This is a genomic window from Streptomyces sp. NPDC042201 (genome assembly GCF_055582185.1).
The window spans coordinates 401,406-459,076 of the sequence record NZ_JBVJDS010000003.1 but is presented as its reverse complement, the minus strand read 5'-3'; the positions used below and the strand labels follow the sequence as shown (position 1 = coordinate 459,076).

40 protein-coding genes (2 of these 40 cut by a window edge) are annotated in these 57,671 nt (G+C 70.2%); 19 read left to right on the top strand and 21 right to left on the bottom strand.

What is annotated here, in order from left to right:
• From ACZ6MZ_RS09470 to ACZ6MZ_RS09460, 3 genes are all read right to left on the bottom strand, one after another.
• Nucleotides 1–1,014 carry the 5' portion of a phosphoribosyltransferase family protein gene (locus ACZ6MZ_RS09470; RefSeq protein WP_469350803.1) on the bottom strand. Its footprint begins 303 nt before the window's first position, so the window shows 1,014 of its 1,317 coding nt (coding positions 1–1,014); its start codon is at nt 1,012–1,014; the stop codon falls past the left edge of the window.
• A 130-nt stretch (nt 1,015–1,144) separates the two neighbouring features.
• Nucleotides 1,145–2,773: an AMP-binding protein gene (locus ACZ6MZ_RS09465; protein WP_469350802.1), complete on the bottom strand. Its 1,629-nt coding sequence runs from the start codon at nt 2,771–2,773 to the stop codon at nt 1,145–1,147.
• The gene (locus tag ACZ6MZ_RS09460) at nt 2,770–4,467 is read right to left on the bottom strand and encodes an AMP-binding protein (protein ID WP_469350801.1); all 1,698 of its coding nucleotides are present in this window, start codon (nt 4,465–4,467) and stop codon (nt 2,770–2,772) included. Before ACZ6MZ_RS09460 ends, ACZ6MZ_RS09465 begins: the two co-directional genes overlap by 4 nt.
• Before the next feature lie 106 nt (nt 4,468–4,573).
• Between ACZ6MZ_RS09460 and ACZ6MZ_RS09455 the strand changes: the two genes are divergently transcribed.
• The 3 genes from ACZ6MZ_RS09455 to lysA all read left to right on the top strand — a co-directional run bounded on the left by ACZ6MZ_RS09455 (nt 4,574) and on the right by lysA (nt 7,350).
• Nucleotides 4,574–5,410, top strand: coding sequence for a response regulator transcription factor (locus tag ACZ6MZ_RS09455; RefSeq protein WP_469350799.1), 837 nt, complete (start codon nt 4,574–4,576; stop codon nt 5,408–5,410).
• Between the two features lie 234 nt (nt 5,411–5,644).
• Nucleotides 5,645–6,022: an SAV_915 family protein gene (locus tag ACZ6MZ_RS09450; protein WP_384186970.1), complete on the top strand. Its 378-nt coding sequence runs from the start codon at nt 5,645–5,647 to the stop codon at nt 6,020–6,022.
• Nucleotides 6,019–7,350, top strand: coding sequence for a diaminopimelate decarboxylase (gene lysA / locus ACZ6MZ_RS09445; RefSeq protein ID WP_469350798.1), 1,332 nt, complete (start codon nt 6,019–6,021; stop codon nt 7,348–7,350). The genes ACZ6MZ_RS09450 and lysA overlap by 4 nt, the downstream gene beginning before the upstream one ends.
• A gap of 19 nt (nt 7,351–7,369) precedes the next feature.
• On the opposite strand, the gene ACZ6MZ_RS09440 is transcribed toward lysA, so the two are convergent.
• The 3 genes from ACZ6MZ_RS09440 to ACZ6MZ_RS09430 form a co-directional block, all read right to left on the bottom strand.
• Complete coding sequence (locus ACZ6MZ_RS09440) at nt 7,370–8,506, bottom strand: winged helix DNA-binding domain-containing protein (protein WP_469350796.1); 1,137 nt, start codon at nt 8,504–8,506, stop codon at nt 7,370–7,372.
• 156 nt (nt 8,507–8,662) lie between these two features.
• Complete coding sequence (locus tag ACZ6MZ_RS09435) at nt 8,663–9,541, bottom strand: hypothetical protein (RefSeq protein WP_469350794.1); 879 nt, start codon at nt 9,539–9,541, stop codon at nt 8,663–8,665.
• Nucleotides 9,541–10,809 (bottom strand): VWA domain-containing protein, encoded by a 1,269-nt coding sequence (locus ACZ6MZ_RS09430; protein ID WP_469350793.1) that lies wholly within the window; start codon nt 10,807–10,809, stop codon nt 9,541–9,543. The genes ACZ6MZ_RS09435 and ACZ6MZ_RS09430 overlap by 1 nt, the downstream gene beginning before the upstream one ends.
• A gap of 295 nt (nt 10,810–11,104) precedes the next feature.
• On the opposite strand from ACZ6MZ_RS09430, the gene ACZ6MZ_RS09425 reads away from it, so the two are divergent.
• A complete protein-coding gene (locus tag ACZ6MZ_RS09425; protein ID WP_469351116.1) occupies nt 11,105–12,220 on the top strand; it encodes a lactonase family protein in 1,116 nt (371 codons plus the stop codon).
• Nucleotides 12,221–12,424: 204 nt separating this feature from the next.
• Here ACZ6MZ_RS09425 and ACZ6MZ_RS09420 read toward each other — a convergent pair whose 3' ends face one another.
• The 4 genes from ACZ6MZ_RS09420 to ACZ6MZ_RS09405 form a co-directional block, all read right to left on the bottom strand.
• Complete coding sequence (locus ACZ6MZ_RS09420; RefSeq protein WP_469350791.1) at nt 12,425–13,576, bottom strand: XdhC family protein; 1,152 nt, start codon at nt 13,574–13,576, stop codon at nt 12,425–12,427.
• A 111-nt stretch (nt 13,577–13,687) separates the two neighbouring features.
• On the bottom strand, nt 13,688–16,102 hold the full coding sequence (gene pucD / locus ACZ6MZ_RS09415) for a xanthine dehydrogenase subunit D (RefSeq protein ID WP_469350789.1): 2,415 nt from the start codon (nt 16,100–16,102) through the stop codon (nt 13,688–13,690).
• A 5-nt stretch (nt 16,103–16,107) separates the two neighbouring features.
• Nucleotides 16,108–16,581, bottom strand: a complete 474-nt coding sequence (locus ACZ6MZ_RS09410; protein ID WP_469350787.1) for a (2Fe-2S)-binding protein — start codon at nt 16,579–16,581, stop codon at nt 16,108–16,110.
• A 2-nt stretch (nt 16,582–16,583) separates the two neighbouring features.
• Entirely contained in the window at nt 16,584–17,474 is an 891-nt protein-coding gene (locus tag ACZ6MZ_RS09405) for an FAD binding domain-containing protein (RefSeq protein WP_469350785.1), read from the bottom strand.
• Nucleotides 17,475–17,762: 288 nt separating this feature from the next.
• Here ACZ6MZ_RS09405 and ACZ6MZ_RS09400 point away from each other — a divergent pair, with 288 nt between their 5' ends.
• Both ACZ6MZ_RS09400 and ACZ6MZ_RS09395 read left to right on the top strand, forming a co-directional pair.
• Entirely contained in the window at nt 17,763–19,484 is a 1,722-nt protein-coding gene (locus ACZ6MZ_RS09400; protein WP_469350784.1) for a PucR family transcriptional regulator, read from the top strand.
• A 410-nt stretch (nt 19,485–19,894) separates the two neighbouring features.
• Entirely contained in the window at nt 19,895–20,656 is a 762-nt protein-coding gene (locus ACZ6MZ_RS09395; protein WP_384187001.1) for a hypothetical protein, read from the top strand.
• A gap of 51 nt (nt 20,657–20,707) precedes the next feature.
• Here the strand turns inward: ACZ6MZ_RS09395 and ACZ6MZ_RS09390 are convergent, their stop codons facing one another.
• Nucleotides 20,708–22,486: an ABC transporter ATP-binding protein gene (locus ACZ6MZ_RS09390; RefSeq protein ID WP_469350783.1), complete on the bottom strand. Its 1,779-nt coding sequence runs from the start codon at nt 22,484–22,486 to the stop codon at nt 20,708–20,710.
• Entirely contained in the window at nt 22,483–24,324 is a 1,842-nt protein-coding gene (locus ACZ6MZ_RS09385; protein ID WP_469350782.1) for an ABC transporter ATP-binding protein, read from the bottom strand. The genes ACZ6MZ_RS09390 and ACZ6MZ_RS09385 overlap by 4 nt, the downstream gene beginning before the upstream one ends.
• 618 nt (nt 24,325–24,942) lie before the next feature.
• Between ACZ6MZ_RS09385 and ACZ6MZ_RS09380 the strand changes: the two genes are divergently transcribed.
• From ACZ6MZ_RS09380 to ACZ6MZ_RS09350, 7 genes are all read left to right on the top strand, one after another.
• Entirely contained in the window at nt 24,943–26,118 is a 1,176-nt protein-coding gene (locus ACZ6MZ_RS09380) for an ATP-binding protein (protein ID WP_469350780.1), read from the top strand.
• Nucleotides 26,115–26,522: a roadblock/LC7 domain-containing protein gene (locus ACZ6MZ_RS09375; protein ID WP_384187012.1), complete on the top strand. Its 408-nt coding sequence runs from the start codon at nt 26,115–26,117 to the stop codon at nt 26,520–26,522. The genes ACZ6MZ_RS09380 and ACZ6MZ_RS09375 overlap by 4 nt, the downstream gene beginning before the upstream one ends.
• Nucleotides 26,519–26,899 carry a DUF742 domain-containing protein gene (locus ACZ6MZ_RS09370; protein WP_389790661.1) on the top strand — a complete coding sequence of 127 codons (381 nt, stop codon included), beginning with the start codon at nt 26,519–26,521 and terminating at the stop codon, nt 26,897–26,899. Before ACZ6MZ_RS09375 ends, ACZ6MZ_RS09370 begins: the two co-directional genes overlap by 4 nt.
• Entirely contained in the window at nt 26,874–27,464 is a 591-nt protein-coding gene (locus tag ACZ6MZ_RS09365) for a GTP-binding protein (protein ID WP_389790662.1), read from the top strand. Before ACZ6MZ_RS09370 ends, ACZ6MZ_RS09365 begins: the two co-directional genes overlap by 26 nt.
• A 9-nt stretch (nt 27,465–27,473) precedes the next feature.
• Nucleotides 27,474–28,841 (top strand): cytochrome P450, encoded by a 1,368-nt coding sequence (locus tag ACZ6MZ_RS09360; RefSeq protein WP_389790663.1) that lies wholly within the window; start codon nt 27,474–27,476, stop codon nt 28,839–28,841.
• A gap of 102 nt (nt 28,842–28,943) precedes the next feature.
• On the top strand, nt 28,944–30,197 hold the full coding sequence (locus tag ACZ6MZ_RS09355) for a cytochrome P450 (protein WP_469350778.1): 1,254 nt from the start codon (nt 28,944–28,946) through the stop codon (nt 30,195–30,197).
• Nucleotides 30,198–30,264: 67 nt separating this feature from the next.
• Nucleotides 30,265–31,026 carry an enoyl-CoA hydratase/isomerase family protein gene (locus ACZ6MZ_RS09350; protein WP_384187026.1) on the top strand — a complete coding sequence of 254 codons (762 nt, stop codon included), beginning with the start codon at nt 30,265–30,267 and terminating at the stop codon, nt 31,024–31,026.
• Between the two features lie 75 nt (nt 31,027–31,101).
• On the opposite strand, the gene ACZ6MZ_RS09345 is transcribed toward ACZ6MZ_RS09350, so the two are convergent.
• Nucleotides 31,102–31,878 (bottom strand): GntR family transcriptional regulator, encoded by a 777-nt coding sequence (locus ACZ6MZ_RS09345; RefSeq protein ID WP_469350776.1) that lies wholly within the window; start codon nt 31,876–31,878, stop codon nt 31,102–31,104.
• Nucleotides 31,879–32,030: 152 nt separating this feature from the next.
• Here ACZ6MZ_RS09345 and ACZ6MZ_RS09340 point away from each other — a divergent pair, with 152 nt between their 5' ends.
• Together ACZ6MZ_RS09340 and ACZ6MZ_RS09335 are read left to right on the top strand one after the other, a co-directional pair.
• Nucleotides 32,031–32,879, top strand: a complete 849-nt coding sequence (locus ACZ6MZ_RS09340) for a (2Fe-2S)-binding protein (protein WP_469350774.1) — start codon at nt 32,031–32,033, stop codon at nt 32,877–32,879.
• Nucleotides 32,880–33,089: 210 nt separating this feature from the next.
• A complete protein-coding gene (locus ACZ6MZ_RS09335) occupies nt 33,090–34,136 on the top strand; it encodes a DUF2637 domain-containing protein (protein WP_384187034.1) in 1,047 nt (348 codons plus the stop codon).
• A gap of 132 nt (nt 34,137–34,268) precedes the next feature.
• Here ACZ6MZ_RS09335 and ACZ6MZ_RS09330 read toward each other — a convergent pair whose 3' ends face one another.
• Nucleotides 34,269–34,661: an ATP-binding protein gene (locus ACZ6MZ_RS09330; RefSeq protein ID WP_384187036.1), complete on the bottom strand. Its 393-nt coding sequence runs from the start codon at nt 34,659–34,661 to the stop codon at nt 34,269–34,271.
• Nucleotides 34,662–34,872: 211 nt separating this feature from the next.
• Between ACZ6MZ_RS09330 and ACZ6MZ_RS09325 the strand changes: the two genes are divergently transcribed.
• Entirely contained in the window at nt 34,873–37,962 is a 3,090-nt protein-coding gene (locus ACZ6MZ_RS09325; RefSeq protein ID WP_469350771.1) for an alpha-mannosidase, read from the top strand.
• 62 nt (nt 37,963–38,024) lie between these two features.
• Here the strand turns inward: ACZ6MZ_RS09325 and ACZ6MZ_RS09320 are convergent, their stop codons facing one another.
• Entirely contained in the window at nt 38,025–39,767 is a 1,743-nt protein-coding gene (locus ACZ6MZ_RS09320; protein WP_469350760.1) for a pyruvate dehydrogenase, read from the bottom strand.
• 109 nt (nt 39,768–39,876) lie between these two features.
• On the bottom strand, nt 39,877–41,688 hold the full coding sequence (locus ACZ6MZ_RS09315; protein ID WP_469350754.1) for a protein phosphatase 2C domain-containing protein: 1,812 nt from the start codon (nt 41,686–41,688) through the stop codon (nt 39,877–39,879).
• A gap of 396 nt (nt 41,689–42,084) precedes the next feature.
• Between ACZ6MZ_RS09315 and ACZ6MZ_RS09310 the strand changes: the two genes are divergently transcribed.
• Both ACZ6MZ_RS09310 and ACZ6MZ_RS09305 read left to right on the top strand, forming a co-directional pair.
• Complete coding sequence (locus tag ACZ6MZ_RS09310) at nt 42,085–43,077, top strand: helix-turn-helix domain-containing protein (RefSeq protein WP_469350752.1); 993 nt, start codon at nt 42,085–42,087, stop codon at nt 43,075–43,077.
• Between the two features lie 23 nt (nt 43,078–43,100).
• On the top strand, nt 43,101–43,583 hold the full coding sequence (locus tag ACZ6MZ_RS09305) for a DUF456 domain-containing protein (protein WP_389790670.1): 483 nt from the start codon (nt 43,101–43,103) through the stop codon (nt 43,581–43,583).
• 112 nt (nt 43,584–43,695) lie between these two features.
• Here the strand turns inward: ACZ6MZ_RS09305 and ACZ6MZ_RS09300 are convergent, their stop codons facing one another.
• The 5 genes from ACZ6MZ_RS09300 to ACZ6MZ_RS09280 form a co-directional block, all read right to left on the bottom strand.
• Nucleotides 43,696–45,147, bottom strand: a complete 1,452-nt coding sequence (locus ACZ6MZ_RS09300; protein ID WP_469350750.1) for a bifunctional transcriptional activator/DNA repair enzyme AdaA — start codon at nt 45,145–45,147, stop codon at nt 43,696–43,698.
• Between the two features lie 69 nt (nt 45,148–45,216).
• On the bottom strand, nt 45,217–46,329 hold the full coding sequence (gene rsgA, locus ACZ6MZ_RS09295) for a ribosome small subunit-dependent GTPase A (RefSeq protein ID WP_469350748.1): 1,113 nt from the start codon (nt 46,327–46,329) through the stop codon (nt 45,217–45,219).
• Nucleotides 46,330–47,653: 1,324 nt separating this feature from the next.
• Nucleotides 47,654–48,301, bottom strand: coding sequence for a hypothetical protein (locus ACZ6MZ_RS09290; protein ID WP_469350746.1), 648 nt, complete (start codon nt 48,299–48,301; stop codon nt 47,654–47,656).
• Between the two features lie 41 nt (nt 48,302–48,342).
• Nucleotides 48,343–52,497: an NACHT domain-containing protein gene (locus ACZ6MZ_RS09285; protein ID WP_469350745.1), complete on the bottom strand. Its 4,155-nt coding sequence runs from the start codon at nt 52,495–52,497 to the stop codon at nt 48,343–48,345.
• Nucleotides 52,494–53,606 carry a phosphorylase family protein gene (locus ACZ6MZ_RS09280; RefSeq protein ID WP_469350743.1) on the bottom strand — a complete coding sequence of 371 codons (1,113 nt, stop codon included), beginning with the start codon at nt 53,604–53,606 and terminating at the stop codon, nt 52,494–52,496. Before ACZ6MZ_RS09280 ends, ACZ6MZ_RS09285 begins: the two co-directional genes overlap by 4 nt.
• 1,380 nt (nt 53,607–54,986) lie before the next feature.
• Between ACZ6MZ_RS09280 and ACZ6MZ_RS09275 the strand changes: the two genes are divergently transcribed.
• Nucleotides 54,987–57,671, top strand: the 5' portion of a protein-coding gene (locus ACZ6MZ_RS09275) for a tetratricopeptide repeat protein (protein WP_469350741.1). The gene runs 177 nt beyond the window's last position; only the first 2,685 of its 2,862 coding nucleotides appear in the window; it begins with the start codon at nt 54,987–54,989; the stop codon falls past the right edge of the window.

The window sequence follows — 57,671 nt, the reverse complement described above, 5'->3', positions numbered from 1 at the left end:
GGTGAGAGCCGCTGCGGCGCCGGTACTGGCGCCGAAGTAGCAGACAGGACCGGTGAGTTCGTCACGCAGCCACCCGGTCGCCAGCGTGAGCCGGCGGGCAAGCAGCGGGATGTCGAAGACATTGGCGCGGTCGCGGGCCTCCTCGGGAGTGAGGAGGTCGAACAGCAGGGTTCCCAGCCCCGCCCGGTTCAGGGCCGTGGCCACGGCACGGTTGCGCGGGCTGTGCCGGCTGCTTCCGCTGCCGTGCGCGAAGACCACGACACCCCGGGCACCCTCCGGCAGGTTCAGGTTCCCGGGCAGCCGGGTGCGGCCGGCGCCGACCACCACATCCGATTCCACGGGCCGGTGCTCCTCGGCGGCCCGGCCCGTGGAGGACCCGGCAGAGGCGCCACGGGCGAGCAGTCCGGCGACCTCGTCGTCCGTCGTCTGGGCGAAGTCCACGTACCACTGGCCGACCGAGCCGAAGCCCGCCGGCGCGTACAGGCACACCACGTCGTCGGCCTCGCCGCGCAGCCACTCCAGGGCCCTGGGCGAGGCCACCGGCACGGCCAGCACCACGCGGGCCGCTCCACGGGCCCGCGCCACCCGGCAGGCGGCCGACGCGGTGGATCCGGTGGCGACGCCGTCGTCGACGATCACGGCCGTCCGGCCGGCGAGCCCGGCCGGGGGGCGCTCGCCCCGGTAGCGGCGAAGGCTCGCCCGCAGCGCCCTCCGCTCGGCCTGCTCCACCGCCGCGCAGTCGCGTGGTCCGAGCCGGGCGGCCCGGACCACCTCGTCGTTCAGGATGAGCACCCCGTCCTCACCGATCGCGCCGAAACCCAGCTCGGGGCGGACCGGCACGCCCAGCTTCCGTACGGTGATGACGTCCAGCGGCGCCGCCAGGGCCCTGGCGGCCTCGTACGCCACCGGGATCCCGCCGCGCGGCAGCCCCAGCACCACAGGAGCGTCGAGACGCAGCTGTTCCAGCTGTTCGGCGAGTTGTTTTCCGGCGTCCGTACGATCGGCGAAGAGCATGGCCGCGTCCTCTCCCGCGGCGGCGAGGCCGCGTCGCCCCCCTCCCATGCAACTCCGGAAACAGCCGGGACGGAAGGGACCAGGAGGCTCATACCGTTACTATTCGCCCCTCGCCTGCGGCCTGATCCGGTCAATACACCCGGCCGGAGAACCGCTCCCGCAGCTCGATCTTCCTGACCTTCCCGCTGACCGTCATCGGAAAGGCGTCCACGATCTCCATCCTGCGCGGGATCTTGTAGTGGGCCAGCCGCTCCCGGCAGTACGCCACGAGGTCGTCCAGCGACGGCGGCTGCGCCGGGTCACGCGGGACGACACAGGCCAGGATCTCTTCGCCGTACGTCTCGTCGGGGACGCCCACCACCTGTACGTCCGCGACCTTCGGGTGACCGTGGAGGAACTCCTCGATCTCCCGTGGATAGACGTTCTCACCGCCTCTGATGATCATGTCCTTGATACGGCCGACGATCTGGGCGTAGCCGTCCGCCCTGATCACCGCGAGATCGCCGGTGTGCATCCAGCGGCCCGCGTCGATGACCTCGGCCGTCCGCTCCGGTTCGTCCCAGTAGCCGAGCATCACGCTGTAGCCGCGGGTGCACAGCTCGCCCGTCTCCCCGCGCGGCAGCGTCACCCCGGTCACCGGGTCGATCACCTTGACCTCGATGTGCGGCAGGGCCCGGCCGACGGTGCCCGTGCGGCGTTCGAGGTCGTCGTCGCGGCGGGTCTGGGTGGAGACCGGGGAGGTCTCGGTCATGCCGTAACAGATCGACACCTCGGCCATGTTCATCTCGGCGACGACCCGTTTCATCACCTCGACCGGGCAGGGCGAGCCCGCCATGATGCCGGTGCGCAGCGAGGAGAGGTCGTACGACGCGAATCCGGCGAGGTTCAGCTCGGCGATGAACATCGTCGGGACGCCGTACAGCGAGGTGCAGCGCTCCTGCTGGACCGCGTGCAGCGTCGCCCCGGCCTCGAAGGAGGGCGCCGGTATGACGATGCACGCGCCGTGCGAGGTGGCACCGATGTTTCCCATGACCATGCCGAAGCAGTGGTAGAACGGAACGGGCAGACAGACCCGGTCCTGCTCGGTGTAGCCGACCGTCTCCCCCACGAAGTAGCCGTTGTTGAGGATGTTGTGGTGGGAGAGGGTGGCGCCCTTGGGGAAGCCGGTGGTACCCGAGGTGTACTGGATATTGATCGGGTCGTCGCAGGACAGCGTGGCCTCACGCGCCGTCAGCTGATCGACCGTCACTCCCTCTGCGGCGGACAGCAGTTCGTCCCAGCTCGCGTCTCCGATGTAGTGGACGGCGCGCAGTCCGGGGCAGCGGCCGCGCACCTGCTCGACCAGGGCGCGGTAGTCGCTGCTCCGGTGGGCGAGGGAGGCGGCCAGCACGGAGATCCCCGACTGGTTGAGGACGAACTCCAACTCGTGGGCCCGGTAGGCCGGGTTGATATTCACCATGACGGCGCCGACGCGGGCCGTGGCGTACTGCACGAGGACCCACTCGGGGCAGTTGACGGCCCATATCCCGACCCGGTCGCCCTTCGCGACCCCGCGCCCGAGCAGCGCCCGCGCCAACTCGTCGACGGCCGCGCCGAACTCCCGGTATGTCCAGCGCCGTCCTGACGGTACGTCGACCAGCGCCTCCCGGTCGGGGAAGGCGGCTGTCGCCCGGCCGAGATTGGCGCCGATCGTGTCACCGAGCAGCGCGGTCGCGCCCGTGCCGTGCGTGTACGAGGGCGCGGTGGCCTGAACCGTCATCGCAGATCCCCCTCGTCGTACTCGGCGGCCGAGCCCTCGGCGGTCCGCTCGCGCAGCTCGATCCGGCGGATCTTCCCGGACACGGTCTTGGGCAGCTCGGCGAACTCCAGGCGGCGGATGCGCTTGTATGGGGCGAGGACCGCGCGCGAGTGGGCGAAGAGCACCTTCGCCGTGTCGGGGCCCGGCTCCCAGCCCTCGCTGAGGACGACATACGCCTTGGGTACGGCCAGCCGCAGCGGATCGGGCGCGGGGACGACCGCCGCCTCCGCCACCGCCTCGTGCTCCAGCAGCGCGCTCTCCAGCTCGAACGGCGAGATCTTGTAGTCGGAGGCCTTGAAGACATCGTCGGACCGGCCGATGTAGGTGATGTAGCCGTCGGCGTCGCGCGAGCCGATGTCGCCGGTCCGGTAGTAGCCGCCGGCCATCGCCTCTGCGGTCCGCTCCGGGTCGCCGTGGTAGCCGGTCATCACCCCGGCAGGATGGACGGCGAGATCGAGGGAGATCTCGCCCTCGTCCACGCCCGGAGCCCCGGTGACCGGGTCGAGCAGCTCCACCTTGAAGCCGGGGGTCGGCCGGCCCATGGACCCGGCCTTGACCGGCTGACCCGGCGAATTGGCGACCTGGACGGCGGTCTCGGTCTGGCCGAAGCCGTCCCTGATCAGTACACCCCACTCGCGGCGGACCGTCTCGATCACCTCGGGGTTGAGCGGTTCGCCCGCCGCGACCGCCTCACGCGGGCGGGTGCGCAGCTGCGACAGATCGGCCTGGATCAGCATCCGCCACACGGTGGGCGGGGCGCAGAAGCTGGTGACCCCGGCGCGGTCCATCTCCGCCATCAGCCTGGCCGGGTCGAAGCGGGTGTAGTTGTGGATGAAGACGGTCGCCTCGGCGTTCCAGGGGGCGAAGAGATTCGACCAGGCGTGCTTGGCCCAGCCGGGTGAGGCGATGTTCAGATGGACATCGCCCGGCTTGAGCCCGATCCAGTACATCGTCGCCAGATGGCCGACCGGATACGAGACATGGGTGTGCTCGACCAGCTTGGGACGGTCGGTCGTGCCGGAGGTGAAGTAGAGCATCAGCGGATCGTCCGCATGGGTGACGCCGTCGGGCTCGAAGGTGTCCGGCCGGTCGTATACGTCCTCGTACGGCAGCCAGCTCTCGTCGGCGCCGCCGCCCACCGCGATCCGGGTGAAGTCGCCCGGGACCTCCGCGAACTTCGCGGTGTCCTCGGAGCGGACGATCACATGGCCGGCCCGGCCGCGCTCGATACGGTCGCGCAGATCGGCGGGGCCGAGCAGCGGCGTCGCGGGGATGACGACGGCCCGCAGCTTCATCGCGGCGAGCGCGGTCTCCCACAGCTCGGCCTGGTTGCCGAGCATGACGACGATCCGGTCCTCCGCCCGTACGCCCTGCTCACGCAGCCAGTTCGCGGTCCGGTTGGAGCGGGCGGACATCTCGGCGAAGGTGAAACGGGAGCTGCGCCCGTCCTCCTCGACGATGTGCAGGGCGATACGGTCATTGTCCTCGGCGATCCGGTCGAACCAGTCCAGCGCCCAGTTGAAGCGCTCGGGACGCGGCCAGGCGAAGCCCTCGTACGCCGTCGCGTAGTCCTCCCGGTGCGCCAGGAGGAAGTCCCGGGCCGCCCGGAACTGCTCGGTCGGACTGCTTTCCGTCCGTGCCGTCCTCGCCGTCATATGTCCTCCTCATTGCCGGACCCCTCGCCGCCATCGTGTAATCAGTGACGTGGGTCTCACCACCCCCGGACGGGGGTGGCGGTGGACACAACGGGAGGAAGCGGTCATGGCCGAAGCGGTCGAGGCGGTGGAGATGCGGGCGGCGCTGCAACGGCTGCGCGCGGCGACCGGGCTGCCGGTGGCCTTCGGCGGGCTGCTGCACGAGGTGGGGCGGCTGCGTATCGCCGAGCTGAACGGCGCGGCGACGGGCGCGCTGCGCGGCCTCGCGATCTCGTCGGGCAACGGTCTGGGCGGCAAGTCGATCGCCCTGTCGCGGCCGTGCGCGGTGACCGACTACCGCGTGGCGCGGCAGATCAGTCATGAGTACGACGCGGCGGTGGCGGCGGAGGGCCTGCGCTCGGTGCTCGCGGTGCCCGTGGTCGTACGCCGCACGGTGCGCGGGGTGCTGTACGGCGCGCTGCGCAGCGCCCTGCCGATAGGCGAGCGCACCTTCGACGCGGCGGTCGCGGCGGCGCGGGACGTGGAACAGGCCCTGGTCGTACGGGACGAGGTGCGGCGGCTGCTCTCGGTGACCCGCGATCCCGAGCCGGGCCCGGGGGCCTGGGAGGAGGTCCGCGCGGCCCACAGCGAGCTGCGGGCGCTGGCACCGCGGATCGTCGACGCGGACCTGCGCGACGAACTGCTCGCCGTCTGCGGCCGGCTGGCGGGGGCGACGGGCTCGGCGGGCGCGCCGCCCCGTGGGATGCCGGTGACCCTGGCACCGCGTGAGCTGGACGTCCTGGGCTGCGTCGCCGCGGGCTCGACCAACGCGACGGCCGCCGAACTGCTGGGCCTGCGCCCGGAGACGGTGAAGGGCTATCTGCGCGCGGCGATGCGCAAACTGGGCGCGCACACCCGTCTGGAGGCGGTGGTGGCGGCGCGGCGGGCGGGCCTGCTGCCGTAGAGATCCCGCGCCACGGGAATTCCCCACCGGATCCCCCACCCCGGGGATCTCCCGGCCGGGAAACAGAGCGGGGGAACAGGGCCGGGGAACAGGCCGGGGAACAGGACCGGCGCCAGAAGTGCGTCAAAATGCGGCCTCCCCTGATCAACGCCGCGTCATGGTCCCGGCGATCCGTATCCCGGCGGGCATAGCTTCCAGGAGTCAGACAGCGATCGACTCCCCTGGGAGGACACCATGGAGCGCCTCACACCCGAGGACGCGGACGAGGGTTCGGACCCCGATCCCGACCGACCCCACGCGGCCGGGCCGCTGTACGTACCCGTACGGCTCTGCTCGGCCGGAGGGCACCAGCTGCGGTTCGCGCGCACCCCGCTCGGCGCGCGGACCGCGATCGGCTTCACCAGCCGCCGGCGGCTCGCCGCCGTCCTCGGTGAGCAGCAGCGGTGGATCAGGCTCGCGGAGCCCGCGCTGCGTGCGCTCGCCGAGCCGCTCGGCGCGGCCCTGGTCACGGTGGATCCGCAAATGTCGGCTCCCGCCGTCGGCCCCCGGCCTGCGACAAGCCAGCCTTGTGCGCGCCGCGCCCAGGATCTGCCGGAGGCGATGCCCGTATGACCACCGAACCGCGGCTGCGGATCAGCGAGTTGGACATCCCGACGGTCTGGCCCGCGTCCGCCGTCGTCGCGCCGGGCGGTGACATCGCGGTGGCCGGGGTGTCCCTCGCCGAACTGGCCGAGCGCTACGGCACCCCGGCGTACGTCCTCGACGAGGGCGAGGTGCGGGCCCGCGCCAGGGCGTGGCGGCAGGCGCTGCCCGGGGCCGAGGTCGTCTACGCCGCCAAGGCGTTCCTGTGCCGGGCCGTCGTCGACTGGATGGAGGAGGAGGGCCTCGGCCTCGATGTCTGCTCCGCCGGTGAACTGGAGCTGGCCGCCACCCGCGGCTTCCCGCCCGAGCGCATCGTGCTGCACGGCAACGCCAAGTCCCCGCAGGATCTGCGGACGGCGCTGCGCCTCGGTGTCGGCCGGATCGTCATCGACTCGGGCTGCGAGATAGCGCGGCTCGCGGCGCAGGTGCCGGGGCCCGGCTCCCAGCGGGTGCTGGTCCGGGTACTGCCCGGGATCGAGGCGGGCGCGCACCGCAAGATCCGTACCGGAGCGGAGGGGCAGAAGTTCGGTCTGTCCCTCGCGGACGGCGACGCGGAGGAGGCCGTCGCCCGGATCCTCGGTCAGCCCCGGCTCGAACTGGCCGGCCTGCACTGCCATCTGGGCTCGCAGATCGCCGAGGCGGAGCCGTACGCCGAAGCCGTACGGCGTGTCGTCGCCTTCCTGGCGCGCATCAGGGACCGGTACGGCGTGACGCTGCCCGAGCTGGACCTCGGCGGCGGTTTCGCGGTGGCGTATCTGCCGGGTGATCCGGCGCCGGCGCCGGCGGTGTACGGACAGCTGATCACCGGCGCCCTGGCGCGGGCCTGCGCGGAGCACGCTCTGCCGGTCCCCCGGCTGACCGTGGAGCCGGGCCGCTCGGTCGTGGCGCCGGCCGGCATCGCGCTCTACCGGGTGCTGTCGGTGAAGCGCACCGGCGGCCGGGTCTTCGTCGCCGTCGACGGCGGGATGAGCGACAACCCGAGGCCCGCGCTGTACGGCGCGCGCTACACGGTCCGCAGGGTGGGCCGCGCGTCCACGGCTCCGATGCGGGCGGCGACGGTCGTCGGCCGGCACTGCGAGGCGGGCGATGTGCTCGCGGAGTCCGTGGAGCTGCCCGAGGACATCCGGCCCGGCGACATACTGGCGGTGCCGGCCGCCGGGGCGTACCAGGTGTCGATGGCGTCGGGGTACAACATGACGGGCCGCCCGCCGGTGGTGGCGGTCTCCGGGGGGAGATCGCGGCTGCTGGTCCGGCGGGAGAACTTCGAGGATCTGCGCGGCCGGGACGTCGGACTCTGAGCGGCCGGCGCCCGCGCGGTCAGCGCGGGAGGTCCGCGAGGTCGCCGAACCGGATGTCGTACGAGGTGGCCGGGGTCATGGTGGTGAGCATCCGCTCCCCCTCCCCGGCCACCTCCCGTCGCTGCTCGCGCGTGAGCGTGGCGAACGGCTGGACGGTCAGCGTCGCGGTGCCGGCCGTCTGTGCCAGCTGCCAGATCCCGGCCAGGAACCCGTCGACCAGCAGCGTGCGGTGCGCCGTATTGCCGTGCGACGTGCGTCCCCGGTGGGCGGGCGGAACGACCCGGGTGCGGTCGGCGTGCGACAGCAGCAGATTGTCGAACTCGGGCAGGAAGCGCGGCGGCGCCGGGGTGTCCTCGTCGGGGCGCGGCGCGTCCGGCAGATCGAACAGCTCGACGCCGTTCTCGTCCTGGAAGGTCAGGAGCCCGGGCCGCAGCCGCTCGAAGGCGTCCGCCAGCCGGGTGAGCCCCGACCACATCTGCATGTCCTTGACGGAGGCCGGGCCGAAGGCCGCGAGATAGCGCGCGACGGTCGCGTCCGGCGCGGGCGGGGGCTCCGCGGGCCGGCCGAACCAGTGCTCGGCGGTGGTCAGCGTGACCTGCCCGCTGCGGCCCCACAGCCCGCGCGGGGTGGTCTGTACGAGCGGCAGCAGACAGCGGGCGGCGACGGTGAGCGCGAACGGCTCGGCGTCGGGCCACTGGTTCACCAGTGCTTCCCGCAGCTCCTTCAGCGGCCGGGGCCGCTCCTCGACCAGTTCCCGACTGACGGTGGCGAGCCGTTCCAGGTCCACGCCGGTCAGCCCGGAACGGAACGCCCTCAGCTCCCGCTCACGGGCGGCCTGGACGAGCGGGCGCAGGGTCAGGCAGTCGTCGGCGGTGTGCGTGTGGATGGTGGAGCGCATCGTGACCAGCCGGCCGACCGCGCGGGAGGCCATCAGGCCGGACAGCTCCTCGGGGACGAAGCCCGCCAGCCGGGCGACGAGCTGGAAGTACGGCGGTGTGACGTTCTGGGCCTGGAGTCCGAGGAGATGCGCGACGGCGTCCTTGGCGGACAGGGCGGAGCGGCGCAGCAGGAGCTGGCGCTCCAGGGTGGCCCGGTTGAGGGCGCGAGTGGTGAGCACGGGGTGCGTCGCCGGGTGCTTCGTCGTCTTCGAGGCCATGTCCGCACGCTACCGAGCATTGCGGACAGCTTCTGTCCTCATCTGCGGTCGCCATTTCCGGTCGCCGTCTCCGGTCGCCATTTCCGGCAGCGGCGGCCCGGGTTTCCCCGGGCCGCCGCCCGCTCAGGTCACGCCGGTCGCGTCATCGCGCGCGGGTCACACCCCCGATGGACGGCGGGAGGGACGCGCGAGGGTGTAGCCGGCGATGGCCGCGAGCGCGCCGAGCACGCCCCCGGCCGCGGTCCAGATCCAGCGGTCCGACCACCAGCCGGAGGACCAGCCGTCCGCCGGCTCGACGCCGGACGCGGCCAGCTGGGCCCCGTCGGCCGACCCTCCGCCGTCCCCGTTCCGGGAGACGGTGGTGCGGCCCGGCGTCAGCGGAACGGCCAGTTGGCCGTCGACCGCGTGGGCTCCGCCCGCGTCCGCCGCGTCGGCCTCGATCTCCGCCCGCACCGGCAGACCGAGGTCCGCCTCCTGTGCGTTGACGACCGTCAGGCGTACGTAGTAGCTGCCGGGCAGCGGATCGTTGGCCCACGGCTCGGCCCAGGCCCGGACCGTACGCAGCGTGCAGCGCAGCTCGACCGTGGCCGCGTCGGCCGCGACCGCCCTGGTCTGGGCTCCGTACACGCACGGCTGGCGGCGGCGCAGTCCGTCGTAGACATCCACCTGCCAGGCGGCCGCGCCCTTCCTGGCAGCGGATTCGGGAAGCGTGACCTTGGCGGTCACGGTGGGGCGCTGCCCCGTGTCGGCGGGGAACACCCAGTAGAGGTAGTCACCCGTGGAGGCGTCGGCCGTGGCCCGCTGGCCCGGCCGGAAGGCGGCGGCCGTACGGAAGGACGTGCCCGCCTCGGTCGGCCCCGTCGCGCTGTCGGAGCCGTCCGAACCGTCCGAGGAGTCCGAAGAGTCCGAGGAAGGCGTCGAGTCCGTCGAGTCCGAGGAAGGCGTCGGGGACTCGTCGGCCATGGTGCAGCCCGCCGTGCCGAGAAGCAGCACGCCGGCCAGCAGGGATCCGGTGAACATGCCGGTGATACGCATCAGTTGGTCCTCCGGACGACACGCAGGCGGGAGATCCAGCCCCAGAGCAGTCCGGCGACGAGGCCGGTGAGGACCAGCAGGCCGAGCAGCCACCAGCCGCGGCCGAGACCGAACGCGGCGACGTCGGACGGCTCGTCGGGCGAGTCCACCAGGTCGACGGTCAGCTCGATGGGCAGGCCGGGGGTGGTCTTCACGGAGTCGGGTGCCGAGAAGGCGTTGCTGACCTGGAGACAGACCGTCTCGGCCGCCGGCTTCACGTCGTCGGCGTCGTCGAGCTGCGGCTTCGGATAGCGCAGGCCGGCCGAGATCACATCGGTGCGTCCGTCGCCCGCTTCCGAGCCGCGGACTATTTCCCTGCCGTGCACGGTCACGGCGCGCAGGAGTACGCCGTAGTCGTTGTCGACGGCGCGGTCGGCGCCGACGCTCACCGAGGCGCGCAGTTCCTGCCCGGGCAGGACGTCGACGCGGTACCAGCGGTGCTCGGAGAACTTCTCGCGGTCGCTGTACAGACCGGGCTGGAGCTGGGGGGCGTCGGCGCAGCGCCCGGCGCCTTCGGTCGCGACCGGGGTGACGACCGGGTCCGCGGCCCGGTCCACCAACTGGGAGACGCGGCCGGAGAGTTCATCGGTGTGCCGCACCGAGGTGTAGGTGCCGCCGGTGGCCTCGGCGATACAGGTCAGCTGTCGCTGGGTCTTGGCGTCGGGCACGAGACCCAGGGTGTCGATGACGAGGTGGATGCCCTTGGCCGCGATGTCGCGCGCGACCTCGCAGGGGTCGAGCGGGGCGCAGGTGTCCTCGCCGTCGGTGATGAGGACGATCCGGCGGGTGCCGTCACCGCCTTCGAGGTCCTCGGCCGCGCCGAGGAGGGCGGGGCCGATCGGTGTCCACCCCGTGGGGGCGAGCGTGGCGACGGCGGTCTTCGCCTCGGTGCGGTCCAGCGGGCCGACCGGGTACAGCTGCCGGGTGTCCTTGCAGCCGACCTTGGTGTCCTTGCCGGGGTAGTTGGCTCCGAGGGTGCGGATGCCCAGCTCCACCCCCTCAGGCACCGCGTCCAGCACCTCGTTGAACGCTTGCTTGGCCGCCGCCATCCGGGACTGGCCGTCGATGTCGCGGGCCCGCATCGAGCCGCTGACATCGAGGACGAGATCGACCTTCGCGGCCGGTTTTCCGGTGGGTTCGTCGGCTGCGGCAGCGGGAGGGAAGAGCCCGACGGCCAGGGTGGCCACCAGTCCGCACACGGCGGCTGCCGACCGTCTACTTATGATCATCGCCGGATGATAGTGAGAATCGGGCACGGAACCAAACGGGAACTGACGTGCCGTCAACTCCCTTCTCGGTGTGTGTCGGAGGAGAGGTCCTCTTGTCGCCGTCGGCGGATCGGGGCCACTGTATGTGTCGCTCGAACCCCACGCGTCACACCCCCCACCACCGACATCCGAGGTGACCGGAATGAGCAGCAACACGGAACCGGCAGCGCGATCAACGGCCTCCACACCGACCGGAGCAACCACGGCAGCCGGAATATCCAGAGCGTCCACGGGCGGCCTGAGCCGCCGCCGCTTCATGGGGGTGCTCGCCGCGACCTCGGCCGTCGTGGCGGTCCCCGCGCCCACCGGCGCCGTGGCCGCGCCCTCCCGCACGCGCGCCGCGACCCGGCCGCTGTTCCTCGGGACGTACACCTCCACCCCGGGAGGCGGCACCGGGGTCGGCCTCGCGACGTACGACTCCGAGACGGGCGCGATCTCGGGCACCGGCACGCTCACGGGCGTCGACAACCCCTCGTATCTCGCCGTGCACCCCGACGGCTCCACGCTCTACACCGTCAACGAGCAGCAGGACGGCGGTGTCACGGCGATCTCGCTGTCCGGGGACGGCGGCCCCACGGTCCTGGGCACCCGCTCCACGGGCGGGGCCGGGCCCACCCATCTGTCGGTGCACCCGGGCGGCCAGTGGCTGCTGAGCGCCAACTACACCTCCGGCAGTGTGGCCGTACACCCCATCGGGGCCTCCGGCGCGCTCGGTGAGCGTACGGATCTGGTCACGCACTCCGCTCCGCCGCCCGGCCCCGGCCAGAACGGCCCGCACGCCCACCAGATCGTCACCACCCCGGACGGCGGCCATGTCGTCGCCGTCGATCTGGGTAACGACACCGTCTACACCTACCGCCTCGACACGGCGGCCGGCACGCTCACCCAGGTCTCGTACGCCACCCTGCCGCCCGGCGCGGGGCCCCGCCATCTCGCCTTCCACCCGTCGGGCCTGTTCGCCTATCTGGCCGACGAGCTGGCCAACACCGTCACCGTCTGCTCGTACGACCCCGAGACAGGCGAACTCACGCCCGGGGAGCCGCAATCCACCGGATCGGGCAGCGGCTTCCCGTCCCAGCTGGTGGTCACCGGCAACGGCGCCTTCGCCTATCTGGCCAACCGTGGCCCCAACAGCCTGGCCCGGTACGCCATCGAGGCGGACGGCGCGGAGTTGCGGCTGCTGGACACCGTCCCTGTCGGCGGCGACTACCCCCGTCAGCTCGCCCTCTCCCCCGCCGGGAACCTGCTGTTCGCCGCGAACCAGCGGTCGAACTCGGTGACCGTCTTCCATGTCGACCAGGACACCGGTGAACTGCGCTCGGCGGGGGCACCGTTCATGTCCCCGGTGGCGGTCTGCACCCTGCCGCTCTAGGGCGTGTTGCGACAGTAGCGCCGTCCGCCCGCAGGGCGGGGCTCGCGGCGTCCGGTGCGTGTGATCGCAAGGCGGAGGATCGTCCTCGTACTGGACGTACTTGGACGACTCCGACAACGCGGCGAGCGTGCGTGCCGGGCGTCGCGAGCCAGGCGGGACTTTCGCAACACGCCCTAGGGCTGAAAACCCCGGCGCCGGTCCGCGTCAGGCGACGGATCCGATCCGTCCCGCCGGCGCGGACAGGCTGTCGTGGTGGATCGGGGTGTGCGCACCGGTGAGTGAGACTCCGCTGCCGCCCCGCCTGACCGCGACGATCTCCGCCGCGATCGACAGCGCGGTCTCCTCGGGGGTACGGGCTCCGAGGTCCAGCCCGATCGGCGAGTGCAGCCGGGCCAGTTCCAGTTCGGTGACACCGATCTCGCGCAGCCGCTCGGCGCGGTCCTCGTGGGTGCGCCGGGAGCCCATCGCGCCGACGAAGGCGACGGGAAGCCGCAGGGCCCTTTCGAGCAGGGGCACATCGAACTTGGCGTCATGGGTGAGCACGCAGAGCACCGTACGGCCGTCGACCTCGGTCGACTCCAGATAGCGGTGCGGCCACGCGACGACGATCTCGTCGGCGTCGGGAAAGCGGGCCGCCGTGGTGAAGACGGGGCGCGCGTCGCACACCGTCACGTGATAGCCGAGGAATTTTCCGGCCCTGACCAGCGCCGAGGCGAAGTCGATGGCCCCGAAGACAATCATGCGCGGGGGCGGAACGCTCGACTCGACGAGCAGCGTCAGCGGCTGTCCGCAGCGCGCTCCCCGCTCGCCGATCTCGAGCGTGCCGGTGCGGCCGCCGTCCAGCATGGCGCGGGCCTCCGCCGCCGCCGTGCGGTCCAGCTCGGGGTGGCCGCCGAGGCCGCCCTCGTACGATCCGCCGGGGCGCACCAGCAGGGCGCGGCCGAGCAGTCCGGCCGGCCCCGCGGTGATGCGCGCGAGCGCCGCCGCCTCCCCCCGGGCCGCGGCGGCCAGCGCCGCCGCGAACACCGGTCTGACGGCGGAGTCCGCGCGTACCGGCGTCACCAGGATGTCGATGACGCCGCCGCAGCTCAGCCCCACGGCGAAGGCGTCCTCGTCGCTGTAGCCGAAGCGTTCGAGGACGGTCTCGCCGTCTTTGAGGGCCTGTTGGCACAGGTCGTACACGGCCCCCTCCACGCATCCGCCGGAGACCGAGCCGATCGCCGTGCCCGCGCTGTCGACGGCGAGCGCGGCTCCCGGCCGGCGGGGCGCGCTGCCGCCGACCGCCACGACCGTGGCGACGGCGATGTCCCGTCCCTGCTCGACCCACCGGTGCAGCTCTTCGGCGATGTCCAGCATGCCGGTCTCCTCAAGGGTCTGGTGCGGTGGCGCGGAGGACGGACCTGATCGCGACGTGGGGCACCCGCGGAGGTGCCGCGTTCTCCGTCGGCCCGTCGCGGACGCCGGGGGTCAGGTGCCGGTGAGGTGCTCGGGCCGTACCGGCGTCCTGTTCAGTTCGAGACCCGTCGCGTTCCTGATGGCCGCGAGGACCGCGGGGGTGGACGACAGGGTCGGGGCCTCGCCGACGCCGCGCAGTCCGTACGGCGCGTGGTCGTCGGCCAGTTCGAGTACGTCGACGGGGATGGTCGGCGTGTCGAGGATGGTCGGGATCAGATAGTCCGTGAAGGACGGGTTGCGCACCTTCGCGGTCACGGGATCGACGATGATCTCCTCCATGACCGCCATGCCCAGCCCCTGGGTGGTGCCCCCCTGGATCTGGCCGACGACGGACAGCGGGTTGAGCGCCTTGCCGACGTCCTGGGCGACGGCCAGTTCGACGACCTTGACCAGTCCGAGTTCCGTGTCGACCTCGACCACCGCGCGGTGCGCGGCGAACGAGTACTGGACATGGCCGTTGCCCTGTCCCGTACGGAGGTCGAAGGGCTCGGTCGGACGGTGGCGCCACTCCAGCTCCACGTCCACCGCCTCGCCTTCGAGTACGTCCGCCAGACTCGCGAGGACCTCGCCGCCGTCGGTGACGACCTTGCCGCCTTCGAGCAGCAGCTCGGCGGTGGCCCAGGCGGGGTGGTACGTACCGAACTTGCGCCGGCCCATCTCCAGGACCTTTTCCCGGACGTTCTCGCAGGCGTGCTTCACCGCGCCGCCCGTGACATACGTCTGACGGGAGGCGGAGGTGGATCCCGCCGAGCCGACCTGGGTGTCCGCCGGCTGGATGGTGACCTGTGTGACGCCGAGTTCCGTACGGGCGATCTGCGCGTGGACGGTGACCCCGCCCTGGCCGACCTCGGCCATCGCGGTGTGCACGACGGCGACCGGCTCCGCGCCGATCACTTCGAGACGGACCCGCGCGGTGGAGTAGTCGTCGAAGCCCTCGGAGAAACCGACGTTCTTGATGCCGACCGCGTAGCCCACGCCCCGGACGACACCCTCGCCGTGCGTGGTGTTGGAGAGGCCGCCGGGCAGCTCCCGTACGTCCGCCGCCTCGCCGGCCGCGAGCCACTGCTGCTCGGGCGGGAGCGGCCTGGCCTTGACGCGGCGCAGCAGTTCGGCGACGGGCGCCGGGGAGTCGACCCGCTGTCCCGTCGGCAGGAGCGTGCCCTGCTCCATCGCGTTGAGCTGACGGAACTCCACCGGGTCCATACCCAGCTCCGCCGCCAGCTTGTCCATCTGTGCCTCGTAGGCGAAGCACGCCTGGACCGCGCCGAAGCCGCGCATCGCCCCGCAGGGCGGGTTGTTGGTGTAGAGCGCGATGGCCTCGATGTCGACGTCCTCGACGACATAGGGGCCCACCGAGAGGGACGAGGCGTTGCCGACGACAGCCGGGGAGGCGGAGGCGTACGCGCCGCCGTCCAGCACGATCCGGCACCTCATGTGCGTGATCTTGCCGTCGCGGGTCGCGCCGTGCTCGTACCAGAGCTTCGCGGGGTGGCGGTGGACATGGCCGAAGAAGGACTCGAACCGGTTGTAGACGATTTTGACCGGCTTGCCGGTGCGCAGCGCCAGCAGACAGGCGTGGATCTGCATCGACAGGTCCTCCCGGCCGCCGAAGGCTCCGCCGACGCCCGAGAGCGTCATCCGGACCTTGTCCTCGGGCAGGCCGAGGACAGGGGCGATCTGGCGGAGATCGGAGTGCAGCCACTGGGTGGCGACGTACAGGTCGACGCCGCCGTCCTCGGCGGGTACCGCGAGGCCGGACTCCGGGCCGAGGAACGCCTGATCCTGCATGCCGAAGACATAGTCGCCGGAGACGATCACATCGGCGCGCTCGGCGGCCCGGTCCGCGTCGCCGCGGACGATGGGCTGGCGGTGCAGGATGTTGGGGTGCGGGACATGGCCGATGTAGTGGTCCTCGCGCCCCTCGTGGACCAGCGGCGCGCCGGGGGCGGTCGCCGAGGCCTCGTCGGTGATGACGGGCAGTTCGGCGTACTCGATCCGGATCTTGGCGGCGGCGCGGCGCGCGGTCTCCGGGTGGTCGGCGGCGACCAGGGCCACCGGCTCGCCGTGGTGGCGGACCTTTCCATGGGCGAGGACCGGGGTGTCCTGGATCTCCAGACCGTAGTTCTTCACCTCGGTCGGCAGATCGTCGTAGGTCAGTACGGCGTAGACCCCGGGCGTCGCGAGCGCCTCTGCGGTGTCGATGGACCTGATCTCGGCGTGCGCCACGGTGGAGCGCAGGGTGTGTCCCCACACCATGTCTTCGTGCCACATGTCGGAGGAGTACGCGAACTCACCGGTGACCTTGAGGGTGCCGTCGGGGCGGAGCGTCGACTCACCGATGCCGCCCTTGGTGGGCGTGCCCTGGGTGAGGCCGGTGGGGTAGGGGGAGCGGCCGGGAACGGCAGCGGCCCGTGGATTCTGCGCCATGGCAGTCAGACCGCCTCTTCCTGACGGGCGGCCGCGAGGCGGACCGCGTCGAGGATCTTCTCGTAACCGGTGCAGCGGCAGAGGTTGCCCGAGAGGGCCTCGCGGATGTCCGCGTCGCTCGGTGAGGGGTTGCGCTCCAGCATCTCGTCGGCCGCGACCAGCAGCCCGGGGGTGCAGAAACCGCACTGCACGGCGCCCGCGTCGATGAAGGCCTGCTGCACCGGGGAGAGTTCGCCGCCCGCCGCCAGGCCCTCGACGGTAACCACCTCGCGGCCCTCGGCTTGACCGGCCGCCACCAGGCAGGAACAGACCGGGACGCCGTCGAGCCGTACCGTACAGGAGCCGCATTCGCCCTGCTCACAGGCGTTCTTGGAGCCGGGAAAGCCCATGCGCTCACGCAGGACGTAGAGCAGGCTCTCGCCCTCCCAGACGTCGTCGGCTTCCTGCTCGCGGCCGTTGACCGTGAAATGTACGCGCATGGTTATGCAGCTCCTTCCAGGGTGCGGCCGGTGCCGCGGTACTGCTCCCAGGTCCAGCCGAGCTGACGGCGCGCCATGATGCCGACCGCGTGGCGGCGGTACTTCGCGGTGCCGCGCACATCGTCGATGGGGTTGCAGGCACCGGAGACGAGGTCCGCGAACTGCTTGGCGACCGACGGTGTGATGATCTTTCCGTTGTCCCAGAAGCCGCCCTCGTCGAGCGCCGCGTTCAGGAACTCCTCCGCCTCGCGGGCCCGCACCGGGGTGGGGGCCGCGGAGCCGATGCCGGTCCGTACCGTGCGGGTCTCGGGGTGCAGCGCGAGCCCGAAGGCGCAGACGGCGATGACCATCGCGTTGCGGGTGCCGACCTTCGAGTACTGCTGCGGTCCGTCCGCCTTCTTGATGCGCACCGTCTTGATCAGCTCGTCGGCGGCGAGCGCGTTGCGCTTCACCCCGGTGTAGAACGCGTCGATCGGGATGAGGCGCGTGCCGCGCACCGACTCGACCTCGACCTCGGCGCCGGCGGCGAGCAGGGCGGGATGCGCGTCACCGGCCGGGGACGCGGTGCCGAGATTGCCCCCGACGCCGCCACGGTTGCGGATCTGGGGCGAGGCGACGGTGTGGGAGGCGAGCGCGAGGCCCGGCAGCTCGGCGCGCAGGTGCTCCATGATGTGGGCGTACGGAACGGAGGCGCCCAGCTGGACGTGGTCCTCGCCGACCACCCATTCGCGCAGCTCGCCGATGCGGTTCAGGTCCAGCAGGTGGTCCGGCCGCCGGTGATCGAAGTTGATCTCGACCATGATGTCCGTGCCGCCCGCGATGGGCACAGCCGTGGGGTGCTCGGCCTTGGCGGCGAGCGCTTCCTCCCAGCTGGAAGGGCGAAGGAAGTCCATGAGTGGCTCTCTTCTCGATCGTTCTTGATCGTTTCTTGATCGTTCGCGATCGGATCGTTCGCTGGGGGCCCGGGGACGGCCGGTCCTCGAATGGCTACATGTGACCTATTGACGCTGTGTGACACAAGTACACAAGCAGTACCCGGTCCGGTGTAGTCACCAAAACCATGAAGGAATTGGCTGGTCGCCTCCCGAGTCTTGTAGATTCGAACGAAAGGCGAGGCACGGTAACCGAATGGTCTCCCTTCCGAAACGTGGGGCACCCCTGTCCAGATCGGCGGCGACGAGATGCGGCTGCGCGCACTGCTGGAGACCGAGGCGCTGGGCCTGCGGCTGCTCGGTGGCGGCGAGGAGCTGGACCGGACCGTACGCGGCGTGATGACCACCGATCTGCGGGATCCGAGCCGCTATCTCTCGGGCGGCGAGCTGGTCCTGACCGGCCTCGCCTGGCGGCGTTCCGCCGAGGACTCTGAGCCGTTCGTACGGATCCTCACGGCCGCCGGGGTCGCCGGGCTCGCGGCGGGCGAGGCGGAGCTCGGCGACATCCCCGAGGACCTGGTCACGGCCTGCGTGCGGCACCGGCTGCCGCTCTTCGCGGTGAACGAGGACGTGGCGTTCGCGGCCATCACCGAATACGTGGTCCGTCAGGTCTCCGGGGAGCGCGCCGGGGACCTGGCCGCGGTCGTCGACCGGCACCGCAGGCTGATGACCTCGGGCCCGGCGGGCGGCGGCCCCGATGTCGTCCTCGATCTCCTGGGCTCCGACCTCGACCTGCGGGCCTGGGTGCTCTCCCCCACCGGCCGGCAGATCGCGGGCGCCGGGGAGCCGCTGCCCGCGGCGCGGGCCGCCGCGCTCGCCGGGGAGCATCTGGCCGCCACCCGCGCCGGCCGCCGGAGCCCCTACCGGGTGAACGTGGGGTCCACGGCGTACTCCCTCTTCCCCGTCCGCGACCCGGGGCGCGAGGCGGCGCCCGCCGCCTTCCGGGACGCGCGCGAGACCGTGCTCTCCGACTGGCTGCTGGCGGTCGAGGCGGACGCGGGCGACTGGCCGGCGGCCCGGCTGGATCTGCTCCAGGGAGTGACCCAGCTGATCGCGGTGGAGCGCGACCGGCGCGACGCGGCCCGTACGGTACGGCGCCGGCTCGCCCAGGAGATCCTGGAACTGGTCCAGACGGGCGCCGCCCCCGCCGAGATCGCCGCACGGCTGCGGGTGGCCGCTCCGGTGCTGCTGCCCGGACTGGGCACTGCGCCGCACTGGCAGGTCGTGGTGGCGCGGGTGGAGTGGGACCAGGACGGCGCGGGCGTGGCGGTCGAGGGCGGTCCGGTGGCGCAGTCCCTGCTGGAAGAGATCCTGGTCGACCCGGCGAGGGCGGGGGCGGACCGGGCCGACCGGATCGCGGTCGCCCATACGGGTGAGGAGGCCGTCGCGCTGGTGCCGCTGCCGATGACGGCCGCCCCGGATCCGGCCGACGACGCCGAGGGCGGTGACGCGTACGACGAGGCGCCGAAGGACCCCGGCCTGCACGCCGACGCCCTTCTGGCCGCCGTCCGTGACCCGCTGACGTCGGGGCTCGCCGACGACGGCCGGCTGACGCTGGGCGTGAGCGCGGCGGTGCACTCGGCGGAGGGCCTGCGCGGCGCCCTGGAAGAGGCCCGCCACGCCCGCCGTGTGGCGGCCGCCCGTCCTGGCCGCGTCTGCGCGGCGGGACACCATGAGCTGGCCTCCCACGTGCTGCTGCTGCCGTTCGTCCCCGACGATGTACGCCGGGCCTTCACGGCCCGCCTGCTCGATCCGCTGCGGGACTACGACCGCCGCCATCGCGCGGAGCTGATCTCCACGCTGGAGGCCTTCCTCGACTGCGACGGGTCATGGACCCGCTGCGCGGCCCGGCTGCATCTGCATGTGAACACCCTGCGCTACCGGGTCGGCAGGATCGAACAGCTGACGGGCCGTGATCTGTCGCGCCTGGAGGACAAGCTGGACTTCTTCCTCGCGCTGCGCATGAGCTGACGGCGGACCCGCGGCCGCCCGCGCCCGCCCGCGCTCCACGCCGCGTCATCGGGTGCCGGGTCGACCGGCGTCGACTTCCGTTGACTGACATCACCCGGAAGGGTGAGGAAGAGATCCAACTCCTTGTCGGGGACCGGCCCCCGACGACCCCTCGCGGCCCCCGATGACCGCTGTCTCGCGGCGGTCGTCCCAGGTGGCAGCCCTTCCGGGGCCCCTGCCGCACCCGCCCTGCCGGCCGCCCGTCCCCGCGAATTCCCGTTCCGCGCGGGCCGCCGGAGCACCGCCGATGACCAAGGGATTGTGAAATTTTTCACCTGCCCTCTTGGCCCCGCTGTGGATCCGTGCTGAGATGCGTCCACACTCAACAGCACAATGGCGCGCTCGGGGAGGGCAATGTGGCGCATACCGCCATGTCTGGTTCCGGAACCACTGCCGGTGAAGACCCTCTCCAGACCGCGGTATGGCGGCTGCGCTCGCGCGGCTGTTGGACCGACGCAGCGGCCCTGCTCACCCCGCACGCCTCCGCCCCGGCCCCGGCGCTTCAGCGGGCCTCGCTGCTCGTCGAGCGCTGTCTGTTCACCGGCGGCGGCTGGCCGGAGGCCGAGGACGCCCTGCGCGTCGCGGAGGCCACGGCCCGTGAGGACCATGAACGCGGCGCCGCCGCCTGCGAACGCGGTCACCTCGCCTACGCCTCGACCGTCCTCGGCGTACGCGACCGCGCGGACGAGGCACGCGCCGCCCTGGGCCGGGCGGCGGCCCTGCTCGACCCCACGGCTCCCGGCCGCGCGCTGCTCGACTTCCGCCGCGGACTGATCGCCGAGCATCTCTCCGACTCCCCGCAGTCGGCCCGTGCCGCATACCGCCGCGCCCACGCCGCCGCCACGGCGCACGGCGAGACGCTGCTGCTCTCCTTCACCTGGCGCCACCTGGCCGGCCTCGCCCTGCGGGAGGGCGAGTTGGCGGAGGCACGGCACGGCTTCGGCGAGTCCCTCCGTATCCGGGAGGAGCTGGGCTACCTCGTCGGCACGGCCCCGGCCCTCGCCGCGCTCGCGGACGCAGAACCCGAACCGGAAGCGGCCCGGCTCCGCGCCGAGGCCGGCCGCCTGTTCCGCCTGCTGGGCGGCGTCCCCACCTGGCTCGCCGCCCAGCTCACCCCGCCCGCCCCCGTCTGACACTCATCCCCTGGCCCGGACCCCGGGCCCGGACCGGTCCGGGCCCGGGGGTCAGCGGGGAGACGACGGTGGCTCGCCGTGCCAGGAGTGCCACAGCGCGGCGTACGCACCGCCCCGGGCGACCAGCTCGTCGTGTGTGCCGAGTTCCGTCAGACGGCCGTCGGCCATCACCGCCACCCGGTCCGCGTCGCGCGCCGTATGCAGTCGGTGCGCGATGGCGATGACCGTCCGGCCTTCGAGGACGGCGGCCAGGGCCCGCTCCGCGTGGCGCGCGGTCGCCGGGTCGAGCAGCGCGGTCGCCTCGTCCAGGATGAGGGTGTGCGGATCGGCCAGCACCACGCGCGCCAGGGCCAGTTGCTGGGAGCGCGCGCCGTCGACACTGAGTCCGTCCGCGCCCAGCGCGGTGTCCAGACCGTCCGGCAGCTCGTCGACCCAGTCGGCGCCGACGGCGCCGAGCGCCGCGCGCAACTCCTCGTCCGTGGCGGTCGGCGCGGCGATCAGCAGGTTGTCCCGGACGGTGTCGACGAAGATGTGGTGTTCCTGGGTCACCAGCACGACCTGCCGGCGCAGCTCGTCCGGGTCCAGCCGAGAAATCGGCACCTGACCCACCGTCACCGTTCCGGTACGCGGCCGGTCGATGCCCGCGAGCAGCCTGCCGAGGGTGGACTTGCCCGCGCCCGACGGGCCCACGACGGCCAGCCGTTCGCCGGGCCGTACCGTCAGATCGACCCCGTGCAGGACATCGCGCCCGTCGTCGTAGGCGTACCGCACGCCGGCGACCTCGATCCGCTCGTCGGCCGGGGCCCGTCCGGTCAGCGCCGGTGTGCGCGGTCCGTCGGCCAGACCCTCCACCCGGGCGAAAGAGGCTCCGCTGCTCTGCAGTTGCTCCACCCACAGCAGGATCGCGTCCAGCGGCTGGGACAACTGGCGCAGATACAGCGCGCAGGCGACCACCGTGCCCAGGCTCACCGCACCGGCGTCGTACAGCGCGCCGCCGATCAGCAGGACGGCGACCACCGGGATGACGTACGACACGTCCACGGACGGGAAGAGCACGCTGCGCAGGAACAACGTCCGGGTGCGGGTGCGCCGGCTGTGCTCGATCGCTTCCTGGCAGGCGGCGACGCGGCGCTGCTGGAGCGAGAACGCCTCGACCGTACGGGCACCGGACGCGGTGGCGGCGAGGACCTCCGCGAGCGCCGAGGTGGCCTCCCCCTCCGCCAGATACGCGGTGTGCGCACGGCGCAGATACCAGCGGGTCGCGAACCAGATGCCGAGCAGGCCGAGCACTCCGCAGGCGCCGAGCAGCGGGTCGAGGACGAAGACCGCGCCGAGGATGAACAGCACCTGGACCGTCGCGATGAACACCTCCGGCCCGGCGTCCCGCAAGGTCCTGCCGACCGCGGTGACATCGGTGGTGCCGCGCGCCGTCAGATCGCCCGTGCCCGCGCGCTCCACGACCGAGGCGGGCAGGGCGAGCGCCCGGTCCACCAGCTGTTCGCGGATCCGGGCCGAGGTCCGCTCGCCGAAGCGGTGGCCGACGAGGCGGGCGTACCGCGCGAGCAGCAGCTGCGCCAGCGCGCACACCAGGATGGTGAGCGCGTACCGGTCCACGGCGTCCGCCGCGTCACCGGCCCTGACCGTGTTGATGACGCGGCCGAGCAGCCAGGGGCCGACCAGACCGGCGGCCGCCGCCAGCCCGGTCAGGACGATCATGGCGGCGAAGGCGCGCCGGTCCTGCCGGATCAACCGCAGCGCCGCGCGGCGGACCTGGGGCGGATCGGCCACCGGAAGCCGGGCGGAGGCCGGGGTCTCGGATCCGACGGTCATCTGACGGCCCCTTCGTCGGCGGGAACAGCGGCCGGAATGTCGGCCGGTACAGCGGCCGGAACGTCGGCCGGAACGTCGGGCGCGTCATCGGCCCGCTCACCGTACGTGCCGTGCGCGGCCGTACCCGCCTCGTCCCCCGCACCACGGGAGACCAGCGCGCGGTAGCCGGCCTGCCCGCTCAGCAGCTCGCGGTGCGTACCGACCGCGGCCACCTGGCCGTCGACCAAGTAGTAGACGGTGTCCGCGTGGTCCAGCATCAGCGGTGAGGTGCTGGTGACGAGGGTGGTACGGCCGCTCCTGGCGGCGCGCAGCCGGGCGGCGACGGCGGCCTCGGTGTGCGCGTCCACCGCCGAGGTGGGCTCGGCGGCCAGCAGCACTTCGGGGTCGGCGAGCAACGCCCGTACCAGCCGGACGCGTTGACGCTGACCGCCGGAGAGATTACGGCCCTGGGCCTCGACGGGCGAGTCGAGACCGTCCGGCAGGCCGCGCACGATGTCCTCGGCCACGGCCGCGTGCACCGCCCGGGTGATGGCCTCCTCGTCCCGGTCCCGCCGGCCCGCGACCACCTCGCGCAGCGTCCCGGCGAAGAGGTCGGCCTCGTTGTCCGCGACGAGGACGCGTTCGCGGATCCGGGACAGGGCCATCTCGTCGAGACGTACCCCGCCCCAGGTCGCCGGTGAAGCGGCGAACCGGCCGAGGCGGTCCACCACGTCCGAGGCATCCGCAGGACGGCCGCTGACGAGCGCGGTCAGCTTCCCCGGCGCGACCTCGACGCCGGACGCCGGATCGCGCAGGACGGAGCCGGGCCCGGGCCCCTCCTTCGCCGCTTCCGGCGCGGCGTCCGCGGTTTCGGGCTCCAGATCCAGGAACCGCAGGACCCGCCGGGCGCAGACCAGGCCACGGCTGACGTCGTGGCCCCCCTCGATGAAGAACGACACGGGGACGACGAGGACCGCCACGTACCCGTAGACGGCCACCAGTTCGCCCACCGTTATGGCCCCTTGGGCGGCCAGCCGGGCGGCCAGCCAGGTCACGGCGGCGAGGAACAGCGCCGGCAGGCCGAGCCCGAGGGCCTCGATCCAGCTGGTCACCGCCCCGACCCGGTACCCCTCGTCCTTGACCGTCCCCGAATCGCGCCGGTAGCGCGCCGCGTACACGTCCTTGCCACCGAGCCCGCTCAGCACCCGCAGTCCCCCGACGATGTCCGTGAAGCGCGCGGCGAGCGCGCCCTGCCGCTCGCGGTACGTCGTCTCCACCCCCTGCAACCGCCCCAGCAGCGGGCCGACCAGGACCGCGAGCAGCGGTACGCCCAGCAGCACGACGGCGGCGAGGAGCGGTGAGACGGACAGCAGGAGCCCGGCCACGACGAGATACGCCAGCACCGCGCCGACCCCGGGGCCCGTGACGGTCAGCGCCCAGCTGATCGTCGTGACATCGGCGATGCCGATCGTGACGACTTCCCCGGCCGTGACCCGGCGGGGCAGCGTGGCGCCCAGCCGGGTCGCCTGCAGGACCACGACGCGTACGGTGCGGAAGGCGGCGTCCATCCGGACCCTGGTCATGGTCCGGTGCCGCATGATCCCCAGCCAGGCGTTGGCCACCCCGACCGCGAACAGCGCCCCGGCCCAGCCGAGGAGGGCCGCCCGGTGCCCCGGCTCCAGTCCGTCGTCGATGGCACGTGACAGCACGTACGGCTGAACTGTCAGACCGACCATCCAGACACTGCCCAGCGCCGCCCCGGCGGCCACCCGCCCCCGCTGGCTCGTCACCAGCCACCACACGTACCGCCCGGCACCACGCCGATCCGGAGTCCCCGGATCCATGTACGAGTCACCCATCCCCGCACCCTATGGGGCGTCCCCGGGACCAAGTGGACAGGGGCCGCACCGAGCGTGACGGCCCGTTACCTCACGGTTCACGGTTCAGTCCACGGATCAGGTCACGTGTCAGTTACGGATCGGGCCGACGGACGCACCGGCGGTTCCCGTGCCGTTCACCAAGGATCCGACGCCCGTACCCATGGGCTCACAGGGGGTGAGCAACCGCCGTCGGACCAGAAGGGACGATCAATCCGAAATTCGGGCAAAAGATCCGAGGCGGGGCGGTCCCCGACCGGCCCGCGCCGGTCTCCAACAACCCCAAATGGGGAGCCTTGCTGAATTTCCGTCAGATGCCAGAAACGGAACAGACCGACCCGGACACCCGCCCTTGGCGTGATGATAAGATCGCCACGCTTGCCAAGCGGTGCTAAACCCGCTATGGCATAAAGGGAAAGTCAGCGCATCGGCCCAGAAATCCGCCACCCCGGGGAGAACTATGCCATTAGCCGGGCCTATGAAGGCAGTCCGGCAGGCGAGCGTGCGCGGCCGATCCCGTATGTCTGTGATCGCGAACGCACCCGAACGCACCCTCCAGACATTCAGTACCTGGTGGCCCAGTCGCCCGAAGAGAGCCTTATGACTCAATACTTTCAGGATCCAGCGCTTTGGGGTTTGATCGCTGGTACTCCTGTCGCCGCAACCGCGATCATTCGCGGTAGAAAGTCGATCGCCGAGCTGCGGAAGGAGAAGGAAGAGCTCAAGGCTCACTACGCCAGACTGGAAGACCATTACGCGGAGGCCGTGGAAGAGGCCAAGGACAGGGCGGAAGAAGATACCAAAAACGCCCTGAAGGCCGCCATGCGTACGCTCCAGGGTCTCGCGAGCGAGCAGCAGCTGGCCATTACCAAGATTCAGGACAAGTACGGAGAACTCCAGATTCTCCAGGACCTCCTGGACATCGACCACATGAATTCGCAGTTCGCGCGGCGCGCCCAGTCCATCGCCGTGCTCTGCGACGGATGGCTCGGCCGTCAGCGCGCCGCCGCCTCGCTCTACGACGTGGTCCGCAGCGCGAAGGGCCGTATCCGCCACTTCACGCGCGTCGAGATCCGTGCGCAGAGCAACTTCGCCATCGTCAGCCGTGCTGTCGAACCGGTCGCGCTCACGCTCGCCGAACTGCTGGACAACGCCACCAGTTACTCGGCGCCGGAAACCGTGATCGAGATCAACATCCGGCCCGTGCCCAAGGGCGTCTGCATCATCGTCGACGACGCCGGTGTGGGCATGAACGAAGAAGAGAAGGCCCGGGCCGCCAAGCTCCTGTCGAGCGAGCGTTCGCCCGGCGTCTCGGGGCTCGGCAATCCGCCGCAGTTCGGATTCACCGTGATCGGTGTGCTCGCCGCCCGCTACGGCTTCACCGTCTCCGTGGACTCCACTTCTCCCTACGGTGGCGTGCGTGCCGTCGTGCTCCTTCCCGAGGAGCTCCTCACCACCATGCCCGCGCCCGAGCCCGAGCCCGAGGAGATTCCCACTGTGGCCGCGTCCTCCCCGATGCCGCCCGAAGAGAACCCGGCGGCTCCCTCGACCGCGTTCGGTGGTTCAGAGAACGCGGCGGCTCCCTCGACCACGTTCGGTGGTCTGCCGAAGCGGCGCCGGCGCGGCGCGATCTCCATCGTGCCCGCGGCCGAAAACGCGGAGCCCCCGGCTCGTTCCAGCGAACAGGCCGCTTCCGTCATGGGCGCGTTCCAGCGGGGGACGCAATCGGGCCGTCGTTCCACCAATGCACGCAGCGAAGGGCATGAGACTCAGTGAATTACGATCTGTCATGGATGCTTGACAGTGCTCTGGAAGTGCCCGAAGCACGTCACGCGATTCTCGTCTCCGCCGACGGTCTCCTCATGGCCCGCTCGAAAGACGTCGGCAAGGACCACGCCGACACCGTCGCCGCCGCGATGAGCGGTATGCAGTCGCTGAGCCGCACGGTGGCCGACTTCTGCGGCGGGCCGAACGGCCGGCCGCAGTGGCGTCAAACGCTGGTCGAGTTCGACCACGGATGGGTTTTCCTCATCTCCGCCGGCGAAGGGGCCTACCTCGCCGTTTCGGCGACGCCCGACGTCGACATGGCAGAGATCACCTTCCGTATGCAGCAGCTCGTCGGCCAGCTCGGAAAAGCCCTGACCAGTCCCCCTCGCGAGATTGCTGATACCAAGGCATGACGACATCAGACGAGCCAGAGCCGGAGCAGGAAACCGCCCCATTAGTGCGACCGTACGTCATAACGAACGGTCGCAGCCTGCTGAATGACAACGACTTCTCACTGATCACGCTGGTCACAGCGTCCACCGACGGTCCGAGAACGGAACATCTCGATCCTGAGAAGCGCCGCGTTCTGGAGCTGTGTGGCGGCGGTTATCTCGCGGTTGCCGAGATAGCCGGGCACACGGGTCTGCCCGTGGGCATCATCAAGATCCTCCTGTCCGATCTCACGGAGGCCGGGTATCTCTTCACGCGCGCGCCCATACCTCCCGCGAAGCTTGTCGACAGGCAAATACTCGAGGAGGTGCTGAATGGCCTTCAAGCCCGCTTTGGATGACGGCGTCTATCTGCGCAATTCGGTGCAGACCGCGGCGAAGATCCTTGTGGTCGGGCATTTCGCCGTGGGCAAGACGACGTTCATCGGGACCATGTCCGAAATCCCGCCGCTGCGTACCGAAGAGGTAATGACGCAGGCGGGCGAGGGAATCGACGACCTCAAGAACACCACCGGCAAGACCACGACGACGGTGGCCATGGACTTCGGCCGCCTCACGCTCAGTGAGGAGCTGGTCCTCTACCTCTTCGGAACACCCGGGCAGCAGCGCTTCGTTCAGGTGTGGGAGGACATGTCCCGGGGAGCACTCGGCGCGTTGGTGCTGGTCGACCCGCAGCGCCTTGAGGAGTCCTTCCCCGTGATGGACCTGGTCGAGCACTACGGGATTCCCTACACCATAGCCGTCAATAAATTCGACGGGATGCCGAACCACTCGAACGATGAGATTCGGGAGGCTCTCGACCTGCTTCCCGAGACGCCGCTCGTCATATGTGACGCACGTGACCAGCGTTCGTCGGCGAACGCACTCATCGCTCTGGTCCGTTATCTCCAGTCGCGCCTCAACTAGGAGTTTGGTATGCAATCTCACTCGGAATTTCAGGCTCCGCCACCCGGCTGCCCTGCGCACAACAGCGGCAAGAGCGTCCCCCTGCACGGGCTCGACTTCGCCGCCAACCCGGAGGCCTTCTACGAGCACCTGCGGCAGTACGGCCCCGCCGCGCCCGTCGAGTTGGCTCCCGGTGTGGAAGCCTCGCTGGTCACGGACTACGCGGCGGCGCTCCATGTGCTGCAGAACCCCGACACCTTCGCGCGCGACTCGCGCCGCTGGCGTGCCCTGAACGAGGGCCGGGTGCCCATGGACAGCCCGGTCGTGCCGATGATGGCGTACCGGCCGAACACGCTGTTCTCGGACGGTGCGGACCACCTGAGGCTGCGTCAGGCCGTGACGGAGTCCCTGTCCCGGATCGACACGCACCGGGTGAGCCGGCACGTCGACCGCGTCTCCGCGTACCTCATCAACCAGTTCAGCGGCCGCGGCAAGGCCGACCTGGTCGGCGACTACGCGCAGTTGGTGCCGCTGCTGGTCTTCAACGACCTCATGGGCTGCCCCCCCGAGATCGGGGACCGGCTGGTCTTCGGCTTCTCCGGCATCTTCGACGGCGTCGACGCGGAGAAGGCGAACGAGGTCCTGACCGAGGCGCTGCTCGAACTGGTCGCGCTGAAGCGCGCCAAGCCCGGCGAGGACATCACCTCGTGGCTGATGCAGCATCAGGCACGGCTGTCCGACGAGGAGATGATCCATCAGCTGGTCACCCTCATCGGCGCGGGCACCGAGCCCATGCAGAACATCATCGCCAGCGCGCTGCGGCTGCTGCTGTCCGACGACAAGTACGCGGGGGGCCAGCACTCGGCCGGCCTGCTGGTCGAGGACGCCATCAACGACGTCCTGTGGAACAGCCCGCCGATCGCCAACTACGCCGTGCACTATCCCGTGTACGACGTGGACCTCTCCGGAAGCAAGCTGGACGCCGGCGATCCCGTCGTCATCAGCTTCGCGGCGGCCAACACCGACCCGGGTCTGTCCATGAGCCGTCAGACGCTCAGCAAGCGGGCCCATCTCGCCTGGGGCGCGGGGCCGCACGCCTGCCCGGCCAAGGATCCCGCCCTGCTGATCTCCGTCCTGGCCATCGAGAAGCTCCTCAACAGCCTGCCGGACATCGAGCTCGGCGTACCCGTCGACAGTCTGACCTGGCGGCCGGGACCGTTCCACCGGGCGCTCAACTCACTGCCCGCCCGATTCACCCCGGTACGCAAGGAAAACCGGGAATCCACGCCCTATCCGACGAGTGGCCGTCCTGTCGGAAATGCCCCGGTCCAGAGCCACCAGGGCGGATCGCAGAAGGGTAGCTGGTGGAGTGGATTCCTGACCTGGTGGAAGGTGTGACATGCGCAACAATTAGGGATGTTTTACGGTCGAATGAACGTTCAACCGTAAGGGTAGACAGGGTTAGCGAATCTATGTGATCTCCCGAAAGAAGGAATCGCTGTGGAGCCAACCCTGGCTACCCCATCCGTCGACCGACGCTCTGTGGTTTCGCTATTCTCTCGCCTGCGTACATCGGGCGGCCAGTCGAATCCATTGCCTTACTACACAGAGCTCAGGGCGATGGGGGATATCATTCCGGCTCCGTGGGGTGGGCACCTGGTGAACTCCTACAGCCTGTGCGACCAGGTACTGAGGAACCGGTCCTGGCAGGTGCCCAGCAGCGAGTGGCGTACCCAGCAGGACGACGAAACACGCTGGAGCGCCCCCGCCTCACTTGAAATGGGCAGAACCTTGCCCATGCTCAATCCGCCGCACCATACGCGAATGCGGCGGTCGGTGGGGAATATGTTCGACCGAAAATCTCTGGATAAAATGAGGAATTCGGTCGACAGAACAACCGAGCGGCTACTTGACCGACTCACCGAAGAATTGCGTGACGGCGAGGCTGATTTCTCCTCGCTGGTCAGCGAAGAATTGCCTGTCATTACGATCGGCGAATGGCTCGGAGTGCCGCCCGCCGATTATCCCCTGCTCCGGTCGCTCACCCACGACCAGGTATTCACGCAGGAGCTGTTCCCCTCGCCGAGCCAGCTGGCGCTGTCGGACGCCGCGGCCCACCGGCTGAACGAGTACTTCACCGAACTCGTACGGGAGCGCCGCCGGGCGCCCGGAGACGACCCGGTCTCGGCCTGGATCCGGACCTGGGACGAACTCGAACCCGACCAGGACGTGGCCGACGAGGCCGTCTACTCCCTCGCGCTCTTCGTGGTCCTGGCCGCGCTGGAGACCACGGCGACCCTGCTGGCCACCATGGCCTGGCTGATCCTGGAGCACCCGCGCCAGCGGGAGTGGCTGCGCACGCACCCCCAGCACATACCGGGTGCCATCGAGGAAGTACTGCGCTACGACACCCCGATCCACATGATCAGCCGGATCGCCGCCGAGGACACCGACCTCGCCGGAGTACGCGTGCAGCAGGGCCAGATGGTGCAGCTCATGGTCGGCGCCGCGCATCACGACCCGGAGCGGCACGCCGATCCCGATATCTTCGACATTCGCCGCAAGGCCGCGCCTCTCAGCTTCGGCGGTGGAATCCACTACTGCCTCGGCGCGCCACTGGCCCGGCTGGAAGCCACGTCCCTCTTGACCTCGCTGCTGCGGCGGCTGCCCGAACTGCGTGTCAGCAGTGCGCCGATCTGGGCGCCTCGCGTCGCTTTCCGGCGCCTCATGACACTCCAGGTAGTCAATTCCTGACGCTCCGGCCCGGCACGAGGCCCGACGTATGAACCGGGAAGCACAGCACACACATTCAAGGATCAGCATGGTGGAAGACTTCAAGGCCCTTCGCGTCATACAGGAAGGGGCCGTACTGAAGGTGCAGTTGAGCAGTCCTGAGACGGGAAATGCCATCTCCGGGCTGCTTCTTGATGAACTCCTGTCCGTACTCGACGCCCTGGACGAATCCGGGGTCCGGGTGCTGATCCTCTCCGGCGCGGGGGCCGACTTCTGTCTGGGCGGCGACCGCGGGGAATTCGCTCCCCTGCTCGCCGCGGACCCCGGCGGCGCGAGCCTCCGGGCCCTCGGCAACAAGGCGCGGCGGGTGTGCGACGCCCTCGCGACGACCGACGCGGTCACCATCGCGCGGCTGCACGGCGGGGTGGTCGGGGCGGGTCTGGGGCTCGCGGTCCTCTGTGATCTGCGGGCCGGGGCGGACAACTGCCGCTTCCGGCTGCCGGAGCTCGGTCTCGGGGTGCCTCCCGCGTGGGGAGGGATCCTGCCGCGGCTGATCAACGAGACGGGGGCCGCCAGGATCCGCGAGCTGATACTGACCGCCAACAACTTCGACGCCGCGAAGGCGGTCGAGCTGTCCATCCTTCACAAGGTGGTTCCCGAAGAGGAGTTGGACAGCGCGATCACCCAGTGGACCAGGCCGCTGGTGCGCAGGTCCCCCGCGGCGCTGCGGACCGCCAAGGCCATGATGAACGCGTACTCCGGCGCCAACCGCCTCGCGGACGCCACCCTCCTCGACGCGGAACTGCTGACGGCCGCGGTGGCCGCCGCCGAGGCCGCACGAGCCCGCTGAGGTCGTGGCCCGTTGAGGTCCTGGCCGGTTGAGGCTCTCGGCTCCGTCGGCGCGTGGCCGGCCGGGGCCGGCGCCTCAGCCGGCCGCTCCCGTGAAGTGTTCCCGCACCAGCGACTGCACCACCGGCAGGTCCCGCGCGATCAGGGCGTCCAGCAGCGCCGAGTGTTCCGCCGCGTCCGCGACCAGGTCCGCGCGGCGGGGCGCCGGGGCGCTGACCAGCGGCCACTGGGACCGGCGGTGCAACTCGTCGGCGACCATGACCAGTTGCTGGTTGCCGGAGAGGGAGAGCACCGCCCGGTGGAAGGCACGGTCGCAGTCCGCGTACCCGGCGCGGTCCCCGACCACGGCGGCCGCGGCCGTCGCGTCCGCCAACAGGCGCAGTTCCGCCCAGCGTTGCGCCGGGACGGTACGGGCCAGCCGCAGCATCACCGGCACTTCGATCAGGGCCCGCACCTCGGCCAGTTCGGCCAGTTCATGGGCGCTGCGCGCGGTGACGCGGAAGCCGCGGTTCGGGACGACCTCCACCGCGCCCTCCTGCGTGAGCCGCTGCATGGCCTCGCGTACCGGAGTGGCGGAGACCCCGAAGCGTTCGCCGAGCGCGGGGGCCGAGTAGACCTCGCCGGGGACCAGGTCTCCGCTGACGAGCGCGTGGCGCAGGGCGTCGAGGATCTGCCCGCGCACGGAATGACGGCGTACGGCCCGGGGCCCGGGCCCCTCTCCGTGGGTGTGCTCCCCACGCGCCTGCTCGGGCAGTTCGGAAGCGGGCGGCGCGGCCCCGTACGGTCCTGCCGCCGGCGGCCCGGGCGCGTACGGCCGCCGCGCGGCGGATTCACGCGCTCTGCCCTGCTCCACCTCGGTCCACCTCCGCCGTCCGGTCGGGTCGCCCGGCCCGCGCGGCCGGATCCTCATGTGCACGATAGGCCGAGGGCGCCGCAGTTCAAACATCGTTCACATCGGGTAAGGTTAGGCTTACCTCCAAACGATCGCGATTCGGTGGTCCCCGCATGACCCTGCCCGCAGTGCTGCCCAGCCTCCTCGCCTCGCCCGTGACGGCCGCGTACGCCCGTCTGGCCGAGGTGTTTCCCGCGCTGCGCGTCGATCTGCTCACCGACGGTGAGCGGGCTCCGGTCGGCGGCGGCTGGGTGAGCGCGGCCGGCCTGGCGGCGGGCGGCCCTGACCTCGACGCGTTTCTCGCCTGGGACGAAGCCCAGGTGCGGCGGGACCACGGACAGCGGGCCCGCCCGGACGTGGTCGCCAGCTTCGCGCTGCACCGCTATGCCTGGCCGGCCTGTCTGCTGATCACCGTGCCCTGGTTCCTGCACCGCCGGGTGCCCCGCGTACCCGTCGAGGACGTCTCCTTCCAGCGGGAGCTGGGCCGGATGACCGTCCGCGCCACGGACTTCGCCTGTCTGCCGGCCGACCCCGCCGCGACGCTGCCGGGCGCCCGGGTCGTACCGGACGAGGAGGCCCTGCGCGCCGAGGTGCGGACGGCCGTCGCCGAGCATCTCGGACCGGTCCTCGAAGGCTTCGCCCCGCGGATGCGGCGCGGCCGGCGGGCGCTGTGGGGCATGGCGACCGACGAGATCGTCGAGGGACTCTGGTACGTCGCGCATCTGCTGGGCGAGGAGCGGCGCGGGATGGCGGAGCTGGAGCGGCTGCTGCCGGGCACGGCCAAGCCGTATGTCGGTACGGCGGGCTTCCGCGAACTGACCGGCCCGGCCGGCGAAACGCTGTCGACCAGGGACAGGGCCAGCTGCTGTCTCTACTACACGCTGCGCCCCGAGGACACGTGTGTCACCTGCCCGCGTACGTGCGACGCCGACCGGGTCCGGAAGCTGAGCGCGGGCACCTGACCCCGCGTCACCGAGGATCCCACGCCACCCGCTAGGGTGGTATTAATCGAACATGACAGCCGCTTGGCGCGCGGCAGTTCTAACCGACCGCGCCTATTTGCGTGCCTCTACGCCTCGTTGGCGTTGTCATGTCTCGAAACCCCTTGAGGGGCACTGCACTTCCGCCAATATGGCGCCCAAAACGCCCTACTGCGATGCAAGGAACACCGCATGCGACTGACCGATATATCGTTGAATTGGTTGCTTCCCGTCGGCGTGCTGCTCGTCGGAATCCTGGTGGCGGTGGCAGTACTCGCGCGCGGCAAGCGCGCAGGTGACAAGGCCGCGGCCGAAGATTCCTGGGAACGCAGCGAGGAGCGCCGCAGACGTAAGGAAACGATCTACGGCGCCGCCTCCTACGCCCTTCTCTTCTGCTGTGCCGCGGTCGCCGCCGCGCTCTCGTTCAAAGGCCTGGTCGGCTTCGGCCAGGAAAACCTCAGCCTCAGTGGTGGCTGGGAGTATCTCGTCCCGTTCGGTCTCGACGGCGCGGCGATGTTCTGCTCGGTGCTCGCCGTACGCGAGGCCAGCCACGGCGACGCGGCCCTCGGTTCGCGCCTGCTGGTGTGGACGTTCGCCGGTGCCGCCGCCTGGTTCAACTGGGTGCACGCGCCCAGGGGTCTCGGCCACGACGGCGCTCCGCACTTCTTCGCGGGCATGTCCCTCTCGGCCGCGGTCCTGTTCGACCGCGCGCTGAAGCAGACCCGCAGGGCGGCGCTGCGCGAGCAGGGTCTGGTGCCGCGTCCGCTGCCGCAGATCCGGATCGTACGGTGGCTGCGCGCGCCCCGCGAGACCTTCGCCGCCTGGTCCCTGATGCTGCTCGAAGGTGTCAGGACGCTGGACGAGGCGGTCGACGAGGTGCGCGACGACCGGCGGCAGAAGGAGCAGGCCCGCCACCGCAGGCGGGACCAGGAGAAGCTGGACCGGGCGCAGATCAAGGCGCTCAACCGGCAGCACCGCGCCTGGGGCCGGGGCCGTGGTGGCCGCCAGGTCGCCCTGCCCGCCATGAGCGGCGCGGGGAGTTCCCCGGCGGCCGTCGAGGCCGCAGCGGAGCCTGCTCCAGAGCCGGCACAGCTGACTCATCGGTCCCGGCTCTCCCTTCAGCCCGTCGGCGGTGAGGCCCGCACCGTGGACCTCACCGCGGAGGACGACACGCAGGCACTGCCACGACTCGACTCCCTGGAGAAGAAACTCACCGATCTGGAGCGTCAGTTCGGCTGAGTCCGACCCCAGTACACAGAACACATCGGACCGGTGTGACGGAAGACCGTCACACCGGTCCGGCGTGTGTGAGGCCGTCGCGCCGGCGCCCCGCCCGCCGTCAGGCCGGCGCCCGACCCGCCGTCAGGCCGGTTACGCCACAGCGCCGTCCAGCTCGAACCAGACCAGCTTGCCCAGCGGCCGCGCCCGGATCCCCCAGTCGTCCGCGAGGCTTCGCACCAGCGCCAGTCCCCTGCCGTGCGTGGCCTCGTCCGGGACCGGCCGGTGCGGCTCGGGCGGTGCGGGCAGCGCGCTGACGAAGTCCCGTACCTCCACGCGCAGCCGGGAGTCCGCGACGGTCGCCGTGACCACCGCGCCGCTCTCCGTGTGGACCAGCGCGTTGGTGACCAGCTCGCTCATGAGCAGCTCCGCCACTTCCGCGGAGTCCCGCTCCTGCCAGTGCCGCAGCATCTCCCGCAAGGCGTGCCGCACTTCCGGGACCGCCGCCAGATCGGTGCCGCCCACTCTGCGCCGTAGCCCTGTCATCACCTTTGCCCCCGCCCGTACCGGTCACGACTCCTGTTCTCGAACGCGTACACAAGATGCATGCCCCACCCCGGATACGCCACGCATGCCGTTCGTCACCTCATCACCACATGAGCGGGGGTGCGCGAGGCCCGTCCGGGGAAGTGAGGGGGGAGCGAAATGCTGACCGCCGCGTCAGGGGTGGCGGGCGAGCCGATCCCGAGGAGTCCCGATGCACGACGACCGCACCCTGGTGGAAGGGCGCCTGGAGCGCGCTCTGCGCCAGTTCATCCGTCCCGCGCAGTACGCGGCCCGGGAGCCGCTCACGCTCTCCGTCTGGCACGCACCGGGCGAGCCGGTGCCGGTCGGGCAGGCGCTGCAGGGCACTTACGAACCGTTCGTGACCGGTACGGAATGGGGCGCGCCCTGGTCCACCAGCTGGTTCCGGCTGGAGGGCGTCGTCCCCGACGCGTGGGCGGGCCGCCGGGTCGAAGCGGTCATCGACCCCGGATTCACCGGCGACGGGCCCGGCTTCCAGGCCGAAGGGCTGGTGTACGACGCGGCGGGCATCCCGATCAAGGGCATCCACCCGCGCAACCGGCACATCCCGGTGGGCGCGCCCGCGGCCGGCGGCGAGCCGGTCCACCTGCTGCTGGAGGCGGCCGCCAACCCCGCCGTCGCGCACGACTTCGTGCCGACCTTCCTCGGGGACGTACTGACCGCGGGAGACAGCCCGCTGTACCGCTTCGCCGCCGCCGACCTGGCCGTCCTGGACGAGGAGGTCTGGCATCTCGTCCTGGACATCGAGGTGCTCTCGGAGCTGATGCGCGAGCTGCCGGCGGACCGCTCCCGGCGCCACGAGATCCTGCGCGCCCTGGAGAGCATGCTGGACGCGCTCGATCTGCACGATGTGGCGGGCACGGCGGCCGCCGCGCGGGGTGAGCTGGCCGAGGTGCTGTCCCGTCCCGCGTCCCCGAGCGCGCACCGGATCTCGGCGGCCGGCCACGCCCATATCGACTCGGCCTGGCTGTGGCCGCTGCGCGAGACCGTACGGAAGGCGTCCCGGACCTTCGCCAATGTCACGGCGCTCGCCGCGGACTACCCGGAGCTGGTCTTCGCCTGCTCACAGGCCCAGCAGTACGCCTGGGTCAGGGACCACCAGCCGCACATCTGGGAGCGGATCAAGAAGGCCGTGGCGGACGGCAACTGGGCGCCGGTCGGCTCGATGTGGGTGGAGTCGGACGCCAATATGCCCGGCGGTGAGGCGCTGGCCCGGCAGATCGTGCACGGAAAGCGCTTCTTCCTGGAGGAGCTGGGCATCGAGACGGAGGAGATCTGGCTGCCGGACTCCTTCGGTTATACGGCGGCCTTCCCGCAGCTGGCGAAGCTCGCCGGGGTCAAGTGGTTCCTCACACAGAAGCTCTCCTGGAACCAGACCAACAAGATGCCGCACCACACCTTCTGGTGGGAGGGCATCGACGGCACCCGGGTCTTCACCCACTTCCCGCCGGTCGACACGTACAACGCCCAGTTCCTCGCCTCCGAACTCGCGCACGCCGAAAAGAACTTCGCCGAGAAGGGGCGGGCGTCGACTTCACTGGTGCCGTTCGGCTGGGGCGACGGCGGCGGCGGCCCCACCCGGGAGATGCTGGAGAAGGCACGGCGGCTGAAGTCCCTGGAAGGCTCGCCCACGGTCGAGATCGAGAAGCCCTCCGCCTTCTTCGCCGCGGCCGAGGCGGAGTACGGCGACAAGGCCCCGGTCTGGTCCGGTGAGCTGTATCTGGAGCTGCACCGGGCGACGTACACCACCCAGGCGAAGACCAAGCAGGGCAACCGGCGCAGTGAACATCTGCTGCGGGAGGCCGAGTTGTGGGCGACGGCCGCGGCGCTGCGGTCGGCTTCCTACGCGTATCCGTACGAGGAGCTGGACCGGATCTGGAAGACGGTGCTGCTGCACCAGTTCCATGACATCCTCCCCGGCTCGTCGATCGCCTGGGTGCACCGCGAGGCCCGTGCCACCTACGAGGCGGTGCGCGAGGAGCTGGAGGGCATCATCGCGGACGCGGTGGCGGCGCTCGGCGGCTCCGCCGTGGGGGTGTGGAACGCGGCCCCGTTCGCCCGTCGTGATGTCGTCGCGGCCGACGCCTCGGACGTGGCGGAGGGCATCGGGGTGCAGCCGCTGGCCGACGGCGGGGTACTGGCTCCTGCCCTGGTCCGGGCGCTGGCGCCGGGCACGTTCACCTCGCTCGCCCCGTCCCCCGTGTCGGCGTCCTCGGACGACGGGACCATCACCCTGCGCAATCAGCGGCTGGAGGTCGTGATCGACGCGGACGGGCTGCTGGCCTCCGTACGCGATCTCATGGCCGGCCGTGAGGTGCTGGCACCCGGCAGCCGGGGCAATCTGCTGCAGCTGCACCCCGACCATCCCAATCAGTGGGACGCCTGGGACATCGACCGGCACTACCGGCGCAAGCACACCGATCTCACCGCGGCCGAGTCCGTCGAACTGATCGAGGAGGGACCGCTGCGGGCGGCGGTGCGGGTGGTGCGTACGTTCGGGGCGTCGCGGATCGTGCAGGAGATCCGGCTCACCGCCGAAAGCTCTCGTATCGATGTCGTCACCGACGTCGACTGGCAGGAGTCGGAGAAGGTCCTCAAGGCCGCCTTCCCGCTCGATGTCCACGCCGAACGGTCCACCTCCGAGGTGCAGTTCGGCCATGTGCACCGGGCGACGCACGACAACACCGGCTGGGACGCGGCCCGGTTCGAGATCTGCGCCCATCGCTGGCTGCGGGTCGCCGAGCCCGGCTACGGGGTCGCGGTGCTCAACGACTCGACGTACGGGCACGAGGTGACCCGGGCGGCGCATCCGGACGGGCTCGGCACGACCGTACGGCTGACGCTGCTGCGCGCGCCGCACAGCCCCGACCCGGAAACCGACCTCGGCACGCACCGCTTCCGCTACGCGCTGCTGCCCGGCGGTACGCAGGAGGAGACCGTCCAGGAGGGTCTGGCGCTCAATCTGCCGTTGCGCGTGGCGGCGGCTCCGGAGCAGCCCCCGCTGGTCAATGTCGACAACCCGGCGGTGACCGTGGAGGCGGTCAAACTCGCGGAGGACCGTAGCGGCGATGTCGTCGTACGGCTCTACGAGTCGGCCGGCGGCCGGGCGGAGGCGACGCTGCGCATCGGTTTCCCGGTGACCGGCGCGTGCGTGACCGATCTGCTGGAACGGCCGCTGCACGACGCCGAGTCGGGCGAGAAGGGGCTGCGGCTGCGGCTGCGGCCGTTCCAGATCCTGACGCTGCGCCTCACCCCCGCGTGAGCGGTCCGGTGTGAGCGGCCCGGCGTGAGGGGATGAGCGAGGGCGGCGGGGTTCGGGCGGGGTCAGGGCCGGGGCATGTTCCGCAGGTTGGAGCGTGCCATCTGCACCATGCGGCCCACCCCGCCGTCCAGCACGATCTTGCTGGCCGAGAGCGCGAACCCCGTCACCATGTCGGCCTTGATCTTCGGCGGGATGGAAAGCGCGTTCGGGTCGGTGACCACATCCACCAGGGCGGGGCCCTTGTGCTTGAAGGCGTCCTTGAGCGCGCCCGCGAGATCCCTGGGCTTCTCCACCCGTACCCCGTAGGCGCCGGCCGCGCGGGCGATGGCGGCGAAGTCGGGGTTGTGGTTGGTCGTGCCGTACGCCGGCAGCCCGGCCACCATCATCTCCAGCTCGACCATGCCCAGGGAGGAGTTGTTGAAGAGGACGATCTTCACCGGCAGGTCGTGCTGCACGAGGGTGAGGAAGTCGCCCATCAGCATGGAGAATCCGCCGTCGCCCGACATCGAGATGACCTGGCGGTTCCGGTCGACGAACTGGGCCCCGATGGCCTGCGGCAGCGCGTTGGCCATCGAGCCGTGGCTGAACGAGCCGATCACACGACGGCGTCCGTTCGGCGAGAGATAACGGGCCGCCCAGACATTGCACATGCCGGTGTCGACGGTGAACACGGCGTCGTCGTCGGCGAGTTCGTCCATGACGGAGGCGACGTACTCGGGGTGGATCGGCATGTGCTTCTCGACCTTGCGGGTGTACGCCTTGACCACGCCCTCCAGCGCGTCGGCGTGCTTCTTGAGCATCTTGTCGAGGAAGCGGCGGTCCGTCTTGGCCCGTACCCGAGGCGTCAGACAGGTCAGGGTCTCGCGGACATCGCCCCAGATGGCGAGGTCCAGCTTGGAACGCCGGCCGAGGCGCTCCGGCCTGATGTCCACCTGGACGATCTGCACGTCGTCGGGGAGGAAGGCGTTGTACGGGAAGTCCGTGCCGAGCAGGATCAGCAGATCGCACTCGTGGGTGGCCTCGTAGGCGGCGCCGTACCCGAGCAGCCCGCTCATGCCGACGTCGTACGGGTTGTCGTACTGGATCCATTCCTTGCCGCGCAGGGCATGCCCGATCGGGGACTTGATCCGTTCGGCGAACTCCATCACCTCGGTGTGCGCACCGGCCGTGCCGCTGCCGCAGAACAGGGTGACCCGTTCCGCCTCGTCGATCATGCGGGCGAGCTTGTCGATCTCCGCGTCAGCGGGGCGTACGGACGGCCGGGAGGTGACGAGTGCGTGCTCCTCCGCCTTCTCGGGGGCCGGCGCGGAGGCGATGTCGCCGGGCAGGGTGACCACGCTGACCCCACCCTGGCCGACGGCGTGCTGGATCGCCGTCTGGACCAGCCGGGGCATCTGCTGGGGGTTGGAGATCATCTCGCAGTAGTGGCTGCACTCGCGGAACAGCTGCTCGGGGTGGGTCTCCTGGAAGTAGCCGAGGCCGATCTCGCTGGACGGGATGTGGGAGGCGAGGGCGAGGACGGGGGCCATGGAGCGGTGGGCATCGTACAGGCCGTTGATCAGATGCAGATTGCCCGGGCCGCAGGAGCCCGCGCAGGCGGCGAGCTTGCCGGTGATCTGGGCCTCGGCGCCGGCCGCGAAGGCGGCGGTCTCCTCGTGCCTGACCTGGACCCAGTCGATGGCGGCATTGCGGCGGATGGCGTCGACGACGGGGTTGAGGCTGTCGCCGACGACTCCGTACAGCCGCTTGACGCCGGCCCTGGCGAGGAGGTCGACGAACTGTTCCGCCACGTTCTGCTTGGCCATGGAAGAGCACCCTTTCTGGTCATGGGTGGGGCCCCGGGCGACGGGCCGTGGCCTGTCGTGACCCGGCCGGGTCAGGTCTCCGGTGTCCATCAACCCATGCCGGGCACGGTTACGCCTCCCAGACGCCGACCGCCGTACGGTCGTCGGCGTACCCCTTCACCCTGAGCTGGGTGTCCGCGAAATACTCGGCCAAACCCGGCGGATCCATGGGCCCCCAGCGCTCGGCCAGCTCCTTGGCGAGGGCAGCCTCGCCGCGCATCGGCTCGGCGAGACCGGTGCTGCACAGCAGCAGCGTGTCACCCGGCCGGGCCATCGAGGCCCGGAACCGGAACGGCTCGGGCGGGAGCGGAAGCGGGCTCTCGCCGTACGGGGAGTGGGCCGTCGTGATCCCCAGATCCATGGTGAGCCGGTCGCCCCCGACGGTCTCGGCGGGCTGGGATCCGAGGCCGGGGAGGGGCTCGCCCGTGAGGGCGCCGGGCGGGCGGACGCTCTGCTCCAGGTCCTCCCAGGTGCCGTCCCTGAGCCGGAAGAGGCCACCACCGCCGACCCCGAAGAACACCCGGTTGCGGCACTCCGGGTCGGCGGAGAGCAGCAGACAGCGCAGGCTCGCGGTGTACTGCTCCGGCTGCCTCCCGAGCTCGGCGGCGCGGGCGCGGAGCCTGCCGAAACCGCGGTCGGTGAGCCGGTGCAGACCGGACTTGAGGTCGTCCCTGCGGCCGGCCCTGATGTCCTCGGAGAGCCGGCTGTGATGGCGCCCGACCGCGCCGCCGATCCAGTGACACGCGTCGGCCGCGGCGCGGTGAGCCCCGTCGGCGGCGTGCGCCCCACTGGCGACGGCGACGAGCACGAGGGCCCCGGCGCCCTGCCCGAACCGGGCGGTGAGCAGGGCGTCGCGCCGGGGCTCACCGCGATACCGCGCGGAGTCCCCCCGTACGGACACGGCCCGCAGGGAGTACGTCCCGTAGCGCGCGCCGTCGAGGACGGTATCGGCGACGACCTCGTCCAGGCGGTCGGCGTGGGCGGGAGGCAGTGCGGTGGGCTCGGGATCGTAAGGGGGCGGCTCGGCCCCGAGGTGGCTGACAGCGGCGCGGGACGGGGATATGGGGAGCGTGGGTATGGAGAACGGCTCCGCGCGCCACGGTCCCGGAGCGGCCGGGGATACGGGCGGGACCGGTGGCCCAGGACTGCGGTGCCGGCCGGGCTCACGGACCGGGGACGCCGGCCGCGCGGGCGGTGAGGCCGGCTCGTGGCGGCGGGGGTCGGGGGGCGAGGGCTGCGCGGCGGGGGCGTTCTCGGGAGACCCCTCGGAGCGGGGTGGTGCGGTCGGCTGCGGCCGGGTGTCGCCGGGCCGTGGGGTGGTCGTGGGTCGCGGCGGACTGTGCCGGGAGCGACCGGGGGGCGGGACGTCCGGCGTGCTCGGTGCGGCCGGTGCCGTCGGTGCGGCCGGGCTCGTCGGTTCCATCGGTGACGTCGCTGCCGTCGGTGCCGTCGGTGCGGCCGGGCTCGGCGGTGCGGCCGGCTCGGGCTTCGGCCGTGCCTGGCGCGGATCCTGACGTTCCGGCAGGGGCGCGGGCATGGGCACGGACCCCGGCAGGGGTCTCGCGTCGCTCGGGGCGTAAGGACCCGGCGGCTCCCAGGGCGCCCGCTGACGCGGCGGTACGGGAGACGCCTCGGCCGGTGGCGGCTGCTCCCACCAGGCGCGCGGCCGCTGCGCCGGGGGCGCGGACTCCGGGCCCGTGGGCACCCCGATCGCCGCTGCCGCCCCCTCCGCGTCCGGCGTGCCCACCGCGTCCGCCGCCGAATCGAAGCGGTCGTCGAGCGTGTCCCCCGCCGCCGCGGCCGGACCGGTGTCCGGCGCGGACTCGTCGTACAGCCGGTTCCACCAGTCGTCGGCGGTCGGCCGCTCCCCCTGCTGACTCATGCCTCTATTGTCGACCGCGCCGGGGGTGCGAAAACGGGTCGTCCGGAAAACGTGGGACCGCGGCACCCAGATCGCCGGTGGGGGGGTGAGTCCGCCGGGCGGCCCCACCCCCCACGGGAAGGACGCCCGGCGAACGTTCACAGGTTCAGCGCGGGCCGGATACGCCGGCGTGAAGCCGGCCGCACCACTCTCCCGGGCACCACCAGGCCCTGGATACTCAGGGGGCATATGACCGGGGTGTGTCGCTGCTGTGATGGCGCCACCTTGGCAGAGGGACGGGTTGTGCAGGGATGATGTGAGCGGCGGGTTTACGCCGTGGCTTGTTTCCGCCACGGGCCGCGGCGGAATCTGCGCGTCCGGGGAGGACGCGCAAGGCGTCCAGGGAGGGGTTCAGGGGTGCTGGGAGCGATAGGTCTCGACGCGAGACAGGAGTCCGCGTATCGCGCGCTGGTGGCGATCGGCGCCGCGGAGGTCGCGGATCTGGCCCACCGGCTGGCGATTCCGGAGTCGGACACCGAACGGGCCCTGCGCCGGCTGGAGCGGCAGGGCCTGGCCGCGCAGTCCTCGTCCCGTACCGGGCGGTGGGTCGCCGCTCCGCCTGCCGTCGCGCTGGGCGCGCTGCTCACCCAGCACCGCCATGAGCTGGAACAGGCCGAGCTGGCGGCGGTGCTGCTCGCCGAGGAATACCGCGCGGAGGCCGCCGAGCCGGCCGTGCACGACCTGGTCGAGGTGGTGACGGGCGCGAGCGCGGTCGCCCACCGCTTCCACCAGCTCCAGCTGGGCGCGACCGAGGAGGTCTGCGCCCTGGTCACCGGGAAGCCCGTCGCGGTCACGGGCGTCGACAACGAGGCGGAGGAACGCGCGGCGGCGCGCGGAGTCACCTACCGGGTGGTGATAGAGCGCGAGGTGCTCTCACTGCCCGCCGGGATCGTCGAGCTGTCCACGGCGCTCGGCCGGGGCGAGCACGTCCGCGTGATCGAGCGGGTGCCGACAAAGCTGGTGGTCGCGGACCGCGCTCTGGCGATGGTGCCGCTGACGGGCATCGGGGCCGAGCCCGCGGTGCTCGTCGTGCACGCCAGCGGGCTGCTGGAGTCACTGATGGGGCTCTTCGAGGCGGTGTGGCGGGAGGGGCTGCCGCTGCGGCTCGGTACGAGCGGCACGGTCGCGGAGGAGCGGCTTCCCGGCCCGGACCCCACCGACCTGGAGGTCCTGTCGCTGCTGCTCGCCGGGATGACCGACGCGAGCGTCGCCAAACAGCTGGACCTGGGGTTGCGGACCGTACAGCGGCGGGTGAAGGGGCTGATGGAGCTGAGCGGGGTGACGACCCGGCTGCAGCTCGGCTGGCATGCCTACGAAAGGGGCTGGGTGGCTCGCGACCTGCGGGAATGAGCTGAATCCTGCACGCTGGGCAGATGGACGTGTGGCAGCTCGTGCTGGTGGGCCTTGTCCTCCTGCTCGGTCTGTTCGGCGTGCTGGTCCCGGGGGTGCCGGGTCAGGCGATCGTCTGGGCCGGCGTGCTGTGGTGGGCGCTGTCGGACACCACCCACCTGGCCTGGGGCGTACTGATCGGCGCGACGGTCCTCCTGCTGCTGAACCAGGCGCTCAGACCGCTGCTGCCGTCCCGCCGCACCAGCAGGACCGGGGCCACACGGCGCACCCTGCTGGTGGGCGGGGTGTCCGGGATCGTGGGGTTCTTCGTGCTTCCGGTGGTGGGCGGGATCGTGGGATTCGTCGGGGGAATCTACTGCGCCGAGCGGGAACGGCTCGGCGGCCACCGGGCCGGCTGGGCCTCGACCCGTACGGTCATGCGCACGGCGGGCTGCTCGCTGCTGGTGGAGCTGTTCGCGTGCCTGCTGGTGGTCGGCACCTGGCTGGGAGCGGTGATCTGGAGCTGAGCGTACGGCCCGTCCGACGTGCGGTACGGGCGCGGTACGGCGGCGGTACGGAGGCGGTGCGGCGGCGGTACGGCGGGGGCTTCACCCGGTGACGGCTTCACCCGCGGGGACTTCACCCGGTGGGGACTCGTCCGGCGGAGACTCGTCCGGCAGCGGCTCGCTCCGCCCGCAGGTGATTCGTCGCGTACGACCGCCAGGGCCGCCACGCCTCCTCGACCCCCACATCCTCCACATCCTCCGGCGCCACATCGGGATCGCCGAGCGCCCGCATCCGGATCAGCGCGGCGGTCCTGGGCGTGATGCCGGGCACGGCCAGGAGCGCGTGTCCGGCCTCGTCCCGGTCGGCTCCGGGATCGAGCCGTACGGCGCCGTCGGCCAGCGCGGCCGCGAGCGGGCCCGCGACCGGATCGGCGCGCAGCGCCGCCGGCGCCGGGAACAGCCGCGTGAGCCCGCCCCCCGGGTGTGCCAGCGGCTCCCCGTACCGCTCGACGAGCCGGCCGGCCGCCTCGTACCCGACGAGCGCCCGCAGCGCGTACTCCTCGGGATCCGCAGCGCCCGGCGACCGCAGTCCTGGGCGGGCCGCGACGAGCGGGGCGAGCCGTGGATCGGCGCCCAGCCGTTCGTCGACGGCGTACGGGTCGGCGTCGAGGTCGAATAGGCGGCGCAGCCGCTGTACGGCGGTGGTGAGGTCGCGCAGATCGGTGAGATGGATCCGCGCCTCCAGCCAGCCGCTCCGGGAGGGGGCGACGCCGGCCGGACGGGCCTCGTCGACCGCGACGACGCCGGGGCCGTGCGGCAGCCGCAGCGTACGCCGGTAGGTGCGGTCGCCGGATCCGCCGGTCACCTCCTCGACCCGCGGGACCGCTTCCCTGGCGAGGAGGTCGAAGACATCGCGTGCCGCGTACGGTCCGCGGTAGGCGAGCCGCAGCGGGATCCCGGCGAGGGCCGGCGCCCCGGCGGCGGACGCCGGGTCCGTGGCGGGCGCCGGGTCCGGCGCGCTCACCCCGCTGCCCGGTTCGCTCCGCAGCTCGCTCGGCGTACGGGCGTAGATCTGGCGGATGGTGTCGTTGAACTGGCGCACGCTCGCGAACCCCGCCGCGAACGCGATCTCCGTGACCGGCAGCCCGGTGGTCTGGAGCAGCACCCGCGCCGTGTGCGCCCGCTGGGCACGGGCGAGGGCGACGGGCCCGGCGCCCAGCTCGGCGTTGAGCTGGCGCTGCACCTGGCGGGTGCTGTAGCCGAGCCGTACGGCCAGCCCCGGCACCCCCTCCCGGTCCACGATCCCGTCGCCGATCATCCGCATCGCGCGGCCGACGACATCGGCGCGTACGTTCCACTCGGCCGACCCGGGGACGGCGTCCGGCCTGCACCGGCGGCAGGCGCGGAAGCCGTTGCCCTGGGCGGCGGCCGCGGTCGGGTAGAACCGTACGTTCTTCCGCTTCGGGGTCACCGCGGGACAGCTCGGCCGGCAGTAGATGCCGGTGGTCTCGACAGCGAAGAAGAACGCGCCGTCGAACCGCGCGTCGCGGCTGCTGACCGCTTCGTATCGGGTCTCCTCATCCATCACACGACCCAGTGTGCGGCCGCCGGGCCGGCCGCACTCGCGGGTTTCGGACGTCGCCTTCCCGGGCCGCTACCGGATCCGGCCCCGCTTGGCCTCCATGGCCGCACGGCCCTCCGCGCCCTTGCGCTTCCAGTCACGCCGGATCTCGCCCCGCAGCCGGGCGTCGGTCTTGGCGACGATGCGCTGGTTCTCCCGCAGCAGTTTGCGGTAGCTCTCCAGCCGGCGTACGGGAAGCGCGCCGTCCTCCACCGCGGCGAGCACGGCGCAGCCCGGCTCCGCCACATGGGCGCAGTCGTGGAAGCGGCACCCCTCGGCAAGCCCCGCGATCTCCGAGAACACCTGCCCGACACCCACCTCCGCGTCCCACAGCCCGACGCCCCGCAGCCCGGGGGTGTCGATGAGCACGCCGCCGCCCGGCATGGCGAGGAGATTGCGGGTCGTGGTGGTGTGCCGCCCCTTACCGTCGACATCACGGATGGCCTGCACCTCCATCACGTCATCCCCGAGCAGCGCGTTGGCGAGGGTCGACTTCCCCGCACCGGAGACGCCCAGCAGCACGCTCGTACCGCCCGACAGAACGGCGGAGAGCACCTCGATCCCCTCCCCCGTCGCCGCGCTGACGGCCAGCACCTGCACCCCGGGCGCGGTGGTCCTGACGTCCTCGACGAGATGGGCGAGTACGGCGGGGTCGCCCACCAGATCGCTCTTGGTGAGCACGATGAGCGGCAGGGCGCCGCTCTCCCAGCCGAGAGCGAGAAAGCGCTCGATCCGGCCCAGGTCGAGTTCGACGGCGAGCGAGACCGCGATGAGCGCGTGGTCGACATTGGCCGCGAGGATCTGCCCCTCGGACCGGGTGGAGGAGGTGGACCGTACGAAAGCGGTACGCCGCGGCAGATACTCCCGGACGAACCGCGGATCACCGCCGGGGTCGACCGCCGCCCAGTCGCCGGCGCAGATCACCCGCAGCGGATCGTGCGGCGTCACGAACGCCGTATCGGCGCGCACGACCCCGCCGACGGTAACGACATCGCACTTCCCGCGGTCCACCCGCACGACACGGCCGGGCAGCAGCCCCCGCGCGGCGTACGGAGCGAACTCCGCGTCCCAGCCTTCGTCCCAGCCGTACGGGACGAGCGGATGCGACGCGGACGAAACCTCAGAAGAGGCGGAAGAGAAAGACAAGGGGGAACCCTTCACAAGGGCGGCCCCGGCACACGCACACGGGCGCGGAAATACGGAGAAAGGTCAGCCGGAGACCACAGGGGTGGGAATGATGAACTTCTGAGTCCGGGCAGCGCCCAGCACGACGACAGTCATCAATGTCCTCACCTCCCGCTTCCTCAACGGTCCAACAACATCTCGGCGCGGGCGCGTTGCCGCCCCGCTCCGAACGAGGCACACGATAGCCCCGCTTCACGACGCACCGCGAGCCATTTTCCCAGCCACCGTCCCAAGGACAGCGACACGTCACGCGGCCAGCACCATCTCACCCCAAGGCGCCAGCCGCCCAGCCCTCAACCCCGACAGCTCACCCGGCCCACGGCCGGACCAGGCAGCCGTCTTGCGTTCCGGGAACGCCGGAGCGCAACCGCAGAATGTGCCGCGCCTGTCCGCCGGCTCAAGGAACCTGCCCCCGTCACAGACATGAAAGGTCTCTTCCCCTCCCCTCAGCACCATGCGGAACGAAACAGACCTCCCACCCCGCAAAACAACCGGTATTCGGTCACAGCACCTCTACGCGAAATCACTTCCGGCCTTCGATTCCTGGGCAGAACCGCCGTAGAGGTCAACCACAGCATCACCACCGCTCGGTCACCGGTGGTGATGCGCCAGGACGACAGAGCTACAGGGTTACCATTCTGCTGTCGCGCCACGTGGAATTGACCTACACACGTGTTCTCCACTTCCCTCTCCCGGACAGGTGAACGCGGAGGCGATATGCTCCCATACGGCGAAGTAGCCACAACAATACTTCGGTAGAGCAGCAGGTGCTGTCCAAGGATCCGTGGACCAAGGCACTTGGCGAAGCCGTAGTTGAGGTGTAGAAGCAGTCCGGACCTACACATTACAAGAACCATGAGCGTTCGTGTTACCTGGTGCCGTGTCGTTCCGCCTGATCAAAGTACGTGCAACAGGTTGACCCGTGGCACCTCGTGGTGCACCGTCCAAAGGCGTCTGTCCACCGGCGAGGCTGTCACCGCCCATTGATAACTGCCGCTGGGCTGCCAGCGACGCTGTCGGCCGGCCGGAGAAACGAGCGGAGGTCACTGTTCGACCTCTACAACCCGTCCATCACTTTGTTCCTCCACGGACTCGGATCGTGCAGCCCGCGACGCGCAGCGATTCGGCCCCGTGGGCAGGCTGTTCGGGGGCGCGTCGGCGGCAAGTGGTAGGTATGGAGGGTTATATGGCTTGGTCCGGAACTGCGGCTGGGGATCCGGTGACCAAGGTCAGGTCGCTGCGGGAGCAGTGCGGAAGTGAGAGCGATCCGATCGGCCCGGAGCGCTCACGCAGGCCCGGACGCCGTCCACAGCTTGTCTATCAGACGCATCAGGACGTCGTATGTCTCTCCACGGCGGTACTTGATCACAGGCGACTCCCTGCCATGTTGGTCGGCCGTATACGGAGTCAGATAGAGGACCCGCTCGGTTGCGACAATCCGGCCGAGATGCGGAACGCTGTAGCTACGCACTTCAAGATGTTCCGCAACCGAGAGCGGAGCAAGGTAGTCATAGGTCGCTGCGATCTGGCGACGCAGTAGACCAGTGCCGAAGGCGGAGTCGAAGACCTTGAGCTCCTCCTCACGGTCGTTGATCCAGTCCGGCTCGCCTGCGGGAACATCGAGCTTCGGCAACAGAATGCGGCAACGGCAGCGACTGGCCCGGCAGCGGAGAAGCAGCTCCTCGAACGAGTCTCGCTGCAGTTCGGCGCCGCGGCCGGTAAGGATGGACACTTTTCGCGCTCGACCGAGTTCCCGCTTGATGTCGGCCGCCGCTTCTCGACTGTTGTCGAAGACCTCTTCCACGTCCAAGTGCAGCAGGTGAGCCGCAAGGCCGCGCAGAAAGCGGCGGGCCGTCTTCGACAGTGCCCATGCCAACACAACGAAAAGAGCACTGGCGAAAAGCGACGTGCCCGTGTCGCGTAGAAAAGCCATCCCCCATCCCCTTCCACGGCTTGTTCGCGCGGGTCAGCGTCTCACACCGGTGAGTCGCTGGACAGCATGAGCAGGCCCCTGAGCGGTTCCAAGGCTTTCTCATCAGGACGGGCTTGCCCAAGTGCGGTGAACAGGGCGAGCCGAGCCGCCGGGCCACCCTCGCCGTAGGCGTACCTGGCGATTGCCTGCAGATGGTCATGTGCCAAGTTGTGGTCCGCGATGGGCAGTAAGCGGTCCGAATTCATGAGCCGCTGCATGTCCCGCACGATCCCCTCGCGGAAACCATGGCTCCCCATGTCCTGAAAGGCTTCCAGCGCGTTGACCAGTTCAGCTTCGACGAGTGCAGACTCGGGAGAGACGCCGACCCCGGCCAGGATGGCAATCACCTCCTCAAGATCCGCGGGAGTCCACGTCGCCGCTAGGCAGTTGGACCGTGCCGACACCAGTGCGGCCAGCAGGTTCAGCCGGGCAGGAAATTCGGCCGCCAAAGCTTTGAGGTGGTCAACCGCTTCCGGCGTACTGCGGCGGCTCAGCGTTACGGGAAGCGCCTCACGCCAGTCCAGTGCCTCCATCTCCGGAGTGATCACGTGGACCCCGAGCGGACGGTGGTATTCGTCCTGTGGGAAGAGCACACTCAGCCACCGGTAGAGCGCGCTCAGACCGGCTTCGTCGGCACTGTTCTCGACGTGCCCACGGTTATAGCGCGGGGCGCAGCTGAGTGCGAGAGCCCGGCTGAAACGGTCCGATGTGTCGATCAGTTCCCTGAGCTTCCACCACGCGCCGAAGCCGCCAGCAGCCAGGAGATCGCAAGCGGCTAGCACGGGAAGTTCGAGATCACTGGTTTCGCGGTCGCCCTTGATGTCTGCGAGGACGAACTCGGCAACGGACTGTGCCAGGGGGCTGTCCACCATGAGAAGTCGGGCGAGAAGGCCGGACCACGTACGGACCAGCGCCGCTCGGCCCTCGCCCCCCTCCTCGAATGCCTCGCCGGACACCGATAGCGCGCCTACTGCGCGCTCGACGCGGAAGCCTGGCAGCAAAACGGCGGACACCAACGCCAGGAAGTCCTCCAAGACCTCGGTGACAGCGGTGGACCAGTTCGCTTCGAGACGTTCCAGAACCAGCGGTTGCACGCCCTCGGCCAGCTGTACCTGAGCCACCGTTCCGATAGCGCGGGTGAGCCCGTGGGGGTCGTTCGCGGCTGCCTTCCGCAGCAGCGACACCCTTGTCTCGGAGGGAATGTGCCATGGGTCGGCGATCGCGCCTACCCACGCGCTCCAGCGGTCAGGCTCGAGATCGTCCAATCCGCCCACTCGGTCGAGCAGCGCAAGCGACAAAAGACCGGCCCAGGCACGATAGTCCCGCCTTTCCAGGCCAATCCACTCTTCAGCGTGATCGTCCTCGCGCCGCAGAAATTCCAGGGCACATCCGGGCAGAGCAGCGAGTTCCTCCGCATCGAACACAGAGCAGCCCGGCCAGTCGGTGACGTTGTCGTCGAGGCGCGGCTGACCCTTGCCGGTATTCGGGTCGAACTGCAGGTTCCAGAGCAGAACCCGAAAGCTTTCGGTGTCATGTAACCGCGCCCGCTGTAGGCGCGCGCGCTGCTCTGCGACGAACTTCACGCTCTCCGGCCATGGTGTCTCGGACGTAGCCCGGTGGTTTCTGCGCCATGCTTTGGCGAGGTCGCCGTAGATCTCGACCGGTTCGTAGAACCACTTCAGGTATGGCCAGGCAGGATTGTTCTGGCTCTGGTAGGCGAGTTCGAAGTGTTCCTGGCACTGCTCGTCGAAGAGAACCTTTGCGAGCTGCGCATAGGCCCCTGCCAACTCAGCATTCCCGGCGCAGTCGGCCGCCTTGTGCAGCGCCCAGGCGAAGTCACCTGCGTCAAGTAGCACGAACCGGTCACCATAAAGCCCTTCGGGCGCTACGGACCACGAGTGGCGGGGCTCCCATTCGCGCACGACGAGCCACGCGAAATAGCGCATGGCCTGTGCCTCCTTGATCCCGCAGGCAAGCAGGGCGTCGACGAGCTTTCGGCGCAGATTCCGTACCGGGGGCGGCTCCAGCCCATCGGGCGTGACCTGGTTCAGTGCATGGGGGAATTCCACCTTCTCGTGGCCCAGAATGCGCGTCGTCAGGATCTGCGCGAGGTCTGGCAGCAGCGACTCGGCATTGGGAACACTCAAAGCCCGATCGACTACGTTGGAAACGAGTCGGTCTTCCGTAAACAGCCTCCTGCGCCCATCGGTCAGCGCAACCGCGTCCGCCACGCCCTGCAAGAGCCACGCCACGACATGGTGCACATCCTCCTGGGGACACGCGGCCGGCATGCCTACAGCGAAATGCTCATACGCCCCGTACCGGTCGTCGCTCGGCGTCTCGCTCAGAACGCCAAGCATTGTCCTCGTGTCGAGAAAACGGGGCCAGAGAAGGGTCAGCAGAGTGCCCCGGAGGCTGAGGTCGGGGTCTGTGTCCTTACTCGGTCCAAGCGTTGCCAACACCTCCTTCAAGGCGGTGGCGGCCAATGCCTCATCGCATGTGAAAGCTGCCCTGGCAGCCTGCGAGCGGTTGTCGATCGGCCACCGAGGGTCTGCCGCCACCTTCAGCAGCAGCGGTGCGAGAGTCGGTGACGGGCACTGCTCGGCCAGATGAAGTGCCACCCGAGCCCGGGCCCAGGTCGGCCAGTCGCCGAAATCCGCAGGGTCGAGAGTGAGGGCCGGAACCAGTTGGCGAGCCAGGCCGGGATGTCCGAGCACCCAGCGGGTCTGATGCCATCTGGCATCGCCTAGTTCAACGTCGGCGGCGCGCTCAAGCAGGCGGCACACGATCAGTTCGCGCATGCTGTCGGAGCGGACGAGTCCGCTGTGCATGGTCAGGCTTTCCGGGTCGGCCGAGGCGAGCCATTGCGTCCGGTCGGGGGCGAGCGCCACCAGCCAGGCAGCTGTTTCCCGCAGTGACACAGGGATACCGGCCGTCTCCTGGTCCGGGGCTCCGACCAGGAACAGACGGCGGAGCGCGGCATCTGCAACAGATCGGGAAATGAGGTGTCGTGCAGTGAGGAAGGCCGCGAGCGACGAGTGACGGAAAGCGAACCTGTGGTTGCCGCTGGCCGTGAACAGGCCCGAGGACAACACTTCGTCAACCACTGTCGGGGTTACTTCGAAGGGTTGGAAGCCTGAGGTCTGTTCGCTGCCTCCAGAGATGGTGGAGACGTCCAGATCAGTGGTACGTGGCCGTTCCTCAAGAAGGCTCCCCCGCCACAGGGCGCGCCGACCTGACAGAACCAGTCGTGCGGCGATGCGCCCAGCGACTTCCAGTCGCTGCGGCCACGTCGTGGCCGGTACCGCTACGGTGAGGCGGTTGGAGTCGTACTCATCAGCCAGCAGTCGGACCCCGTCCTCGAACAGTTCCTTGGCGCCGCCCCGCAGACGGCCGCTCTCCCGGTACTCGCGCACGATGAGTTCCAGAGTGAGAGGCACGCTCGCGAGGGCTCCGGCGCGCAGGGCGACGACCTCGGAGACCAGTTGCTCTCCGGGAATGCCAGCGCTGTCGACGAGCATCTCAGCATCCGCCCTCGATAACGGGGCAAGGTCCACCAGAGAGCAGCTGCCGAAGGCGTCAGAAAGGACAGGGGTGAGACCGGGCGGGTAGTCGCCCGTGCGGCAGGCGAGCAGCAGACGCAGACCGCGTACGTCCTTGTTCTTCAGATGTCGCTTCATGTAGGAAGGCAGATTGCGACAGATCTCGCTTTCGTCGGCTTGGTCGACCACGACTGTCAGAATTCCGCTCTGCAATGGCTCCTGGCCCAATGCCGTGCTCGGCAGTGCGGCGAGGTGCTGCCCCAGGACCTCTTCGAAAGTGGCGGGTGTGAGATCCGGGCCGTCGATCCAGATGCAACGGTCCGCCCCGTCGGGGATGGTGGGGTCGTCCCATATCGGCAGGCCTTCCACCAGCGACCTGAATACTGAGGTCTTTCCAGCGCCCGGCTCACCGAGCAATACGGTCGCTCCCTCACGGGCGATGTCACCGGGAGCGACGAGTACACCCGCAGTGGCCTTTGACCCAGGGGGTGCAAAGACGTGGTCGCTGCCGAGGAACCCGTCGTCGTCCAGTGGGAACAGGTCTTCGTCGGGTGCGCTTTCGGCACGGACGCGGCACCAGCGCCGGGCTCGTACGGTGAAGACTTCCTGCCTCATCGCGACAACCGGCTCAGGCTGTCCAGGGCCAGGTCGTCAGGACGGGCAAACTCAAGGGCGGCGTACAAGGCCGCGCGCGCGGCAGTGGGATCCCGGTAGGCGTTCATCCGGCGAACGATCTCCCGAACATGATCACGTGCCACGGACGATTCGGCCGCGGTGAACGCATGCGACAGGCCAAGGATACGGCCCATATCGGAGAGAAGATCATGCCGGAAGTCCGCCTTTGCCATATCGCCGAAAGCCATGAGTGCATTCACCCACTCGACATCCGGCGCTGGCGGCTTGTGAACAGCGACTGAGGACGGCGCAGTCAGGCGGCGGCTGGCTGGTTCAGCCGCCTCGGGCAACAACTCACACAGCAGGGCAGCCATCGCAGCGGCGGCATGTGCCGACGCGCGATGCTGCGAGCCCGACGCGTCTGCTTCGGCCTTGCCTGCGTCGGCGTGGTCGCTGATGCCTCGAAGCGTGAGGGCCTGGAGGTTCTTGGACAGGCTGGCGGCGCTGGCGACTCCGGCAGATTCCATCTCAATGGCCAAGGCGTCTCCGTAGTGGAACGCGATCTGGTCACGCAGGGGAGTGTCCGAAGAGTTCAGGACCACCTCACCCGCAATGATGGGCTTGAAATGTACCTGGGGATTAATTCCCTGCCAGGTCGATCGAACCTCGTCGGGCACCCACGCGCGCCAGGTTTCTGAGCTCAGGGCCGGTCCCGCCGCCTGCTCCAGCTTGTGGGACACGGCGCCCGGCACCGGACGGGCGCTGAAGCCTGCGGGTGTCTCCTTGCCCGGGTGCAGGTGGTAGACCTTCGTCGACACCACCACGTCGCCGAGTTCGACTTCCGGTTTCAACCCACCCGCGACGCCGACGAACAGCAGTGCCTGCGGGTCCAACCACTGGCGGGCACGCTCGGTCATGACGGCGGAAATCAGGTTGCCCGCTCCGATTCTGGCGACGGCGATGGTTCCCGTCACTCCGGGCAGAGTCCCCTTCACGAAACGTGTGCCCTCCGGATGAACGAACGTCGACTGGTCACGCAACAGCACTGACACGGCCTGGAATTCAACTGGCAGCGCAGTCAGGACCACTACGTCTGCACTCGGCTCCATGTGTCCTGTCCCTGCCTCCAGCGAAGTGTTCTGCCCAACCCTAGCGTGGGGCGGGCGGTGCCCATTGGCCGCAGATCGCACAGCCCAGCGTCGTGTGCGACGTCCGCACACAGGTTTTCGCGCTCACCGATGAGACGGGGAAACGTCAACGCGTACGCCTGCTCGACCGCTACCGCTCGCGGTCGCCCTCATCACCCAGAGATGGAAGTACGCGTCCGGCCGCTGGTTCGTACCGGCACGGGAAGGTGTGGTGCAGGCTGGCGGGAGCATCAGCGGCCGGCGATCGTTTCGGCGCGGAAGTAACGGCCAAGAGGCAGCTGACGATGCGGGAGACTTGCGTCAGGAGGTAGCTGAGCTCTTCGCCGATCTACGCCTGTGCGGACTGTCCGACTAGCTCACCTTCCAGATACTCGCGCAGCCTTCTCCCCGCATTCCGCTTCCCGCAGTAACTCCATCTGCTGGGCCCGGCCCGCTACCGCGACGGCAGCAAGGGCGGTGACACGGGTTGAGAGGGTGGTGAAGTAGTCGACGAGGTGCTGATGTCTGGTGGAGTCTTCACCCCACCAGGAGTCGACCCAAGCAACGTTGGCCGCAATGTGAGCGGGCGGTACCCCGTGGTCGAGGAGCAGTGGGCCGAGGCGTTCCAGGGTCTCGTTGCGCTGTCCCACGACGGTTTCGAGTAGATTATCAAGAGTGATGGCGCGGTCACGGAGTAGGGCGCTCCGCCAAGTCGCGGTCGGCACCTACGAGTTGGATGAGTGGGCTATGGCCGATGCACGGAAGGCCGGCGCAGCGGACGGCAAGCCGGTACCGGTGCGCCTGCGGAGGGCGCTCTAGGTGGAGTTCGTAGTCGTGGGGCTCAGGGGCAACGAAGTAGCTGCGGTCGGCCGTTTCATCGAGTCGTTCGGTGTACCACGCTTCGAGCAGGTCTGGATCATGGTCGGCTAGACGTCCGAGCAACTGGCCGGCGCGCCAGTGATCCTGCTGGGACAGGTCCTCGGGACGGAGATGCTGCACGGCGTCGCGCCAGGCAGGACGCCAGGCTTTCCAAGTCGGCCGCCGAGGAGATGCGTACCTCCACGTCACCGGTCCCGAGGTGCGGCCTGCCGGGGTGATGCCGGCCTCCTGCGCCTGGGCGATGCCATGGTCGAGCTGGAGGGCCCCGTACGTCCGAGGAAAGCCATCGGGACTATGACGGCTGACGCGTACCAGGGCTTCGGCCGCCCGGCTGGCGGCCACCCCAACTCGCAGGGCGTGGCAGCCCTGGCATCGGCATACGATGCTCGCACCGCCTCGCTCTCGTTCTATGGCCAGGCGGTACGCGAGGGCGGATACCCTCGTGACCTCCTAGTCGTACGGGCTGCTCTGCAGGCAGAGACAATGGCCGCGGGCAGCGCACGTTCGTACCTGGCTGCCCATCAAGACCTCGACTCGCCGCTGATCCGCGCCTTGCAATCTGTCCTCGACGGCGACCGGCCCGCAGTCCTGAACCACCTCAGCCAGTGGACAGCTCCTGATGACAGCGCGCAGGCTCTGCAGCTTCTCCTGAGAACGGACGCCCTCGTAGGCCAGGATTTGACCGACCAGGCCCTGCCAGCGCTCCGTGAGGCGGATATCGCACGCTTTCCTCAGCTTGGACTGGCGCTTGCACAGGCTCTGCTGCAGCGAGCCACGCGCCGCGCTACACGCCGTAAGTTCGCCGACGCCCAGGAGGCCCTGGCCGTCGCCCTACGGGTGCGTAACGCACGTCGGGAATGGTTCGGTGACAGCGCGGCGGCGGTGGTCCTGGGAATGCAGGCCGCAGTGTTTAGCCAGGATCTGTCAACCGCGTGGGCTCTCTCGCAGCCGGCTCCAGAAGGAGACGCCGACGCACAAGAAGCGGAGGACCCTCGGGTCCAGGAGGAAAGTGCCCTGATCGCGGCGCTGACGGGCCGCGAACACCGGGCGCGCGAACTCTTGGGCGTGGTGACAAGACCGTTCGCCAACGCGCAGGTGTTGGCTGTGCTTGAGGAACGCCGTGCCGGCAGTGACAGCGAGGACGAGCGGGTAGCCGAAGCCTGGCAACGAACATGGGATGCAGCGCAGCCAGGACCCGAACAGCTCATGGCGGCCATGGGGCTGGTGGAGTCTGGGCGGAACCTGCCGGAGATCGCTCACTTGAAGGACGACTATCCCGACGCAGTAGCGGATCTCGAGAGGTTCGCCCGCGCCGTCAGCGGCACAGCGGGCGGTGATCTGTCGGTTCTGCGCGCCAACGCGAACCAGAGTCCGATCATCGCCTTGAAACTGTCGCAGCGCTATCAACAACTCGGTGATCGGGAAAGGGCCGCAGCCACCCTGCAGGAAGCCGCAGAACAATGGCGCGATGCGCAGCTGATGGCAATGGCAGCCCGTACCTACCAACAAGCCAGAGACTACGCGAAGGCCAAGGAGTGCGCTGAGAGCGCGCTGCGGATCGCTGGCCCGGACTGGGCAGCGCAAGGCGCGATGTATGAGCTGCTCGTCGAGACGGAATCCGCCGCAGGAAACTGGGAGCGGGCCACGGACGCGGCCATCGTCCTCCTGGGACTGGATCCGCACAATCTTGATGCGCGCTGGGCCCTGGTGAGGTGCTACATCACACGGGCACAGCCCGACGAAGCGTGGCGGACACTCACCGAGCTCGGGGAAGCGGCTCCACCACGGCGCCGGGACGAAGCGCTCCTATGGGTCCAGCTCGGCGCACGTCACTCTACTGATCCGCAGTTCGTCGGGCGTGCGCTGGAGCTGATGCAGAACTGGCCACAGGACGAAGAACTGCTGGGAGGCTTCCTGGGAGCTCTGCTCTTGCGCACCACCACGACACAGCCCATGACTTCAAGGGCGGCCGAACTGCTGCGTGAAGCGAGCTCGGACTACCTGCAGCGCTTCCCGGACAGCGTCTACTTCCGCGCCCTCGATGCCACCGATCCACAAGCGGCACTCGAAGAGATCGGCGAGAGCCTGCGCCGCGAATACGAGGACGAGGACCGTCGGGAAATCCGAGACCGGATCAATCAGGGGCAGCTTCCCATAGGGATGCTGGCATCGATGAGCGGCAGGTCATACACCGAGGTGTGTGTGCGGCTCACTGCGGAGCTGCCTGGCCTGTTCGCCTCCGACCCGACCGCAAACGCGCTGGAAGCAGGAGCGATCCAGGCCGGGCTGACTCGGCGGGTGGTCGTGGATACGAGTGCGGCGGTTTCTCTCGCCCTGTTGGAGCCGGGCGCCGCCGAACGGCTCATCGGCTCCTGCCAGAGCATCGTGACAACCGACCAGATCGTCGGTGACGCTTTCCACGCCCTCGAATCTTTCGCCCTGCGGTCCAATGCCACGCTGGTCTGGAACGAGGACGAATCACGGGCGGCTCTTCACGTTGCTCCGGATGAGCAGATGAGTGCCTTGCGTCGCATCCTCGAGCGTGCCGCTGATATCGTGCGGTCACTGCCACGGGTGGCCCGACCGGAGCTGCGTGCACTGCCGGGGCTGGCTGTCGACCGCGGCACGGAGGCGTGGCTCACAGCCTTGGATCTTGCCAAGGAGCACGGTCTGGTGTTGTGGTGCGACGACCGCGCTCTGCGCATGTTCGCCCGGTCGGCGGGTGTACCCGCATTCGGAACGCTCGTCCTTATCGACGCGTGCCAACGCGAGGAGACCATGGCATCGCAGGAGGCAATGGCCCTGAGGGCCGAACTCCTGCGGCATTTCTACATGGACATCCCTTTCTCCAGGGACCTGTACGGTTTCGCGGCGCAGGCCGACGGCTGGCACGCACGAGGGGTAGCTGCCGCGATCGCACGACCAGCGGCCTGGACCGATGCACAGGCCGTGGTGCGGTTGGTCCTCGATGCAGTTGCACAGATCATCGATTCTGAACCGGACCATGCTTCGGCCTGGCTGGCAGCTGCCTACGCGGGCCTATGGCGGGCAACGCTGCCCTCCCACAGGTCCGGCAACCTGCAGAAGCTTTCCGTCCAAGCCCTGACGCAACCCTGGGTCTCCGCCTCATCACTGCCCTTCCTCCTGGCAGGTCTGCGCAACGGGGCC

Excerpts from the sequence above, each read along its gene's own strand:
- ACZ6MZ_RS09465 (WP_469350802.1), bottom strand. The coding sequence starts at position 2,773 with ATGACGGTTCAGGCCACCGCGCCCTCGTACACGCACGGCACGGGCGCG.
- ACZ6MZ_RS09460 (WP_469350801.1), bottom strand. The coding sequence starts at position 4,467 with ATGACGGCGAGGACGGCACGGACGGAAAGCAGTCCGACCGAGCAGTTC.
- ACZ6MZ_RS09455 (WP_469350799.1), top strand. The coding sequence starts at position 4,574 with ATGGCCGAAGCGGTCGAGGCGGTGGAGATGCGGGCGGCGCTGCAACGG.
- ACZ6MZ_RS09450 (WP_384186970.1), top strand. The coding sequence starts at position 5,645 with ATGGAGCGCCTCACACCCGAGGACGCGGACGAGGGTTCGGACCCCGAT.
- lysA (WP_469350798.1), top strand. The coding sequence starts at position 6,019 with ATGACCACCGAACCGCGGCTGCGGATCAGCGAGTTGGACATCCCGACG.
- ACZ6MZ_RS09440 (WP_469350796.1), bottom strand. The coding sequence starts at position 8,506 with ATGGCCTCGAAGACGACGAAGCACCCGGCGACGCACCCCGTGCTCACC.
- ACZ6MZ_RS09435 (WP_469350794.1), bottom strand. The coding sequence starts at position 9,541 with ATGCGTATCACCGGCATGTTCACCGGATCCCTGCTGGCCGGCGTGCTG.
- ACZ6MZ_RS09430 (WP_469350793.1), bottom strand. The coding sequence starts at position 10,809 with ATGATCATAAGTAGACGGTCGGCAGCCGCCGTGTGCGGACTGGTGGCC.
- ACZ6MZ_RS09425 (WP_469351116.1), top strand. The coding sequence starts at position 11,105 with ATGGGGGTGCTCGCCGCGACCTCGGCCGTCGTGGCGGTCCCCGCGCCC.
- ACZ6MZ_RS09420 (WP_469350791.1), bottom strand. The coding sequence starts at position 13,576 with ATGCTGGACATCGCCGAAGAGCTGCACCGGTGGGTCGAGCAGGGACGG.
- pucD (WP_469350789.1), bottom strand. The coding sequence starts at position 16,102 with ATGGCGCAGAATCCACGGGCCGCTGCCGTTCCCGGCCGCTCCCCCTAC.
- ACZ6MZ_RS09410 (WP_469350787.1), bottom strand. The coding sequence starts at position 16,581 with ATGCGCGTACATTTCACGGTCAACGGCCGCGAGCAGGAAGCCGACGAC.
- ACZ6MZ_RS09405 (WP_469350785.1), bottom strand. The coding sequence starts at position 17,474 with ATGGACTTCCTTCGCCCTTCCAGCTGGGAGGAAGCGCTCGCCGCCAAG.
- ACZ6MZ_RS09400 (WP_469350784.1), top strand. The coding sequence starts at position 17,763 with ATGCGGCTGCGCGCACTGCTGGAGACCGAGGCGCTGGGCCTGCGGCTG.
- ACZ6MZ_RS09395 (WP_384187001.1), top strand. The coding sequence starts at position 19,895 with ATGTCTGGTTCCGGAACCACTGCCGGTGAAGACCCTCTCCAGACCGCG.
- ACZ6MZ_RS09390 (WP_469350783.1), bottom strand. The coding sequence starts at position 22,486 with ATGACCGTCGGATCCGAGACCCCGGCCTCCGCCCGGCTTCCGGTGGCC.
- ACZ6MZ_RS09385 (WP_469350782.1), bottom strand. The coding sequence starts at position 24,324 with ATGGGTGACTCGTACATGGATCCGGGGACTCCGGATCGGCGTGGTGCC.
- ACZ6MZ_RS09380 (WP_469350780.1), top strand. The coding sequence starts at position 24,943 with ATGACTCAATACTTTCAGGATCCAGCGCTTTGGGGTTTGATCGCTGGT.
- ACZ6MZ_RS09370 (WP_389790661.1), top strand. The coding sequence starts at position 26,519 with ATGACGACATCAGACGAGCCAGAGCCGGAGCAGGAAACCGCCCCATTA.
- ACZ6MZ_RS09365 (WP_389790662.1), top strand. The coding sequence starts at position 26,874 with ATGGCCTTCAAGCCCGCTTTGGATGACGGCGTCTATCTGCGCAATTCG.
- ACZ6MZ_RS09360 (WP_389790663.1), top strand. The coding sequence starts at position 27,474 with ATGCAATCTCACTCGGAATTTCAGGCTCCGCCACCCGGCTGCCCTGCG.
- ACZ6MZ_RS09350 (WP_384187026.1), top strand. The coding sequence starts at position 30,265 with ATGGTGGAAGACTTCAAGGCCCTTCGCGTCATACAGGAAGGGGCCGTA.
- ACZ6MZ_RS09340 (WP_469350774.1), top strand. The coding sequence starts at position 32,031 with ATGACCCTGCCCGCAGTGCTGCCCAGCCTCCTCGCCTCGCCCGTGACG.
- ACZ6MZ_RS09335 (WP_384187034.1), top strand. The coding sequence starts at position 33,090 with ATGCGACTGACCGATATATCGTTGAATTGGTTGCTTCCCGTCGGCGTG.
- ACZ6MZ_RS09330 (WP_384187036.1), bottom strand. The coding sequence starts at position 34,661 with ATGACAGGGCTACGGCGCAGAGTGGGCGGCACCGATCTGGCGGCGGTC.
- ACZ6MZ_RS09325 (WP_469350771.1), top strand. The coding sequence starts at position 34,873 with ATGCACGACGACCGCACCCTGGTGGAAGGGCGCCTGGAGCGCGCTCTG.
- ACZ6MZ_RS09320 (WP_469350760.1), bottom strand. The coding sequence starts at position 39,767 with ATGGCCAAGCAGAACGTGGCGGAACAGTTCGTCGACCTCCTCGCCAGG.
- ACZ6MZ_RS09315 (WP_469350754.1), bottom strand. The coding sequence starts at position 41,688 with ATGAGTCAGCAGGGGGAGCGGCCGACCGCCGACGACTGGTGGAACCGG.
- ACZ6MZ_RS09305 (WP_389790670.1), top strand. The coding sequence starts at position 43,101 with ATGGACGTGTGGCAGCTCGTGCTGGTGGGCCTTGTCCTCCTGCTCGGT.
- ACZ6MZ_RS09300 (WP_469350750.1), bottom strand. The coding sequence starts at position 45,147 with ATGGATGAGGAGACCCGATACGAAGCGGTCAGCAGCCGCGACGCGCGG.
- ACZ6MZ_RS09290 (WP_469350746.1), bottom strand. The coding sequence starts at position 48,301 with ATGGCTTTTCTACGCGACACGGGCACGTCGCTTTTCGCCAGTGCTCTT.
- ACZ6MZ_RS09285 (WP_469350745.1), bottom strand. The coding sequence starts at position 52,497 with ATGAGGCAGGAAGTCTTCACCGTACGAGCCCGGCGCTGGTGCCGCGTC.
- ACZ6MZ_RS09280 (WP_469350743.1), bottom strand. The coding sequence starts at position 53,606 with ATGGAGCCGAGTGCAGACGTAGTGGTCCTGACTGCGCTGCCAGTTGAA.